The following is a 56,717-nucleotide window of genomic DNA, read 5'->3' on the forward strand; positions in this document are numbered from 1 at the left end:
TTGGGAATGGCCAGGTGCACGCGCGAATCGCGCACCGGGCGCAGGGTGTTGATGGTGCGCGACAGCTCGGTTTCCAGCGAATGCTGGTAGCGCGCATTTTCCATGAACTGGCTGACGCCGAAGCCCGGGTCGCGTTCCATCAGCTCGAAGCCGAGGCGGCCGCTGTCGGTCAGGCCGGAGCCGGCCAGTTTCAGGCGGGCGTCGTGCAGGTTCTTTTCCGGCACGGTGATGCCGCCGGTGGCCGGGTCCAGTTCGAACGGAATCTGCGCGGCGCGCAGCAGGTCGGTCGCCTCGGCGGTGGCCTTCTGGTCCAGGCCGGTGTACAGCGGCACCATCCCCGGCTTCTGCGACCAGAAGAACACGAACAGGCCTGCCGCAACGGCCACGGCGATCATCGCCATCAGGCCGAGCCGACGGGTGATCTGCAGGCTTTGCAGCCGGTCGAACCACTGGCCCGCCTTTTCGGCGTTCAGGGATTCCTTGGTGAGCGACAGGGCCATGCGTTTCTATCCTTACAGCGGCATGTTCATCACGTCCTGGTAAGCCTGGACGAGACGGTTGCGGACTTCCACGGTGGCGCGGAAGGCGATCTGGGACTGCTGCGAGGCGACCATGACCTTGGCCAGGTCGGCGCCGGGTTCACCCAGCTCGAAGGCGCGGGCGAGGGCGCCGGATTTCTGCTGGGCCTCGTTCACGCCGGCGATCGCGCCGCGCAGGGTCTCGGTGAAGCTCGGGCCCTGGACGTTCTGCGGCGACACCAGGCCCTGCAGGGCATTGGTCTGCGGCGTTTCGGCCAACGGACTGATCGGCTGCCCGACCTGGGTCTGGTAGGAGCGGATCTGGGAAAGGATCGAGGTGACGGAGTGGGACATCTGGAACGTTCCGGCGGTTGGGGGTTTCGAGTGAACACGTTGCAAGTGCCGTGCCGAAACCGCTGAGTGGTTCAGCGATGTCGTGATGGCGGGGCGCGCAGGCCCGAAGTGCAACCGGTTACAGGGCCCGGGCGACGGAATGCGGCTGCGAGGGGCGACGCAGGGCTGGCGCCGGAAGCCCGGCGTCGGGAAACCGTCGCGCAACAAAAGGGGACGGAGGAGGTTAAGCCACAGCGGAAAAAGGGGACGGAGGAGGTTAGGCCACAGCGGCTGCCGGTGGGTCGAGTGCGGGGCCGCCATACCCTTGCCTGCGAATGTCCCCCGGCGTCGGCCTTCGGCCGCCCCCTCCTCCTTTACTTCGCCACAAGGGCATGCCGGCCCCGCACTCGCCCCACCGGCGTTGGCACCGTGACATCCGCTTTTCCCTGCGCACCGCAAGCCGAGCCCCGTCGCGGCCGGTAGGTCCCTGGCAAAGTAAAGGAGGAGGCGGCGGCGAAGGCCGACGCCGGGGGACATTTGCATAGGGGCCTGCCGGCCGCGGCGGGGCCCTCAACGCTCGCGGCAGATCCGATCGAAGACCGGGCGCTAAGCTTCTACGGCCCTGGAATGAAACGCTCCCTCAGATGGGAGCGGAACCAGAAAAGGGGCAGAGGAGGCAATGCCTCCCCTGTCCCGAGTGATCTTCGCTGTCCTTGAGGGCGCCCGGGCTGGCCGGGCACCCAACGCGCCGTCGCGGGCTACCAGGTGAAGCCGGCGCCAACACCTACCGAGCTTTCACTGCCGCTGGTGGCACCGCCCACCGAAGCGGAGAAGTGCTCGCTGAACCGCCGGCGGAAGGATGCGGCAAACGCGTTCTCGCCTCCGGACCAGCCTACCCCTGCGCCGAGGTAGTTTTCACCCACCTCCGGCATGCCCGAGCTCTGCACCAGTGCCGCGGTCATGGCGCCTTGGCGGCCGATGCGGCGGTCCATCTTGCGCAGGTGCTCGTCAATCCCATCGAGGCGAGCGTCCACGCCATCGAGGCGACCCTCAACGCCGGCGAAGCGATCATTCATGTCGGTGCGCAGCTGCTCCAGGTCCGCCGATGCGACGCCGCCGCCGGCACCCAGCAGGCTGATCTGCTGGTCGGTGTAGGTGTTGGCCGCAGTCAACGTGTCGCCGGCCGCCTGGTCGGTGTACGTGTTGGCGGAGGCGAGCGTGGTTGCGGCGGTGTCATTGAGCTGGCTGACGTTGACGGCGTCGGTGTCGTTGGTGCCTGCCGCCACGTTGGTGACCTTGCGTTCCGCCCCGGCGGCACCGACCGAAACCGTGTTGTCCTCGTCGGCGACCGAACCGGCACCGAGCGCCACCGAGTTGGCGGCAGTCGCGCTGGCGGCATTGCCCAGTGCGGTGCTGTCGGCACCGGAGGCGGTGGCGCCAGTGCCCAGGGCGCTGGCATTTGCACCGCTGGCGACCGAGTTCGAGCCGAACGCCATTGCATTGGCAGCGCTGGCCGCCGCGTTGTAGCCGACGGCGGTGGATGCAGCGCCGCTGGAATTGGCGCTGCGGCCGAGGGCGGACGAGAAGTCGCCGGACGAGCGGCTTGAGGCGCCCACCGCGGTGGAGTTGCCACCCGCAGAAATGGCATCGCTGCCTAACGCGGTGGAAGTGGCGCCGCTGGCGTTGGCCGCGTCACCGCAGGCGAAGGACCCGCCGGTGCCGGTAGCCGTCGGCGGTGCGGCGGCGCCGGTGGTGTCGCAGATCGACTGCGCAAAGGCGGACGAACTGCCCAGCGCGATGGCCAGCGCAAAGGCCAGGCGGGCGAGGGAGGGAACGCGGGCGGCGACGCGGGCCGCAGAGACAGACGAATGCAGGGAACGAGCCATGATCGAGGTCCTCGACGACGGTGCGGGCTGGCGCGTTCTGCGCGCCAGGCGACCGAGAGAATCCCCCGATTCCCCGCAGGCCCGGACCTGAAGCCCCCGTACCCTGCGTGTGTGGCGAACGTAGTCGGCGCTTTGTCATGGCAAGGTGAAAATGAGAAGGCCCGGGTGAGCCCGGGCCTGGAGCGCCAGCCTGCGCTGTGGATCAACCCGCCAGTTCGGGCTGGTCGCGTTCGATGCCGTACTTGCGCAGTTTCTCCACCAGCGTGGTGCGGCGCAGACCCAGCAGCTGCGCCGCATGGGCGACCACGCCCTGGGTGCGTTCCAGCGCTTCGTTGATCAGGGTCAACTCGATGTTGGCCATGTGGTTGCGCAGGTCCAGCCCGGCGTCGGGCAGCGCCGGGGCACGATCGGCTGCACCGGCGTCGCCGTTGGGTGCCGTGGCGCCACCCGTGGAAGGGGTGTGGAACGAAAAGCTGCGCAGGTCCAGGCGCTCGTCGGCCGGCGCGGCCGGTGCGGCCACCACCACCGGCGCCGCTGCAGCGAAATCGCCGCGATAGCGTGCCGGCAGGTCCTGCACGCGCACGTTGCCGGACGGGTGCAGCACGGCCAGGCGCTCGACCAGGTTGGTCAGTTCGCGCACATTGCCGGGCCACTCGTAGCTGGCCAAGGCCTGCAGTGCTTCGGCGCTGAAACGGACTTCGCCACGGCCGGTGCGGGCCAGCTGCCCGGCGATGGTGCCGACCAGCGCGGGCAGGTCTTCGCTGCGCTCGCGCAGCGCCGGCACTTCAATGGGAAACACGTTGAGGCGGTAGAACAGATCCTCGCGGAACTTGCCGTCGGCAATGCGCGATTCCAGGTCGCGGTGGGTGGCGGCGATCACCCGCACATTGCAGCGGATGGTCTGGTTGCCGCCGACGCGTTCGAAGCTGCGCTCCTGCAGCACGCGCAGCAGCTTGACCTGCATCGGCAGGCTCATGTCGCCGATTTCATCCAGCAGCAGGGTGCCACCTTCGGCCATTTCGAAACGGCCCTTGCGAGCGCTCAATGCACCGGTGAACGCGCCCTTTTCGTGACCGAACAACTCGCTTTCGAGCAGGTCGGCCGGAATGGCGCCACAGTTGATGGCCACGAACGGCCCATCGCGGCGCGGCGAACGCTGGTGGATGGAACGCGACACCACTTCCTTGCCGGTGCCCGACTCACCCAGCACCAGCACGGTGGTATCGAAGGCAGCCACCTGTTCGATCATCAGCCGCAGCGCGGTGACGGCGGCACCTTCGCCGGTCGGTCCCTGGTCCTGCACCGCACCGGCCTGGTGCTCCGCATCCAGGCGCTTGAGGCTGGCACGGCGCAGCAGGGCTTCCATCTGCGCATGGCGCAGCGGGGCTTCCAGCGGCCACACGTTGGCTTCGTGCAGGCCATGGCGCTGGGCGAAGCTGGACGCGTCGCCGTCGATCAGCATCACCGGCGGCGGCAGGGCGCCCTGGCCGGCCCAGGCGAACAGGGCTTCGCTGCGCGCGCCCGGTTCCAGGCCACCGATGATGACGGCCATCCAGTCGGTGGCGCGGTGGCGGGTGGTATCGAAGTCGGCCGCGTCGGCGATCCAGCGCGGGTTGAAGTCCATGAACTCAAGCAGGGCGACGGTGCGCTCGGCACGCACCGCATCATTGTCCAGCACCAGGATGCGCGACTCGCTCATGGGGCCGTCTCCTTCAAGCCCTCCAGGATCGGCATGACCTCCTGGATGTAGGACAGCTTGCTGACGAAGTTGTCGGCGCCGGCACGCAACGCGTGCTCGCGGTGCTCGACGTCGTCGAAGTGGCTGGCGATGACGATGTAGGGCGCGTCGTCCTGCGACTTGATCAGACGCGTCGCCTGCAGGCCGCCCATCTCCGGCATGGCCAGGTCCATCAGCACCACCTGCGGGCGCAGCGACTCGGAGCGCTCGATGGCTTCCAGGCCATTGGCGGCGCTGCCGATCACGTCCAGCCAGTCGACCTTGCGGAAGTGGCGCATGGCGGCGTTGATGAAGCCCTCGTGGTCATCGACCAGCAGGACGGTGAGCTTGTTCATGTCTTCCACTTCCTTCAGCCGACCCGGGCAAGTTGGGCCGGGCGGGCGTTGATGCGGCGGCGCTCGCGCGCCGGGGCGATATCCAGTTGTTCCCGGTATTTTGCAACGGTACGGCGGGCAATGTTCACTCCCTGGCGTGACAGAAGTCCCGCAATGGCCTCATCAGCCAGCGGCCGGCCGGCCGGTTCGGCGTCGATCAGGCGGCGGACCATGGCCTTCACGGCCTGCCCGGAGACGCTGGCGCCTTCCAGGCGCACGGCGAAGAAGTGCTTCAGCTCGAGGGTGCCGCGCGGGGTCTGCAGGTACTTGCCGGTGGTGATGCGCGAGACCGTGGACTCGTGCATGCCGATGGCGTCGGCCACTTCCTTGAGGGTGAGGGGGGCCATGGCCTCTTCACCGCGGGTCAGGAAGCCGGCCTGGCGCTCGATGATCACCCGGGTGGTGCGCAGCAGGGTGTCGTAGCGCATCGAGAGGCCACGGGTGAGCCAGCGGGCTTCCTGCAGCATGTCGCGCAGCGGCTGGGCGCTGTCGCCGGCGTCGCTCAACGCGTGCTCATAGCTCGGGTTGATGCTGAGGCGGCGGCTGGTGGCCGGGTTCAGTGCAACGCGCCACTGGTTGTCGGCATGCCAGGCGATCACATCGGGAATGACCACGCCGGTGCTGCCCGGCAGCAGGCTTTCGCCCGGCCGCGGCTGCAGCGACAGGATCAGCCGCACCGCTTCATGGATGTCGGCTACTTCGGCGTCCAGCTGCCGGGCCAGGGCGGGGTAGTCGTGCGCGGCCAGGTGCTCCAGGCCCTGGTCCAGTACGCGCTGGGCCAGATGGCGGGCCGGCACGCGGCCATGCAGGGTGTGCAGCTGGACCGACAGGCATTCGTGCAGGTCGCGGGCGGCCAGCCCGGCCGGGTCGCCGTGCAGGATGCGCTGGCGTACGGCCTCTACGCCGGCGGCGTCGATATCGGTGTGGGCGCTGGCCAGCAGGGTCAGCTGCTCCAGCGGCGCGTCCAGGTAGCCGGCGTCGTCGCAATGCTCCAGCCAGAAAGCGGCCACGGCCAGTTCGCGGTCATCCAGCTCCAGCGACAGGCGCTGCAGGGCGCGCAGCTGGGGATCGCTGGACTCGTCGGCGGCGATGCGCTGCAGGCGGTCGTCGTCACCGTCGTGCCAGCTGGCACCGGCCACGTCCCACATCGCCGTCTCGGGCAGTTCGTCGAACGCGGCCACGTCGGTGGTGGTGGTGGCGTCGCTGGTGTCGGCGGCGGTCTGCTCGGGGGCCTCTTCCAGCTCCAGCAGCGGATTGGTCTCCAACGCACGGCGGATCTCCAGCTCCAGCTGCATGCCATCCAGCTGCAACAGGCGGATCGACTGCAGCAGCTGCGGCGTGAGGTGCAGCTGCTGACCCAGCTGGGTCGACATCATCGGCTTCATGCGTTTTTCCCCGTCGCACCGACTCCCCGGTGCGTTCTGGAACACATCTTGCTTGTGATCCGGCGGGGGGGTAATCAGGGGGTTCCTGATAGGGGTCGTCAAGCTCCCGACAGCGTGTGGGGAGATTCCCTACCGTATTCCAGTTATTTGACGCTCTGTGCCGCGGAAGCCCTGTGTTTTCGTGGGCGGGCGGCGTGCTGCGGGTTCAAATTTCCGACGGAGGCCGAGTCTGAAGGCTTCAGGTGTCGGGGATTTGTCGCTCTATTCCAATTCGTGCTGGTGGCGGGCGGCCAGCAGGAGCAGGTCGTTGGCGCGGCGGCAGCCGAGCGACTCCATCATCCGCGCGCGGTGGGTCTCCACCGTCTTGACGCTGATGCCGAGGTCGGCGGCGATTTCCTTGTTGCTTTCGCCCTTGCCGATCTGGCGCAGGATCTCGCGCTGGCGGGGCGACAGCGCGGCAATGCCCACCGGCTTTTCGCGGCCCAGCATGGGCGCCAGCATCTTGGCCGAGATCTGCGGGCTCAGGAACACCTGGCCGGCGTGCGCGGCGCGCAGGGCGAGTTCCAGTTCCTGGGGCGCGGCATCCTTGACCACGAAGCCGACCGCTCCGCGGTCCAGGGCATCGCGCACGTGCACCGCGTCATCGTGCATGGTCATCATCACCACCCGGGTACCGGGGGCGCGCAGCAGGATGTCGCTCAGTGCCTCCAGGCCGGTGCGACCCGGCAGGGACAGGTCCATCAGGATGACGTCGGGCGAATGCTGGATGGCCATCTGCAGGGCCTGCTCGGCATTGCTGGCCTCTGCGGCGACGTCCACGTCGGCAAAGCCCTGGAGCAGGCGACTGAGGCCGGCGCGGACCAGGGTGTGATCGTCGACGATGAGAACGCGCACGGGCAGGGGGCATGTGAAGACAGGAAGTTCTTCACATTAACCGAGCGCGAGGCGCTAGCCAAGCGCCGTAGTGCCGGCCGCTGGCCGGCTCCGCACGGAGCCCAGCATCGTGCGGAGCCCGTAGTGCCGGCCGCTGGCCGGCTCCCCGGAACCCAGCATCGTGCGGAGCCGGCCAGCGGCCGGCACTACGCGGTAGCCCTGCATCGTGCGGAGCCGGCCAGCGGCCGGCACTACGCGGTAGCCCTGCATCGTGCGGAGCCGGCCAGCGGCCGGCACTACGCGGTAGCCCTGCGGGCTACCGCTGCCGGCGGGCGTCGGCGATCTGGCGGCGGTGCAGGCGGAACAGGTGGCGTTCGAGGGCCATCTCCAGCGCGTCGCTCATGGGCTCGAAGCGCAGCCACAGGAAGTAGGCGCCCGAGCCGTTGGCGGCCTCGGCCAGCACGGAGACCGGCAGGTCGATATGGTCGGGCAGCCAATCGCACGGCTGCAGGCGGATCAGCCCCAGGCTGCCGGGGGCGGCGCTGGTGCGGGTGCCCAGTTCCAGGCGGATGCCGCGCCGCGACCATCTCAGCGGGCGCAGGTCCAGGTCCTGGGTGCTCTGGCGGACCAGGCGGCCCAGCAGCACCATGGTGAGGTCCAGCTTGGCCTCCAGGCGCTGCAGCTGGAGGGTGCTCTCACCACGGTCGTCATGGCCGTCGTCGCCCCGGGAGTCCTCGACCAGGGCAACACTGCGCAGCAGGGTTTCGGCACTGCCGGGGCGGATCACCGCGCTGCCGAGGCGGAACTCCGCGGGCAGGGCGACTTCGCAGCTCAGCGTTTCATCGAACAGCTCGCTTTCGGCCGGATGATGGATGTCGCTGGGGCGAAGGTCGCTCATGTCAGTGATTCTGCCCGGAGGTAGGCGAGGGAGGCGCGAACGGCGCGTCGATCGGCGGTGAGATGGGTGGCCGCCTCGTCGCGGCGGGCGGCCATGCGGATGCTCACCTGCTGCTGGCGGGCGATCAGGCCGCGCAGGGAGCCGGCGTCGATGCGTGCATCGTGTTCGTCCAGGTAGGCCCGCACCTGCTCGTCATAGGCATCCATCAGCCGCTGGGTCAGGTCGTGGTCTTCACCCTCGACGGCGCGCGACAACTCGTCCAGCGCGTCGTGCAGGGGCTGCAGTACGTCGGTGGCGAGGGCGGCGTGCATCAGGCGCCTGCCGCAGCGGGCTGGCGCTGGTCGTGGGGGATGGCGTTCCAGGCGGCGTCGATCTCGGTCAGCAGCTGCAGCGATTCCTGCAGGGCGGCGGCATCGTTGTGCAGGTTGGCGTCGGTCAGGCGCTGCATGACGTAGTCGTACAGGGCCGAGAGGTTGCCGGCAATGTCACCGCCCGCTTCGTGGTCGAGCGAGCCGTTGAGATGGCCAACGATGGCGCAGGCCTCGCCGATCGCCTTGCCCTTGCGGGCCTGGTCGTTGCGCTCCAGGCAGGCTTCGGCCAGGCGGATGCGCTCGCAGGCGCCGGCCAGCAACATGGCCACCAGCTTGTGCGGGTCGGCATCGTTGACGGCGCTGGAAACACCGACCTTGCGGTACTGTTCTGCGTACTGACGGCTGGAACCGTACATTCGAAATTTCTCCTCTGGGCCAGCCCGCGCCACAGGGTGAGGTGGTGGGTGCTGCCATGAATATCGGCGGTGCGGTGCGGAAACTTGAGCGTTGCCGCGCGAGGACTCAGCTGCTGGTCTTTTTGGCCAGGGCCTGGGTCAGGCCGTCGCTGGTGGTCTGCATCTGGCTGACCATGGTTTCCATCGCGGTGAACTGCTTGGTGTACCGGTCGGTGACCTTTTCCATGCGCGCGTCGAGCGCGTCCAGGCGGCTTTCCAGGTCCTTGATCTGCTTGTTGAGCGAGTTGGTACGCTGGGTGAGCGTGCCGGTTTCCTTGTCCAGGTTGGACTTGATCAGCGTGTCCATGGGCTTGCCGATGGCGCCATCCTTGCCGAACAGGCGGGCGACGGCATCGGGGTCCTTGGCGATGGCGGTTTCCATCTTGCCGCTGTCGAGGGTCAGGGTACCGTCGGCGGCCATGGTCACGCCCATGTCCTTGAGGCCGTTGATGTTGCTGCTGAACTGGCTGCGCAGCTGCTGCTGGAGGCCGCGCACCATGGCGTCGCCGGTCAGGGCGGCGGCGGTCTTGCTGGTGGCGTTGTAGGCGCTGGTGGACTTCAGGGCGTTGTTGATGGCGTTGTAGGCGGCGACGAACGCGGCCATGTCGGTCTTCAGCGCGGTGTTGTCGCGGGTGATCGTCAGGGTCTGGGTCTTGCCCGCCTCGGTGCCTGCCTTGGTCAGGGTCAGGTTCACGCCGGGGACGATGTCGCTGATGGTGTTGGAGCTGGACGTGCGGGTGAAGCCGTCCACGACGACCACGGCGTCCTTGGGTTCGACGGTCTGGGTCATGCCGGAGCCGGCGGTGCCGTCGTAGTTCAGGGAATCGAGGCCGCCATTGCCGCCGGAGGCGGTGATGGTGACGGCGCCGGCCAGGCCGGAGTCGATGGCGCTGAGCATGAGATGCTGGCCATCGTCGGCGGTGATGACGCTGGCGCTGACCACTTTGCCGCCGGCCGCCTTGTTGATGGCGGCGGCGATGTCGCTGAGCTTGCTGTCGGCGTTGACGGTCACTTCGAGGGTCTTGTCGCCGTAGGCGATGGTCAGTTTGCCGTCACCGACGACGGCATCCTTGGCGAACGCGCCGGAGCTGAGCTTCTGGGCCTGTGCCAGGGATTTGACTTCCACCTGGTGGGTGCCGGCGGAGGCGGAGGCGGCGCCGTCGCTGGTGTCGATGCTGGCGGTGAAGTTGGAGTCGGTGATGGTGCTGGTCTTGAACGACGGTTTGTCGGCGTTCTTGATGAGGCTGGCCAGGGTGGTCTGCAGGTTGGTCATGCCGCCGGTCAGGGTGGCGAGAGCCGACAATTTGGCGGTGGCCGCGGTTCCGGCAGCATTGATCTGGTTTGCCTGGGGCTCGCGCTCCTTGGCCACGAGCTGCGCCACGAAGGAGGGGATGTCCAGGCCGGTACCAATCGAACCAATTGCCATGTCTGCAGTCCTGTCTTTGTAAGGTGGGCACGCAACCGCCTGCGCTTCCTGCAGGTGATATCGGCCCGGAACGGGGAGGCTTGAGCCGCAGGCACCGAAAGGTGCGCGCGGCGATGCCAGAGCAGCTGCAAGAGCCGTGCCAGAGCACCGCCGGAGCAAGGCAAGAGCTTTTGTCTGCCTGTGCTGCGGGGTTGGGCCGGCGGCGGTGGGTTTGCGGGACACGCCGTGAATACGTCCATGTAGGCTCGTAGAAAACATCCATGTTTTCTACGGTCCCGCAAACCCACCGCCGCCGACCCTGTGACAGGTGGCTGGTGGCCTATGAAAAAATACAGGCAACCGGCAATGACCCGGGCCGACCGGTGTATTGCTTTGGATATCAATGGCCACGTAACAATACGGGCCATTGGACTGCTTTAAATCTCAATGGGCACGTAACGGTGACGTAGTGCCACGCCGCGCCGCTTGACCGCCGGACGCCATTTCGATGAACGCGTCGCCACGCGCCCATGGACTATCCGGACCAACGGGGCATGATTCTGTTGCGTGGCAACCGCGCGAAGCGCGGCACAACCGTCCGAAACCGATACAACACCTCTGCTCATGATTCGTCCGGCGTTTAGACCCGCCGAAGCCGCCTGTCAGGCGTTCATGACCTCCGAACGAACAACGGAATCTTCGGAAACCAACCAGATACCCTGTCGACCCTCCGTCCGGCGTTCACCCCCAAACAACCCCATCCCACACACAACAAAAAACCCCGCTTTCGCGGGGTTCTTCGTTACACAGCCATCGCAGGCATCAACCCTGCAGCAGGCTCATCACGCTCGACGGCGACTGGTTGGCCTGAGCCAGCATCGCGGTGCCGGCCTGCTGCAGAATCTGCGTGCGGGTCAGTTCGGCGGTTTCCTTGGCGTAGTCGGTGTCGCGGATACGGCTGCGCGAGGCCGACAGGTTTTCGGAGGTGGTGTTGAGGTTGGCGATGGTGGAGGTGAAGCGGTTCTGGATCGCACCCATGTCGGCACGCGAGGAGTTCACGGCGGTCAGGGCCTTGTCGACGATCGACAGGGCCTGCTGTGCACCGGCCACCGAGGAGATGTCCAGGTCGCTGGCGAACTTGCTGGCCAGTGCGGCGCCGGCGGCGGCGGTGGTGGCGGTGTAGGCGGCCGGGGCGGTGGCACCACCGGTGTAGGTGCCGGCGGTCAGGCCGATCGCGTTGAAGGTGCCGGTGGCGCTGACGCTGTTCTGCACGGAGGTCAGGTTGACCTTGCCGGCGGCGCCGTCGACCGAGGCGTACACGCCGGTCTGGTCCATCTTTTCGTTGATCGCGGCGGTCACTGCGGCGACGGTGGCCTTCTGGGTGGCGGCGGAGTCGACGCCTGCTTTCACGTTGATGTCGGAAAGGGTGTAGGACTTGCCGTCGGCGCCGGTGATGGCCATGCCGGTGATCTTGACGTCGGCGTTGGCTGCTGCGGCGACGGCACCGACGGTGAAGCTGTTGCTGTCGAACTTGGCACCGCCGAGGGCGTTGGCGCTGGCATTGACGATGCTGTTGATGCCGATGGTCTGGCCCGAGTCGGCGCCGACCTGGAACAGGGCGCCGGAGAAGGAACCGTCCAGCAGTTTGGTGCCGTTGAAGTTGGTCTGGCGGGAAACGCGGTCGATTTCGGAGGTCAGCTGCTTGACTTCGGCGTTCAGTGCGTCGCGGTCGCTGTCGGAGTTGGTGGCGTTGGCCGACTGCACCGACAGTTCACGGATACGCTGCAGGTTGTTGCCGATTTCAACCATCGCGCCTTCGGCGGTCTGGGCAAGCGAGATGCCGTCGTTGGCGTTGCGCACGGCAACGTCCAGGCCACGGATCTGGGTGCTGAAGCGTTCGGAAATCGCGAGGCCGGCGGCGTCGTCCTTGGCGCTGTTGATGCGCAGGCCGGAGGACAGACGCTGGATCGTCGTGGCCAGGCTGGAGCCGCTGGTCGACAGGTTGCGCTGGGCGTTGAGCGACATCACATTGGTGTTGATGACTTGTGCCATTTTCTTGCTCCTGGTGGCGATGATGTCGCCGGGTGGTAGAGGTGTTTCCCCCTTGCGGGAGAGCCAAGCGATGTCGATCTGCCGTGGCTGAAATCAATAACGACCAGATGTCAATAACCTTTAATCGATAGGCGCTGAAAAACGTTGTTTGGATCACGTTTTGTAAGGCCGAAGCCGAAGCCGAAGCCGAAGCCGAAGCCTTGGTTTGCTGATGACGTCGCGTAGGGCCGGCGGCGGTGGGTTTGCGGGACACGCCGTGAATACGTCCATGGGGGCTCGTAGAAAACTTGCTCGTGTACGCAATCCTGCGTACACGGCAAGGCCGGGGTTGGGCATCCTGCCCAACCCGCCCGGCGCATGCGCCGGGCCCATGTTTTCTACGGTCCCGCAACCCCACCGCCGCCGACCCTTTGACAGGTGGCTGGTGGCCTATGACAAAACACAGGCAACCGGCAATGACCCGGGCCGACGGGTGTATTGCTTTGGATCTCAATGGCCACGTAGCAATACGGGCCATTGGACTGCTTTAAATCTCAATGGGCACGTAGCGGTGACGTAGTGCCACGCCCTGCGTGGCAACCGCGCGAAGCGCGGCACAAGCATCCGAAACCGATACAACACCGCTGCTCATGATTCGTCCGGCGTTTAGACCTGCCGAAGCCGCCCGTCAGGCGTTCATGACCCCGGAACGAAGATCAACGTAACCCGTCCAAAACCTATCGAACACGATCCTGGCCATCCGTCCGGCGCTCACCCCCAAACAACCCCATCCCACACACAACAAAAAACCCCGCTTTCGCGGGGTTCTTCGTTACACAGCCATCGCAGGCATCAACCCTGCAGCAGGCTCATCACGCTCGACGGCGACTGGTTGGCCTGAGCCAGCATCGCGGTGCCGGCCTGCTGCAGAATCTGCGTGCGGGTCAGTTCGGCGGTTTCCTTGGCGTAGTCGGTGTCGCGGATGCGGCTGCGCGATGCCGACAGGTTTTCGGAGGTGGTGTTGAGGTTGGCGATGGTGGAGGTGAAGCGGTTCTGGATCGCACCCATGTCGGCACGCGAGGAGTTCACCGAGGTCAGCGCCTTGTCTACGATCGACAGCGCCTGCTGGGCACCGGCCACCGAGGAGATGTCCAGGTCGCTGGCGAACTTGGTGGCCAGGGCGGCGCCGGCGACGGCGGTCGTCGGGGTGGCGGGGGTCGGCGCGGTGATGCCGGTCCAGGTGCCCGCGGTGACGGTGATGGCGTTGAACGTGCCGGTGTCGGAGACGCTGTTCTTGACCGAGGTCAGGTCGATCTTGCCTGCGGTGGCATTGACGGTCGCGTACACGCCGGCCTGGTCCATCTTCTCGTTGATGGCGGCAGCAACGGCGGCGGTGGCGGCCTTCTGGGTGGCAGCGGCGTCGACGCCGGCCTTCACCGAGATGTCCGACAGCGTGTAGGCGGTGCCGTCGGCGCCCTTGATGGTCATGCCCTTGATGGTCACGTCGCCGTTGGTCGCCGGTGCGCCGACGTCCAGGGTGCTGGTGTCGAACTTGGCACCGCCCAGGGCGCTGGCGCTGGCGTTGACGATGCTGTTGATGCCGATGGTCTGGCCCGAGTCGGCGCCGACCTGGAACAGGGCGCCGGAGAAGGAGCCGTCCAGCAGCTTGGTGCCGTTGAAGTTGGTCTGGCGGGAGACGCGGTCGATTTCCGAGGTCAGCTGCTTGACTTCGGCGTTGAGCGCTTCGCGGTCGCTGTCGGAGTTGGTGGCGTTGGACGACTGCACCGACAGCTCGCGGATGCGCTGCAGGTTGTTGCCGATTTCAACCATCGCGCCTTCGGCGGTCTGGGCCAGCGAGATGCCGTCGTTGGCGTTGCGAACGGCAACGTCCAAGCCGCGGATCTGGGTGCTGAAGCGCTCGGAGATGGCCAGGCCGGCGGCATCGTCCTTGGCGCTGTTGATGCGCAGGCCCGAGGACAGGCGCTGGATTGTGGTAGCCAGGCTGGAACCGCTGGTCGACAGATTGCGCTGTGCGTTCAGCGACATCACATTGGTGTTGATGACTTGTGCCATTTCCGTGCTCCTGGGTGATGCGGGTTGGGTAGGCTGCCTTGGGGGGCAGTGGGCGTTGTGCCCTGGTTGAAATCATTAACGACACGCCGGCGGAAACCTTTAGCCGGTGCAACAAAAAACCCCGCCGGAGCGGGGTTTTCGTGATCCACACCAGCGGCGGGGCTTAGCCCTGCAGCAGGCTCATGACGCTCGACGGCGACTGGTTGGCCTGGGCCAGCATCGCGGTACCGGCCTGCTGCAGGATCTGCGTGCGGGTCAGTTCGGCTGTTTCCTTGGCGTAGTCGGTGTCGCGGATGCGGCTGCGCGATGCGGACAGGTTTTCCGAGGTGGTGCCGAGGTTGGCGATGGTGGAGGTGAAGCGGTTCTGGATCGCACCCATGTCGGCACGCGAGGAGTTCACGGCGGTCAGGGCTTTGTCGACGATCGACAGGGCCTGCTGGGCACCGGTGAAGGTGGAGATGTTCAGGTTGCTGGCGAACTGCGCGGTCAGGCCGGTGGCGTCGGCGGTCGGGGTCGGCGCGGTCGGTGCGGTGGCGCCGGTCCAGGTGCCCATGGTCACGGCGATGGCATTGAAGGTGCCGTCGTCGGCGACGTTGTTCTGCACCGAGGTCAGGTCCAGCTTGCCGGCGGTGGCGGCATCGGTCGAGGCGTAGACGCCGGTCTGGTCCATCTTGGCGTTGATGGCGGCGGCGATGGCGGAGGCGGTGGCCTTCTGGGTGGCGGCGGCGTCGACGCCGGCCTTCACTTCGATGTCGTCCAGCTTGTACGACTTGCCGTCAGCACCCTTGATTTCCATGCCCTTGATGGTCGCGCCGGCATTGGTGCCCGGTGCGGCGACGGTGAAGGTGTTCTTGTCGAACTTGGCGCCGCCCAGCGCGCTGGCGCTGGCGTTGACGATGCTGTTGATGCCGATGGTCTGGCCCGAGTCGGCGCCGACCTGGAACAGGGCGCCGGAGAAGGAGCCGTCCAGCAGCTTGGTGCCGTTGAAGTTGGTCTGGCGGGAAACGCGGTCGATTTCCGAGGTCAGCTGCTTCACTTCGGCGTTCAGCGCCTCGCGGTCGCTGTCGGAGTTGGTGGCGTTGGCCGACTGCACCGACAGCTCGCGGATGCGCTGCAGGTTGTTGCCGATTTCAACCATCGCGCCTTCGGCGGTCTGGGCCAGCGAAATGCCGTCGTTGGCGTTGCGAACGGCAACGTCCAGGCCGCGGATCTGGGTGCTGAAGCGCTCGGAGATGGCCAGGCCGGCGGCATCGTCCTTGGCGCTGTTGATGCGCAGGCCCGAGGACAGGCGCTGGATGGTGGTAGCCAGGCTGGAACCGCTGGTCGACAGATTGCGCTGTGCGTTCAGCGACATCACATTGGTGTTGATGACTTGTGCCATTTCCGTGCTCCTGGGTACGAAGGTGATGCGGTTTGGTTGGGGTGCCTCGGGGGAGGCAGTGGGCGATGTGCCCTGGTTGAAATCATTAACGACACCCCGGCGGGAACCTTTAGGCCCGGACGTGCGTTTTTTCGTTTGTCAACAAAAAACCCCGCTTTCGCGGGGTTCTTCGTTACACACCCACCGCAGGCATCAACCCTGCAGGAGGCTCATCACGCTCGACGGCGACTGGTTGGCCTGGGCCAGCATCGCGGTACCGGCCTGCTGCAGGATCTGCGTGCGGGTCAGTTCGGCGGTTTCCTTGGCGTAGTCGGTGTCGCGGATACGGCTGCGCGACGCGGACAGGTTTTCCGAGGTCGTGTTCAGGTTGGCGATGGTGGAGGTGAAGCGGTTCTGGATCGCACCCATGTCGGCGCGCGAGGAGTTCACCGACTTCAGGGCATCGTCAACGATCGACAGTGCCTTCTGCGCACCGGCCACCGAGGAGATGTCCACGCCGCTGACGGTGTCACGGGCGTCGGCATCAGCGTCGGCCAGGCCGGCCATGGCCATGGTCAGGCCGGCGGCGTCAGTGGTGGCGGCAGTGAACTCGAAATCCTTGCCCGACTTCAGCGAGGTCAGTTCCAGCTTGCCATCCTTGTCCAGCGAGGCATACACGCCGCTCTGGTCCATCTTGTCGTTGATCGCGTTGACCAGCTTCTTGCTGACGTCGGCGGCCTTGTCACCCACGGCGACGTCCACGGCATCAATGGCGATGCCGTTGATTTCCATGGCGCTGACGGTGCCCTTGGCGGTAGCGGTGCCGGTGATCGGCGCCGCGGTCGAGGTCTGCTTGTCGGCGTACAGGCCATTGCCCAGCTCCGAGGTGCTGGCGTTGACGATGCTGTTGATGCCGATGGTCTGGCCCGAATCGGCGCCGATCTGGAACAGGGCACCGGAGAACGAACCGTCCAGCAGCTTGGTGCCGTTGAAGTTGGTCTGGCGGGAGACGCGGTCGATTTCCGAGGTCAGCTGCTTGACTTCGGCATTCAGCGCCTCGCGGTCGCTGTCGGAGTTGGTCGCATTGGCCGACTGCACCGACAGCTCACGGATACGCTGCAGGTTGTTGCCGATTTCGACCATCGCGCCTTCGGCGGTCTGCGCCAGCGAAATGCCGTCGTTGGCATTGCGCACGGCCACGTCCAGGCCGCGGATCTGGGTGCTGAAGCGCTCGGAGATGGCCAGGCCGGCGGCGTCGTCCTTGGCGCTGTTGATGCGCAGGCCCGAGGACAGGCGCTGGATCGTGGTGGCCAGGCTGGAACCGCTGGTCGACAGATTGCGCTGAGCGTTCAGCGACATCACGTTGGTATTGATTACTTGTGCCATTTATCTCTTTCCTGTGGGCAAGTTCCGGCCACGGCGTGCACCCGGAGTTGACGCAGAGACCGCATCCGTGGCGGATGCAGCTGTTGCAGGAGAGATAACGGCGGTAATGCCGGAGGCTTGAGAAAAAAACGCGGAAAACATCACCCGGTGGGGGTGATGGTCGGGGGTTGCGCGCATCCGGAACGGCTCCGGAATGCGCGCAACAGCCTGCAATGCGGGGCGTTAGACGCCCGGCGTGCGCGCTATGTCAGCGGATGGCGTTGAACAACGACATCTGCTGCATCTGGGTGAAAATGGTCTGCGCGGCCTGCAGGGAGATCTGCTCGAGCTGGTACTGGCCGATGGCTTCGGCGTAGTCCAGGTCGCGCATCGCGGACAATGTGGTCTTCAGGGTGACGCCGTTGGCATCGCGCAGCGCGCCGGCATCGTCGATGGCCTTCAACTGGGCACCGCCGGCCGCACGCGCGTCGATGAACTTCTCCGAGGCGCGGGCGACGTCGCGGATGCCGGACTGCAGGATGTTCTGCTGGCGGGCCACGGACGTCGGGTCGTCGGCGGCGTTGTCGAGGGCGGTGATCATGCCGTCGAGCGTGGCAAAGATGTCGCGTGCGTCGGCCGTGCCGATGCCGAAGCTGTCGCCGGTCTTGGGTTCGCCCTCGATCCGCATGGAAACGCCGGCGAAGGTGATGTCATCGCCGGCCTTGAACGCACCGGTCTTGACCACCGTATTGCTGGCATCCACCACTTCGTAGGCATCCGGGCCGGTGAAGCGCAGGGTGTAGCTGGCGCCGTCCCAGTTGCCCGAGGCCGGGTCGCGGCCGAAGGTGGTGAGCACGCCGGTGCCGGTGTTGGTGGTGGCGGCGCTGCCGTCCAGGGTGCCGTCGCCGGTGCGGATGCGCAGGAAGATCTCGCTGCCGGGCAGGGCGTCCTTGACGAAGGTGTCCGGTGCCACTTCCACCTGGCGCTGGGTCTGGTCCCCGTTGTAGGTGACCACGCCATTGCTGAGCTTGAACGGCGCATCGGCGTCGTCGGTGCCGCCGAACAGGTAGCGGCCGGTGCCGTCGGTGCTGTTGGCCAGCGACAGCAGGCCGTCACGCACGCTTTTCAGCTCGGAGGCGATCGACTTGAGGTCGGCCGCGGACAGGGCCGGGTTGTTGGCCTGGATGGTCAGCTCGGTGATGTGGGCCATCATGTCGCCGGCCTGGGCCAGCGCGTTTTCCTGCAGGCCCAGACGGTTCTGCACCACGTCGCCATTGCGGGCGAAGCGGTCCAGCTCGGCCACGGCGCGGTCCAGCCCCACCGCGGTACCGGCCGCGACCGGGTCGTCCTTGGCGCTCACCAGCTTCTTGCCCGTGGCCAGCTGCTGTTCGAGGTGGTTCATCTTGCTCTGCTTGGCCATCATCATCGAGATGGACTGGTTGAACATCATCCCGGTCGAGATTCGGTTGTTCATCGCGAAACGGCTCCGAGGATGGTCTGGAACATGGTGTCGGCAGTGGAGATCAGCTGCGACGCGGCCTGGTAGGCCTGCTGCAGCTTGAGCATGTCGGCGGCTTCCTCGTCGAGGTTCACCCCGGACACCGAGTCGCGCGAGGCCTGCGCCTGGTCGGTGATGACCTGCTGGGCCTGCAGCGAGTAGTCGGCCCCACGCGCGGCCGAGCCGACCAGGGTGGTCAGGCCGCCCAGTGCGCCGTTGAGGGTGACGGTACCGGCGTTGAAGGTCTTGGCGTCCTCCACCTTCGCCAGCAGCAGGGCATTGGTGTTGTCGCTGGAGCCGGCCGGGGTGGGGCTGATGTTGAAGCTGTCGCCGAGCTTGGGCGCACCATCCAGCACGAAGCTCCAGCCGTTGGCGCTGATGGTCTGGCCGGCCGTGTAGGTGAACGGCCCGGTGCCATCGACGGTGTACTCGGTGGCGCTGGTGAACACGATCGCGGCCGGATTGCGCAGGTTCGCATTGGCGTAGTCGGTCACCGCCACGCCGCTGACCTTGCCGGTGCCGGTGTTGGTGAGACCGGCCGCGGCCTTGACGGGAGCGGCGGCGGCGATGCGCGAGGTGTCGGTGATGGCCACCGCCAGCGTGCCGGCCACGCCGGCGGTCGGCTGCAGCAGGAAGCGGTCGTTCTGCGCCGGGGCGCCGGACATCACCAGTGACACGCCGTTGAGGACCAGCGGGTCGGCCGCGGTGCCGGTGCCGGTCATCGGCACCGCAGCGCCGGTATCGGCACGGGTCGCCTGCCAGGTGCCGGCGTCGAACTTGAGCACGATGTTCTGGCCATCCAGCTTGGACAGGTCGCCGAAGCTGGCGCTGAAGCTGGCCGACCCGGTGTTGCCGGTATTGCCGGTCACGCGCGGGCTGCCGTAGCTGAAGAAGTCCGCGCCCATGTTGCCGTACAGATCAACGCCCTGGTGATGGGTCTCGTTGAAGCTGCTGGCCAGGCCCACGGCGAGCTTGCCCAGCTCGGCCTGGGTCGGGGTGAGCACGGTGGTGCGGAATTCGAGCAGGCCGCCGATCTGGCCGCCCAGGCTCTTCGGGTCCAGGGTGATCTTCTGGCCCTGGGTCTCCATCGCCAGCTGCAGCCGTTCGGGCTGGTAGGGGTCGGTGACGGTGGTGACCTTGCTGGCGGTGGTGCCCACCACCACGGCCTGGCCGCCGGCGGTATAGACGTTCATGAAGCCGCCGTCCTGGATCACCGCGGTGCCGCCGGTGTAGCCGATCAGGTTGGCCACCAGCTGGTCGCGGCGGTCAAGCAGGTCGGGCGCGGCAGTATTCGCGTTGCTGCCGATGGCGCCGTTGAGCTGGGCGATCTCGGCGGCCAGGCGGTTCACTTCCGAGGCGCCGGCGATCAGGCCGTTGTTGACCTCGCCGTTGAGCGTGTTGAGGCTTTCGTTGAGCTGCTTGAAGCGGCTGGCCAGCGTGCCGGCGTTGTCGAGCAGGTTCTGCCGGTCGGCGGTGCCCGAGGCGTTGGACGACAGGCCGCTGACCGAATCGAAGAAGTTCGACCACACGCCCGATACATTGGTGGCGGTATCGGAGAACAGCGAATCCACGCGATCGGCCAGGGTGGACAGCTGCTTCAGGCGTGCCAGTTCGCCGCTGCTGTCGAGCAGGCGCGAAATCGCCAGCTGGTCGGCCACGCGGCGCACGTCGGTGATGCGGGTGCCGTTGCCGATGTCGCCATACCCCAGGTTCTGTGGGGTGGCGGTGGCGAAGTCCACCTTCTGCCGGCTGTAGCCGGGCGTGTTGATGTTGGCGACGTTATGGCTGGTGGTCGCCAGGGCCCGCTGGAAGGCGAGCAGGGCGCTGGTGCCGGTGGAAAGTACGGACATGGGTTACCTCAACGACGGATTGCCCCCAGCCCGGCAGGGCTGGCGGTGCTGGCAAAAGTGCGTCCCAGGCGCTGGCTGGCATCGCCCACGGCGGCGATGGCGCGCTCGATGGTCGGGCCGCCGGCGATCGCGGCGATCTTGGCCGCGTAGCTGGGGTCGGTGGCGTAGCCGGCTTTCTGCAGGCCCTGCGCGAAGCCGCGGACATCGCCGCCGGCCTGCAGCGCGTTCTGATAGCGCGGGCTGTTCTTGAGCAGCTTCACATAGTCGGCAAAGCTGTCGCTGACCGAGGTGTACGCGCGGAAGCTGGCGGTTTCGTTGCGGCGCACGCCATCGACGTACTCATGGGTGCCCGTGGTGGCGCGCTCGCCGCTCCAGCCGCTGGCCTTGATCCCGAACAGGTTGTGCGAGCTGCCGCCGCCATTGCGCTGGATGAGCTTGCGGCCCCAGCCGGTTTCCAGTGCGGCCTGGGCGACCAGCGCCTTGGCGTCCACACCCAGTTCGCGTGCGGCCTGCTGGGCGTGGCCCCAGATGCTGGCCACGAACCCTTCCGGGGTGTGCGGGCCGAGCTGGGCGGCGGCGGTGCTGCCGGCCAGCGTGTCCACCGCGGTCGGTGCCGCAGCGGAGGCGGTGGCGCCCACCTCCCGCCAGCGGTCATCGGCCATGGCCCAGTTCTGGGTGGACGGATCGGCGGCGGGCAGGGCACCGTAGGGATCGCTGCGGCCGATCGCCTCGTGCATCTGGCTGCTTTCGCGGCCGGCGATCAGGTCCAGCGCGCGTTCCATCGGCTGCAGGACGGCCGCGGGTTCACCGCCGCCCAGCTGCTGCAGCAGGTTCACTTCGCTCGGCGCGGCCGCCGGTGCGCTGCCGGTGGGCAGTGCGATCGGCGCTGCGGCCGGGGCATTGAGCCGGTAGGCGCGCAGCGCGGCCGCCGGGTTGAGGCTGGTGTCGGTGGGCTTGGCGGTCTCGCCGTCGCCGCCGCCGAGCTGGCGCGAGATCATCGCCGACAGACCCAGGCCGCGGCCACGGGTCATGGCTTCAGCGATCTTCTGGTCGTACATGTCGCGGAACATCGTGTTTTCGCCAGGCATGAGCGAGTCGCCGAAGCTGGCATCACGCATGCTCTTGACCAGCATCTGCGCGAACTGGCCTTCCAGCTGGCGCGCCACCTTGTCGACCTTGGCCGGGCTGTTGGCCTGGGCAGGGTTGAGCTCCAGGGACGGTTGGATGCGCATCAGATCACCTCGAGTTCGGCACTCAGCGCGCCGGCCTGCTTGAGGGCTTCCAGGATCGCGATCAGATCGCCCGGGGCCGCGCCGACCGCGTTCACCGCATGCACGATCTCGTCCAGCGTCGTACCGCCGGTGAACTTGAACATGCGGCTGCCGTCGTTGGTGGCGGTGATGGTCGACTGCGGGCTGGCCACGGTCTGCCCACCCGCAAACGCGTTGGGCTGGCTGACATTGGTGTTCTCGTTGATGGTCACCGTCAGCGAGCCATGCGAGATGGCGGCAGCGCCCACCCGCACCTGCGAGCCGATGACCACGGTGCCGGTACGTGCATTCACGACCACCTTGGCCGGCGCGGTGCCGGGGGTGAGTTCGAGGTTTTCGATGCGGGCCAGCAGGCCGATGCGGGCGCCGGGGTCGTTGGGCGACTGCACCGCCACCGTCACGCCGTCCACGGCGCGCGCCGCGCCTTCGCCGAATGCGCTGTTCAGTGCCGTCACCATCCGCGACACCGTGGTGAAGTCGTTCTTGTGCAGGTTCAGGGTGATTTCGCCGCCGGCGCTGAACACGTCGGGCAGGGCGCGCTCGACGGTGGCGCCGCCGGGGATGCGGCCCACGCTGGGCACGTTCACCGACACGCGCGAGCCGTCCTTGCCCTGCACGCCGAAGCCGCCGACCACCAGGTTGCCCTGGGCGATGGCGTAGACCTGGCCGTCGGCACCGCGCAGGGGCGCCATCAGCAGCGAACCGCCGCGCAGCGATACCGCGTTGCCGATGGAGGAGACGGTGATGTCGATTGGCTGGCCCGGCTTGGCGAACGGCGGCAGCTCGGCATGGATCGCCACGGCGGCCACGTTCTTCAGCTGCGGGTTGACGTTGGCCGGCACGTTCACGCCCAGCTCGCCGAGCAGGTTCTTCAGGCTCTGTACGGTGAAGGGCGCCTGGCTGGTGCGGTCGCCGCTGCCATCCAGGCCCACCACCAGGCCGTAGCCGACCAGCGCGTTGCCGCGCACGCCGCCGACCTGGGCCAGGTCCTTGATGCGCTCTGCCGAAGCCGAAGACATGCAGAGCAGGGACGCAGCAATGACGTAGATCCACGCCCTGCGTGGATTCGCGGAAATCATCGAAAAAATGCTCTTCATATCAGCCTCAGAACGGCGTCAGCGCCGAGTTGAAGAAGCGGCTCAACCAGCCCATGGCATTGGACTGGGCGACGGGACCGCGGCCGCCGTAGACGATGCGTGCATCGGCCACGCGGCTGGAAGGAATGGTGTTGTCGGGGAAGATGTCCGCGGCGCGCACGATGCCCTGCACCTGCACCAGCTCATCGCCCTGGTTCAGGCGAAGGTTCTTGGCGCCCTGCACGACCAGGTTGCCGTTGGGCAGGCGCTGCATCACCGTGACGGTCACGCTGCCCTGCAGGCGGTTGCTCTGCGCGCTGGTGCCCTTGCCGGTGAAGTCGCGGGTGCCGGCGGCGCTGGCACTGAGGATGTCCTTGCCGCCCAGCGTGACCGGTGCACCGAAGATGGTCGGCGAGCCGATGCTCACTTCCGATTCCTTGTTGGTGCTGGTGTTGGCGGTGGTCTGCGCGGTGGTGGATTCGGTCAGCGTGATGGTGAGCAGGTCACCCACATCGCGTGCGCGGCGGTCCGAGTACAGCTGCAGGCCGGGGCCGGCGGCGTAGATGGCACCGGCCGTGGCTGGCGCGCTCGGCGCAACCACGGGGACGATGGGCGCCATGGCCGGGTAGGGGCGCACGTCGCCAGCAATCACGCAGCCGCCGAGCAGGGCGATCACGGCACTGGCGAGCAGCAGGCGGAGGGTAGGGCGCAGAGGCGACATGGCAGGTTCCCGGTTCGGCCGATCAGACGTTGTTGTTGAGGTAGCCGAGCATGGAGTCGGTGGTGGAGATGGCCTTGGCGTTCATTTCGTAGGCGCGCTGGGTTTCGATCATCGACACCAGCTCTTCGACCACGTTGACGTTGCTGCCTTCCAGCGCGCCCTGCACCACGCTGCCCAGGCCGTTGAGGCCGGGGTTGCCGTTCTGGGCCGGGCCCGACGCAGTGGTTTCCAGGAACAGGTTCTCGCCGCGTGCCTGCAGGCCTGCCGGATTGACGAAGTCGGTCAGGGTCAGTGCGCCGATCTCGACCGACGCGGCGTCGTCGGCCATCTTCACGCTGATGGTGCCGTCGGTGCCGATGGTGAGCGACTGCGCGCCTTCCGGAATCTGGATGCCCGGCTGTACCGGGTAGCCGCTGTTGGTAACCAGCTCGCCATCCTGGTTGCGCTGGAAGGAACCGTCGCGGGTGTAGGCCGACGAACCGTCGGGCATCTGCACTTCGAAGAAGCCGCGGCCGTTGACCATCACGTCCAGGGCGCGACCGGTCTGCTGCTGGCTGCCCTGTTCGAAATTCTTGGAGGTCGCCACCACGCGCACGCCGGTACCCAACTGCAGGCCGCTGGGCAGCTGCGTCTGCGCCGACGAGGAACCGCCGGGCTGGCGCACCTGCTGGTACAGCAGGTCTTCGAAGCTGGCACGGTCCTGCTTGAAGCCGGTGGTGTTGGTGTTGGCGAGGTTGTTGGACACCACCGACATGCGCGTCTGCTGCGCATCCAGTCCGGTCTTTGCGATCCACAATGCCTGGTTCATGGCGTTGTTCCTGTGTTGGTGCGGGTGGCCACCTGGCGGGGCCGTTGTCTTGGCTCATGCATGGCGCGTGCCAGAACCGCGCCGGAATTACGTCGCGGCCCCGGATCAGCTGCCCAGGCGCAGCAGGGAATTGGCGCTGCGGGCGTTTTCGTCGCCGTGCTTGATCACCTTCACCTGCATTTCGTACTGGCGCTGCAGCTGGATCATCTGCACCAGCGCCCCGGCGGCGTCCACGTTGCTGCCTTCCAGCTGGCCACTTTCAAGCGACTTGCCCTGGGCCTGCACGAAGGGCTGCTGCGGATCGGTGTTGCGCATCAGACCGTCCAGCCCGCGTTCCAGCCGCGCATCCTCGGCCTGCACCACGCGGATGCGACCGATCACGGCCATGGTCTGCGGACCTTCGCCCTGCGGGATGATCGAGATGGTGCCGTCATTGCCGATGTCCATGGCCTGGTGCGGCGGCACCGCGATCGGGGCGCCGTTCTCGTCCAGCACCGGATGGCCGCCGGCGGTGACCAGCTGGCCATTGGGCGTGATCGAGAGCGATGCGCCGCGGGTGTAGGCTTCACCGCCGCCGGTCGGCGCCTGCACCGCCAGCCAGTTGCCGGCCTGCAGCGACAGATCCAGCGCGTTGCCGGTGATGTGCTGCGCGCCCATGCGCCGGTTGAAGCCGGCGTCGACGTGCAGGGCATCAACGCGCGAGGCGTAGCCGGTGCCCTTGATCGGGAAGGCCTCGGTATTGGCGAGGGCTTCCTTGAATCCGGGGGTATCGGTGTTGGCCAGGTTGTGCGACAGCGTGCCCTGCGCCTGCAGGGAGGCGCGTGCACCGGTCATCGCGACGTAGAGAGCCTTGTCCATCGTTGTGTTCCCGTGCTGCGGTCAGTGGCTCATCAACGGATGTTGATGATGGTCTGCGTGATCTGGTCCATCGTGGAGACCATCTGCGAGTTGGCCTGGAAGTTGCGCTGCGCGGTGATCATGTTGACCAGCTGCTCGGTCAGGTCGACGGTGGACGCTTCCAGCGAACCGGCCTGCACCTTGCCCAGGTTGGAGCTGTCCGGCGCACCGGTACGCGGGGTGCCGGAGCTGAAGGTTTCCACCCACAGGTTGTTGCCCTTGGCTTCCAGGCCCTGGGAGTTGTTGAAGGTGGTCAGTGCGACCTGGCCCAGCGGCTTGTCGTCGCCGTTGGTGTAGCGCGCGTAGACCACGCCTTCTTCGGACACGGTGATTTCATTGAGCTTGCCGGCGGCGTAGCCGTCCTGCTGGGTGTTGCGCAGGGCGAACTTCTCGCCGTACTGGGTGGAACCCGAGACATCCAGGGTCATCGCCAGGGTGCCGGCGCCGGTGGTCGGGGTGAACGGGTCCATGACGATCTGACCGTTGGCCGGGGCGGTGAGGGCGCCGGCGTCGTTGAAGGTCAGGGTGGAGGGCGTGCCCACCGCCTGGCCGTCGACATAGTTGTGGACCTGCCACTCGTTGGCGGTGGCGGTCTTGACGAAGTACGAGGTCTGGGTGTGGCTCACGCCCAGCGAGTCATACACGGTGATGCCGCCGGTGGACTGGTTGTAGCTGTTGGAATCGGTCGGGTCGAACGTCGCCAGCGTCGGCTGCTTGGCGTTTGCCGGCAGGGTGAACGCCACGTTGACCTTGCCGGTCTGCTTGGGCGGGCTGTCGGTGGTGAGCAGCTGCAGGTCGGTGAGGCGGCCGCTGTCGAAGCTGGTGCCGTCGGCGTTCGGCGCGAACACCTGCAGGCGCGCGCCCTGCGGGTTGGTCACGTAACCGGCCTGGTCGGTCTGGAAGTTGCCGGCGCGCGAGTACACGCGGGCACCGTTCATGCTCATGGTGAAGAAGCCCTCACCGGAGATGGCCATGTCCAGGCTGCGCCCGGTCTGCTCGTTGTTGCCCTGCGAGAACTGCTGGGCGACGTTGCTCAGGCGCACGCCCGAGCCGATGGCGTTCTTGGACAGGCCGTAGCTGGTGGCCGAGAACAGGTCGGCGAACTCGGCGCGCGATTCCTTGAAGCCGGTGGTGTTGACGTTGGCGATGTTGTTCGCGGTGACGTTCAGGTCGGCATTGGCGGCATTGATGCCGGACAGCGAGATGTTGAAGCCCATGGGGTTCTCCTTGGATGCGTGACGAAGTGACTCAGCTGACGCGCAGCACGTAGTCGATCGGGGCCGTGCCCAGGCCCTTGAGGTTGAGGTACAGGCCATCGGAACCGACGGTGACGCTTTCCACCGGGGCTTCGACGTAGGTGTTGATCTTGGTCTGGGCACCGGCGCTGTCGGTGTGGGTGGCGGCGATGGTGTAGCTGCCGGCGGCCATGCGGTTGCCGCTGGCATCCTTGCCGTCCCAGTTGAAGGTGACTTCGCCGGCTTCCTTGGCCTCGACGTTGAGCTGGGTGACCTTGACCCCGTTGGCATCGGTGATGTCGACGGTGACGTAGCCGGCGCCGGGCGCGGCGACCATGCCGGTGGTATCGCCCTCGGCCTCCAGCTGCCACTTGGTCGAGGGCACCAGCACGTCGTGACCGACCAGCGCGGCACCGCGCAGGACCTGGTCGCTGGACATGGATTCCTGGAAGCCCTTGACCGTGGTGTTGAGGTCGTTGATGCCCTGCACCTGGGACAGCTGCGCCATCTGCGCGACCATCTGGGTGTTGTCCATCGGCTTGAGCGGATCCTGGTGCTGCAGCTGCTCGGTCATCAGGCGCAGGAAATCGGCCTGGTCCAGGGTGTCCTTCTTCTTGGTGGTATCGCTGTTGGGCGCGTTCAGGCCCAAGGCGCTGTAGATGTCGGTGCTGCCGACGCCGCTGGTGGTGCTCATGACGGTATGTCCTGGGGAATGAGGGGTCAGCGACCCATGGTCAGGGTGGCCAGCGCCAGTTCCTTGGCGGTGGTGAGCATCTCCACGCCGGCCTGGTAATTGCGCGAGGTCGAAATGAGGTTGACCATCTGCGCGACCGGGTCCACGTCGGGCTGGTAGATGTAGCCGTCGCCGTCGGCCAGCGGATGGCCGGGCTCGTAGCGTTTGATCGGCGCGGCGTTGCTCTGGCTGATTTCCTTGACCTGGACGGTGGTGATGTTCGGGTCGGTGCGGCTGGTGACCGACTGGAAAATGGGCTCCAGCGGCTTGTACACGGCGTCGGCGGAGCCGGCGATGGTGTCGGCGTTGGACAGGTTGGAGGCCAGGGTGCTCATGCGCACGGACTGGGCCTGCAGCGCGGAGCCGGCAATATCGAAAATGGGCAGGTTGCTCATGGCTTATTGCCCCGTGATCGCGGTGAGCATGGAGCGCACCTTGGATTCGACGAAGCTCAGCGAGGCGCGGTATTCCAGCGCGGCGCGGCCATAGGCGGCACGCTCGGCATCGGGATCGACGGTATTGCCGTCGATGCTCGGCTGCACGCCTTCCTTGGTGATCTGGAACGGGTTGAGCCCGCCGCCAATGGCGTAGTGCTGCTCACTGGTGGTCTTCATCAGGCCATTGCTGTCGGCCCCCTGGGCATTGCGCAGGGCGGCATCGAAGTCCAGGTCCTGGGCCTTGTACCCGGGGGTGTCGGCATTGCTCAGGTTGCTGGCAATCAGCTTCATCCGCTGCTCGCGCAACGGCATGGCCTGGGCATGGACACCCAGATAGTCGGAAATCAGGTTGGGCATGGCGCACTCCCACGGGACGATGTGGGGAGTGGTGCAAGGGCTGTGCCAGAAGCGAGCGCGTGCGCCCTGAGGGCGTAGATCCACGCCCTGCGTGGATGCTCTTCGTTCCGGGGTCATGAACGCCTGATGGGCGAGTTCGGCCGTCTCTAAACGCCGGACCGACGGCGGGCAGCCGTTGCCGCGTCGGCTTCGGACGCGTGTGCCGCGCTTCGCGCGGTGTCCACGCAACAGAATCATGCCCCGCAGACGCGATTTGTCCCGGGCGCGTGGCGACGCGCTCATGGAACTGGCGCCCGCCGGTCATGCGGCGCGGCGTGGACCTACGAATTGTTACGTGCGCAGGACGATCACGTAATCAAAAGCGGCCCCCAGCCCGGTGGGCATGGGGCGTGGGGCGTTGGGGCGTAGAGCCACGCCCTGCGTGGCTGCTCTCGGCGCAGGTCCATCACGCCCCAAGGCCCTCACGCCGCCTGCGCGACCTTCCGCAGCCGCTCCAGCACGAAATCGGCCAGTTCGTGGGGCGAATACTTGGCCACGAAGGCATTCGCACCCACCCGCTCGACCATGGCGTTGTTGAAGACGCCCGAGAGGGAGGTGTGCAGCAGCACGTACAGGCCGGCCAGGCCCGGGTGGCGGCGGATTTCCGTCGTCAGGGTGTAGCCGTCCATGGCCGGCATCTCGATGTCCGAGATGACCATGGCGTAACGCTCGGCCGGGTTTTCGCCGGCGGCGTGGATCTGCAGCAGGTGGTCCAGCGCCTGCTTGCCGTCCGAGAGCAGGGTCGCGCCCACCCCCAGCTGGTCCAGCACGCTGCGGATCTGCTGGCGGGCGACCCGCGAGTCGTCCACCACCAGCACCTGCAGCTGCGGGGCATCGCTGACCAGCGACAGCGCCATCGACGGGTCCAGCACCGCTTCGCCACGGACCTGGGCGATGTCGGCCAGCACGCTTTCCACGTCGATCACCTGGATCAGCTCGCCCTGGAAGCGGGTCACCGCGGTCAGGTAGCTCGACTCGGCACCCAGTTCCGGCGGCGGGTGGATGTCTTCCACCGCGATGTTGACGATGCGTTCGACACCGCTCACCAGGAAGCCCTGGATCGACCGGTTGAACTCGGTCACCACCAGATAGCCCGGGGCCTTGTCGGCGTCGGGCTCACGTTCGGGGTGTCCAATGGCCAGGCCCAGGTCCAGTACCGGGACCGAGCGGCCCCGTACGTCGGCCACGCCGGCGAACTGGCTGGGCAGGCCCGGCACCTGGAACAGGTCTGGTCGGCGCAGGACTTCCTGCACCTTGAACACATTGACGCCAAAAAGCTGACGTCCGCCGAGGCGGAACAACAGCAGGGCGAGGCGGTTGTGGCCAGCCAGGCGCGTGCGCTGGTCGATGCGGTTTAGCAGGTCATGTGACATGGGGGTGGTATCGGCGCCGTCGGCGATCACTTGAGGGCCGCGCTGCCCGCCGGCTTCGGCACACCGCTTGCATGACGCTGCGCATGTGCCATGCCCCCGGAGCCGCCATGCGTATCCTGTTTATTGCCACCGCCCTCATCGCCGCGGTCGCGCTTGCGTCGGCGCCTGCCCAGGCGGCCGGCAGCTGGCAGCCCGTGGACAGCATCCGCGCGGCGGCGCTGTCGACCCTGCCGGCTGGCAGCGAAGGCGACACCACCCTGGATTCGGCCCTGCGCCTGCCTGCGTGTGGCCAGGCGCTGCGCGCGCAGCCCACCGGTACCAGCACCGTCGAGGTGAGCTGCCCCGATGCCGGCGGCTGGCGCCTGTTCGTGCCGGTCAAGGTGCGCCGCAACCAGACCGTGCTCATCCTCAACCGCGGCGTTGCCGCTGGAGAAACGCTGGGGGTGGCCGATATCACCACCGCACAGCGCGACGTGGCCCGGATCGCCGGTGCCGCCCTGGCCGATCCGGCGGCGGCGGTCGGCCGGGTCGCCCGCCGTACCCTGAGCGCCGGCAGCCTGCTGTCGGCCAACGACCTGGTCGCCCAGCGGCTGGTCCGGCGGGGCGACAGTGTGGCGCTGGTCTCCCGTTTCGGCGGGGTGGAGGTCCGGGTGGCGGGCAAGGCCCTGGCTGACGCCGGTGAAAATGAACGCGTTTCGGTAGAGAATCTGTCGTCACGCAAGATAGTGCAGGGTACGGTGGCGGCCAGTGGCGACGTTTTTGTGACGCGCTGACCAAAATCACCCAAACCGCCCAAAAGACCCTAAAGATGGCGGTCCCCGTGCCGTTATCCCTTGTGAACCGCAACTCCAGGACAGACCCATGAGCCAGAAAATCGACGGCAACCTGCAGGCTACCGCCCATCTGCGCAGCATTGCGCCGGGGACCAAGCCCAGCGTCGGCACCGATGCCCCGGCGCGCCCCGTGGAAGCTGCCGACAGCCTCCGGCTGACCGGCGAAGCCACCAGCCTGCAGGCCCTGCAGCGCGAACTGAGCACGGCCCCGGCGATCGACGCCGGCCGCGTGCAGGCCGTGCGCGAGTCGTTGCAGAACGGCACCTACAAGATCAACCCGGACGCGATCGCCTCGCGCATGCTTGAGCTGGACCAGCAGCTGCAGGGATGAAACTGGCGATGAGCGAGCCATTGCAGCGCCTCAGCGAGGCCTTGGACGTGGAACGGCAGGCCTTGGTCGAGCACGACGTGCAGGCCCTGATCCGCGCCACCGGTGCCAAGCTCGACGCGCTGCGTGCGCTGGAAGCCACGCTGCCGGTGGGGCAGAACGAGCGCCTGCAGGAGCTGGCCGAGCGCAACCGCGCCAACGGCGTGCTGCTGGCGCGCCGCCGCCGCGAGGTCAACTGGGCATTGCGCCAGCTGGGTCGCAGCGAAGAGGCCTCGGCGTACGACGCCAAGGGCCAGTCCAACACCCTGCACACGCGGCGTCCGCTGGCCGTTGCCTGAGCCGGGCAGGGCGCCTGCGGCGCCCGTCTCTTTCCAACACGGATATAGTGGGCGTCCTGTTTGACTGCCCGATGTGACCGTGACCGTGTCCACCACCCTTGTCACCGCACCGCTGCCGCCGCAGCCCGTCCTGCTCGCCCTGTTCGAGCGGATCAACGAAGGCGTGCTCCTGTTCCGCGAAGACGGCAGCGTGGCCGTGGCCAATGCCGCCGTGCGCGAGATGCTCGGCCAGGCCGAGCGCGATGCCCAGGTGGATGCGGCGCAATGGCTGCGCCAGATGCTGCCGCCCGACGCGCTTGAACACGCGCGCCAGCACGGCCACTGGAACGGCAGCCTGCCGGTCGGCGAGCGCATGGTCATCGCCCATATCTATCAGCACGACGATGCCGGCCAGCGCCATTACCTGGCCCTGTTCCGCCGCATCGAAGGCCAGGAAGACTATGAGCGTGAGCTGCAGCAGCGCCATGCCGAGCTGCGCCAGGCCTACCTGCGCCTCAACGGCACGCAGGAAAAGCTGCTGCAGTCGGAGAAGATGGCCTCCATCGGCCAGCTGGCCGCCGGCGTGGCGCACGAGATCAACAACCCGATCGGCTACGTGCACTCCAACCTGGGCAGCCTGCAGGAGTACCTGCGCAGCCTGTTCACCGTGATCGAGGCCTACGAGCGGGCGCTGCGCGCACCGGATCCGAAGGCGCTGATCCCCGAGATCGACGACATCCGCAACCGTTTCGACATCGACTTCATCAGCCGCGACCTGCCGCAGCTGATGGCGGAGTCGCGCGAGGGCATCGAGCGGGTGACCCGCATCGTGCGGGACCTGAAGGACTTCTCGTACTCCGGTCGCGACGAATCGTGGAAGCTGGTGGACCTGCATTCGGGCCTGGAATCCACGATCAACATCATCTGGAACGAGCTCAAGTACAAGGTGACCCTGCACCGCGAGTTCGGCCAGCTGCCGCTGGTGGAGTGCCTGCCGTCCGAGCTCAACCAGGTCTACATGAACCTGCTGCTCAACGCGGGGCACGCCATTGCCGAACGCGGCACCATCACGGTGAGCACCGGCGTGGATGGCGACTACGTCTGGGTGGAATTCGAAGACACCGGCGGCGGCATTTCGCCGGAGCTGCGCCAGCGCATCTTCGATCCGTTCTTCACCACCAAGCCGGTCGGCAGCGGCACCGGCCTGGGCCTGTCGATCTCCTACAGCATCATCAACAAGCACCACGGCCGCATCGACCTGGACAGCACGCCGGGCGTAGGCTCGAAATTCCGCCTGGTGCTGCCGATCAAGCAGCCGCGGTAATGGGTTCGCCAGGGGGAGGCGTAATGAAACGAACCTCGGTCCCAATGGGGCCGAAATGAAACGAACCTCGGTCCCATTCGGCACGTAACAATTCGTAGCGACACGCCATGCGTGTCCACCGCGCGCAGCGCGGCACAACCGTCCGGAGCTCGTTACCTGCGGTTCGCGGCCATCTATCCGGGTGTAAACCCAACCGAAGCCGCCCGTCACGCGCCGTGATCGCTGAACGGGGAGCCGCCGGGCAGGGCCCGGCGCTACGGCGGCTCCGGTGGGTGTAAACGTCGGAAGGTTGATCGTACGCGATGACCGACCGTCTCCGGATCCTTGTGCCGCGCTGCGCGCGGTGGACACGCGCGGCGTGTCGCTACGAATTGTTACGTGCGCAATGGGTTTGAGGTTCGTTTCATTACGATCCCATTGAGATCGGGATCGATCAACCCGGTCTCATTCGCTCTCAGGCGCCGGGACCGTCACCGGCTGCGCGGTATTGGCCCTGCGCTGCTCTTCGTGCGTGCGGAAAGCCTGGTGGATGTGCTTGCGCAGCTCGTCGTCGTTCCACGGCTTGGTCAGGAAGCGGTAGATCGCACCGCGGTTGATGGCGTCGGTGACCGTGTTGAGGTCGGTGTAGCCCGACAGCACCAGGCGGATCGTGTCCGGGTAGAGCATCTTCACCCGGCCCAGGAATTCCGTGCCGCTCATGTCGCTCATGCGCTGGTCGGACAGGATCACCTGCACATCGTTGATCGCCAGCAGGTCGAAGGCATCGCGCACGTTGCCTGCCGCCAGGATACGGTAGCCGTCGCGACGGAACAGGCGGACCAGCGAGCGCAGCACGTTCTCCTCATCGTCCAGCAGCAGCAGCGTGCGGTCCGGGCGTGTCTCCGCGAACGCCTCCGGGCGCAGGTAGCGCCGACGCAGCGTCATCCCCGCCGCATCGGCCGACATCGGCTCGCCGAACAGGTAGCCCTGGAACACATCGCAGTCGTTGCGGCGCAGGAAGCCCAGCTGCGCCTGCGACTCCACCCCGTTGGCGATCACCGTCATGCCCAGCTGGTGGCCCATCGCGATGATCGCGCGCGCGATCGCGGCCTCGCGGTTGCCCGCCGGGGCGCTCTTGATGAAACTGCGGTCGATCTTCAGCTTGTCCACCGGGTAGCGGACCAGCGCGCTCAGACTGGAATCGCCCGTGCCGAAGTTGTCCAGGCTCAGGCTGATGCCTTCGTTGCGCAGGTTCACCAGCGTTTCATGGACGAAGTTGACGTTGTTGGTCAGCGCGCTCTCGTTGATTTCCAGCGTCAGCATCTGCGCCGGCACGCCCGCCGTCTGCATCAACGCCATCACCTCGGCGAAGAAATTCGGGCGCAGCAACTGCAGGGTGGAGACGTTCACCGCGATCGTGAAGTCGTCGAAACCCTGGTCGCGCCACAGCCGTGCCTGCTTCAGCGCACCCTCCAGCACCCACGTGCCGATCTGCACGATGATGCCCAGCCGCTCGGCCGTGCGCATGAAGCGCTCCGGCACCAGCATGCCCAGCGTGGGCGACTGCCAGCGCAGCAGCGCCTCCATGCCCACCACGTGGCCATCGCGGGCGCTCACCAGCGGCTGGTAGCGCAGCTTCAGTTCGCCATTGGGAATGGCGTCGACGATCTGCCGCGCGATGATGCTCTCGCTGTGCGCGCTCGACGGGGTGTTCACCGCGTGGATGCGCACCGCATTGCCGCCTTCGCGCGCCGCCTGGTACAGCGCGTCCTCCGCGTGGTCGAGCAGCCGCGAGGTCTCCGTGGCGTGTTCCGGGCACAGGCTCACGCCCAGCTTGCCGGTCATGAACAAGGTGTACGGCAGCACCGACAGCGGCAGCTCCAGCTGCTGGCGGATCTCTTCGGCCAGGTCATCGGGCAGCGGCAGGTCCGGCGTGCGCGGCACCGCCAGCAGGAATTCGTCGCTGCCATGCCGCCACAGCTTGCCGCGCCCGCGCAGGTGGTGCTGCAGGCGCTGGGCCACCAGCACCAGCGCCTGGTCGCCGACTTCGGCGCTCATGTTTTCGTTCACCGACGCGAAGTGGTCGATGTCCACGTGCATCAGCATCAGCGGGGTGCCGCCCGAGGCGGCCTCGTTGACCATGGCCTGCAGTTCCGGATTGCCCGCGCCCAGGCGGGGCGGTGCGTCCTCGATGCTGACCAGGGGCAGGGAAGGGTTCCACATGACTCAATGTTCCAGGGTGTCGGAGGTGGCCGTACCGTCGATGCGGTACGGCAGGTACAGATCGACCAGGGTGCCTGCACCATGCGCCGATTCAATCTTGAGGGTGCCGCCCACGCTCTGCGCGCGCTCGCGCATCACGATCAGGCCCAGCCCGCGCGGGCCGTCCGGGTCGAACCCTTCGCCGTCATCGCGCACCTGCAGGTGCAGGCCGTGGTCGTCCACGTCGTGCAGCTTCAGGCTGACCTGGCTGGAGCGCGCGTGGCGCAGCACATTGGTCAGGCTTTCCTGCGCGATGCGGAAACAGGCCTGCTCGATGTCGCCCTGCGGGCGCCGCGGCAGCGGCTGGATGTCGGCCAGCAGCTCGATCGACGCCGAACGGAACAGCATGCCGGCCTGCCAGCGCAGCGCGGCTTCCAGTCCCAGCGCGTCCAGCTGCGGCGGGCGCAGCAGGGTGGAGATGTCGCGCAGCTTGCCGACGGTGGCGTCAGCGAGCTGGATGATCTGCTCCAGGTCCTCGCCACGCCGACGCTCGTCGGCTTCGTCCTGGGCGGCGTAGGCGGACAGCTTCATGGCGGTGATGGCCTGCCCGATGTCGTCGTGCAGGTCGCGCGAGATGGCGCGGCGCTCGTCCTCCTGCAGCGAGAACAGCCGCCCGGCCATGGCCTGCAGCTCGCGGTTGCTGGTTTCCAGCGCTTCGCGGATGCGTTCGGGCTCGCTCAGGTCACGCACGATCAGCAGCTTGCAGTTGCGCCCGCCGTAGCGCACGTCGCCCACCGCCAGGCCGGCCTGGAAGCACTGGCCGTCGAGCCGGCGCATGCCGATCACCTCGCTGCCGCCGGTGGTGGGCAGCGGAATGGGCGCGAACAGCTGCGCGCGTACCCGCGCCAGGTCCTGCGCCACCACCAGCGCGGCCAGCGGCTCGCCCAGCAGGGTGTGCTGGCCGTAGCCGAACTGCGCGGCCGCGCAGGCGTTGGCGTACAGCACGTGTTCGTCCGACAGGATCACCACGCCGTCGGGCAGTACCCGCACCAGTTCGCGGAACTGTTCCTCGCGTTCGCGCAGCAGGCGCCGCGACTGCTCGCGTTCGGTCACGTCCTGCAGCGTGCCCAGTACCCGCGGGCGGCCGGCGTCGTCGGTGCCGCTCTCCGCGCGCAGGTGCACCATCAGGGCGCGCCCGTCCATCGCCAGCAGTGGCAGCAGCACATCGATCTGCACCTGCTCGCCGCCCATGTCCTGCAACAGCTGCTCGCTCAGTGCGGCCGTGGCGGGGTCGGCAGGTACCAGCAGCTCTTCGAAGCGATGCCAGCGTCGCGCCTCCGGCGGGCGTCGGCCCAGCAGGTGGTAGACCTGGTTGGAATAGCGTCCCAGGCCGGTGGCCGGGTCCACTTCCCAGGCGCCGATGCGGGCCATCTCGTGGGCTTCCTCCACCCGGGTCAGGGCCTGGTCGCGGCGGCGCAGGGCCTGGTCCTCACGGGTGCGGTCGATGGCGATCAACAGCCGTGCCGGGCGGCCGTCGTAGTCGAGGTAGTTGCTGCGCATTTCGATGCGGCGCGGGCTGCCGTCCTTGAGCAGCAGGTCGGCGGTGATCACGCACAGCTGATCGGGCTGGGCACGGATCTGTTCCAGCTTGGCGGCCAGCGCCGCCTCGTCGCCGGGCGGCCACAGCGCGGTCATCTGCATCGCCGTGAACGCCTCGCGGGTCCAGCCGAACAGGCTGCAGGCGGCCGGGTTCACATCCAGGATCTCCAGGCTGTCCAGGTCGTAGACCAGGATCGGGCCGGGATTGCCTTCGAACAATTGCCGGAGGCGCTGCTCGGACTGCTCCAGCTGCGCATGGGTGTGCAGGACGTGATGGGCCAGCGGGCGCAGCAGCAGGTAGATCAGCGCGCCGCTGGTGATGACGAAGAACGCCCCCTTGGCGGTCTGCCAGCGTGCCGCCGTGGACAGGTCCGTGGCCATGATCTGCACCGCCGCGTCGCTGCACAGGATCCACACCAGGGCCAGCAGCAGGTAGCCGACCACCACGCGCCAGCGGTCGCGGCGCAGGGCCTTGGCGAGCGGGCGTTCGTCGGTGGGCGGGCCAGGCGGGGCGACAGGCATGGGGCGACGGAATCCGGGTCGGCTGGGCGGTCCATAGTAGTGGCTGTGCGCCCCCCTGGCGCACGCGGGACTCAACTATCGCTCGCCGCCGCCGCTAACGATTGCGTTCCCGGGCGTCGGGTGCGTTATCGGAGTCTTACCGCGTGGACCAAGGGATTATCGCGAGTCTGCTGCAGCACCCCCTGGCGTCGGCCCTGGTGATCCTGGACCGAAACGGACGCCCGCTGGCCGCCAATCCCGCCGCGCGCGAGCATGGCCTGCCCGCCACCGTGGCCGCCTACGGTGAAGTGCTGGAAGACCTGCGCCTGCTGGCCGCCGACGGTGGGCTGGTCCCCTGCCAGCTGCCGGGCGGCCCGCGCGGCCGTTTCGACGGCTGGATGCGCGCGGTGCATGACCCCGATGGCCACCTGCTGGGCTTCACCCTGAGCATTCCCGAACCGGTGGCCGCCTACGCGGGCAGTCGCTGGGAGCTGGCGCTGGACCACGCCGGGCACGGTCTGTGGGACTGGGACCTGCCCAGCGACGCGGTGACCCGCTCGCGGCGCTGGGATGACGCGCCGGCGGCGCATGACGAATACGCCGCCGCCGATGCGGGTGGGGCGCTGCTGGCCCCGGTGCATCCGGATGACCAGCCTGCCGTGCGTGCCGCGCTTGACGCGCACCTGCGCGGCGAAGGCGAGGTCTACACGGCGCAGTACCGCCTCCGCCACCCCGACGGCGACTGGCGCTGGGTGCTGGACCGCGGCCGGGTGGTGGCGCGGACGGTGGATGGCCAGCCGCTGCGCATGGTCGGGACGCATACCGACATCCAGGCACAGAAACAGATGGAAGCCCTGCTGCTGGAGCAGCAGGTGCACCTGCGTGAAGCGCAGCGCATCGCCAGCATGGGCAGCTGGTCATGGGACCCGCACAACCGCCAGTTCTGGTGGTCGCCGGAGTTCCGCAGCCTGCTGGAGGTCGGTGACGACCCGCTGACCGGGCGGCGGCGCTGGTTGCGCCGGCTCGAGCCGCGCTCGCGCAGCCTGCTTCGGCACGCCTGGCGGCGCATGCTGCGCGACGGCACCCCCGCCACGCTGGAGCTGGAGCTGCCGCGGGACGGCGAGGGCTCCCTGCACATGCGCCTGTGGATGCAGCCGCTGCTGGGCCCCGACGGGCGCATCCAGCGCCTGCTTGGCCAGGTGCAGAACATCACCGAACAACACCAGACCGATGCGCTGATCCGCTGGCGCACCGAACTGCTCAACCGGGTCTCCGCGCTGGGCCGCATCGGCGGCTGCGAGATCGAGGTGGCCACCCGCAACATGCAGTGGACCGAGGAGTGCTACCGCATCCATGGGCTGCGCAAGGAGCCCATCAGCCTGGATCAGGCGCTGGCCCTGTACACCCAGGACTCGCGCAACGCGTTCGAAGCGGCGCTGGCACGGATCGCCAATGGCGGCCTGCCCGAGCAGCTGGACCTGTGTTTCTATCGCCAGTCCGGGCTGCGCATCTGGGTGCAGGTGCTGATCGAGCTGGACCACCGCGATGGCCTGCCCACGCGCTTCGTGGTGCTGTTCCGTGACATCACCCGCGAACGCGAGGCCAACGAGCGCATCGAGCTGCTGGCTCACTACGACCTGCTAACCGGGCTGCCCAACCGCATGCTGCTGCGCGAGCAGACCGCCGATGCCATCGAAGTGGCGCGGGACCGCGGCGCCCCGCTGGCGATGCTGTTCATCGACCTGGACGGCTTCAAGACCATCAACGACACCTTCGGCCACGCCACCGGCGATGCGCTGTTGAAGGCCGCGGCCTCGCGCCTCCACCAGAACCTGCGCAACGCCGATCTGTTCGGGCGCTTCAGTGGCGACGAGTTCATCGTGGTGCTGCGCGACCTGGCCGATCCGGAAGATGCGGGCCATGTGGCGCGCAAGCTGATCGCGTCGCTGGCCGAGCCGCTGCAGCGTGGCGACACCACGCTCAAGGTGGGCGCCAGTGTCGGTATCGCGATGCTGGATGAAGGCCGGAACGATTTCGATTCCCTGTTGCGCGCCGCCGATGCGGCGATGTACGCGGCCAAGGAAGCAGGGCGCAACACCTACCAGTACTACAGCCAGGACGCCTTGCTGCGCATCCAGCGCAAGCTGGAAATCGAGCACGCCCTGCTGGGCGCGATCGAGCGCGAGGAGTTCACCCTGGCCTACCAGCCGCTGCTGCACGCCACCCACGACCAGCCACCGGCCATCGAGGCCCTGCTGCGCTGGCATCGGCCCGGCATCGGCTACTGCAGCCCGGCCGAGTTCATCCCCATTGCCGAGAAATGCGGCGAAATCGTCCGTATTGGCGATTGGGTGCTCAATGAGGCGTGCCGCCAGGCGGCGGCGTGGGACAAGGCCGGGCTGCAGTTCGACCGCGTGGCGGTGAATGTCTCGGCCGTGCAGCTGCGCGACCGCGGCTTCGCCGAACGCGTGATCGACACCTGCCATGTCCATGGCTGGTCACCGCAGCGGCTGGAACTGGAACTCACCGAGTCGGCGTTGATCCGTGACACCGACGTGCTCCGGCATTGCTTCGACGTGCTGGAACGGCACGGGGTGCCGCTGGCGGTGGATGACTTCGGCACCGGCTTCTCCAACCTGCATTACCTCAACCGCTTCCCGGTAGGCCGCCTGAAGATCGACCGCAGCTTCGTGCAGGGCATGCTCCACGACGCCGGCACCGCCGAGGTCACCCAGGCGATCGTCCACCTGGGCCACGCGCTGGGCATGAAGGTCGTGGCCGAGGGCGTGGAGACCGAGCAGGAAGAAGCGATGCTTCGCCGGCAGGGCTGCGACGAGATCCAGGGCTACCTGTATTCCAGGCCGCTGACGCCGCGCGATCTGGCGCAATGGTTGAAGAGCGGGGTGCAGGGGCAACAGCAGTTGCTGGCGGGGACGCTGGATGCTGCGCGGATTCTGGCGGCTCCGTAACCCAACCGCGCGCGGTCATCTGCTCTAGATTTCAATGGGCACGTAACAACTCGTAGAGACACGCCATGCGTGTCCGCCGCGCGAAGCGCGGCACAAGCATCCGAAGCCCGTCAAACCCGGCTCGCGATCATGCATCCGGGTGTAAACCCAACCGAAGACGCGCGTCAGGTGTTCATGACGCCGGAACGAAGAGCCGCCGGGCAGCGCCCGGCGCTACCGTTGGCTTCGGCGCGTCTAAACCTCGGCAGGTGGGTCGCGAGCCGTCATCGAGCGGCTTCGGACGCTTGTTCCGCGCTGCGCGCGGCGGACACGCGCGGCGTGTCTCTACGAACCGTTACGTGCCCAACAGGATTGAGGTTCGTTTCATTTCGTGCCCAGCGGCGGTGGCGTTGATTCGACCTCGTCTCCGCTCAATCCCAGGTCCCATGCCAATGCCGCGAACGCGGGGTCTGGACATGGGTCGGCCGCGGCTGTTGTCGCCGCCATTTCGGCCAGCTCCCGTTGCGCCTGATGCTCCAGCGCCGCCAGCAACGCACGCCCGGTGGGCGGGGCGACGGTGGGGGCGGCGGCGCGGGCGACCTCGGCGGCGCCGTCGGTCGCGGGCCCGGCGCCGGCATGCGTGGAGGGGGTGGGGGCAACATTCAGCAGCATGGGGCGGTCATCTGCAGCGGGGGCGGGGGTGAACGCACAACGGCCCCGGGATCAGCGGGGCCGTGTGGGGTGCCGTTGCCGGCACACAACACCATCGATCAGAACAGCTCGACCGCGCCAGCGGCCATGCTCTGCTGGCTCACCGGCTTGTGCGGCGGGCGTTCCCATTCGCTGCGCATTTCACGCAGGCGGCTGCCGGTACGCTGCAGGGCGGTTGCGACCTCGGCGTCGAACACGCCGCCATTGCGGTGCAGCAGTTCCTGCAGGGCCACGGCCTCGCGGTTGATCGAGGTCAGGCGGTCCAGGTGGGTATGCACGCCGCCCAGCGCCTGGGTGGCGATGTCTTCGAACTGCAGGGCGCGGACGGCCTCGGCAACGCTGCTGTCGATCGCACGGCCGCACTCGGAAATCTCGCGCATGCCATCGCCCAGCGATGCATTGATCTGGGCCACGTTGTCCAGCATCTGCGCCGCTTCGTGGCGCGCTTCGCGGGAGCGGTCCATGTCACGCGAGGCCATGTTGGACACGGTCTCGCGGACCTTGGCAATGGCATCCTTGGAGCTGTGCGCCAGCTTGCGGATCTGCTCGTTGAAGGTGGTCGAACGCTCGGAGAGGTTGCGGACCTCGTCGGCGACCACCGCAAAGCCCCGGCCTGCCTCGCCGGCGCGGGCCGCTTCGATGGCGGCGTTCAGGGCCAGCAGGTTGGTCTGGTCGGCGATCGACTTGACGTCTTCCAGCAGGGCGAAGATGCCATCCAGGTGCTGCGCCATCTGGTCGATGTGCTGCACGGTGGTGCTGCTCTGGCCGCTGACCTGTTCCAGCGCTTCCACCAACTGTTCCATGCGGTGGCTGGCGTGCTGGGCGAAGCGGGCCACGTCGACGCCGGCGCCGCCGTCTTCACCGGCGCGGTCGACGATGCGGGCCAGTGCCTGGCTCTGCTGGCGTGACTTGCGGTTCATGGCGTCGAAGCTGCCACCCAGGCCGGCCACGGCCTGGCGGATCAGGTCGCGGGCACGTTCGATCTCGCCGCGCGAACCGTCGATTTCGTTGCCGACAAACGAGCGCAGGTCGGTCAGCAGCTGGTCCTGTTCCCGCATCATGCGGGCATGCTCAGGCGAGCGCTGGCTCTGGGCGCGGGCAGTCCACCAGGCAAAGCCCAGCCAGCTGAGCGTCATCGTGGTCAGGATCGCCCAGCGCAGGGCGACAGGCCATTCGAAGCCGATGGCGAAGGGAAGCAGCAGGGTCAGGACCAGGGGGGCGGCCAGACGAATGAAAATGCGTGAGTACATGGACGTTCTCGGGGAGGTGCACGGAAGATGTATCGGCCGTACCCCCGTTTGCTTTAGGCACGGCGCACATTTTTTCGTGCGCGCGCCGTGCGCAGCCACGCAGGGCGTGGCTCTACGTCCTCGTAGCGCCACGCCCTGCGTGGCAGACCGGCACCGTCCTAGTAGTGCCACGCCCTGCGTGGCAAACCGGCACCGTCCTAGTAGTGCCACGCCCTGCGTGGCAGACCGGCACCGTCAGCGCAGCTGACGGTCCACAGCCTCGATCATCGCCTTGCGCGAGATCAGGAAGTCCCAGTACTGCCCGCCGGTCTGGCGCCACAGCACCGCCGAGCGGACGGCCGCCAGCAGCAGGGCGCGGATCTCGGCCACCACCCCGGCCTGGCCCAGGTAGTGCGGGTTGCCCTGGACCATCACGCGCGGCTTGAGGTGGCTGATGGTGTCGGCGTACAGGCCGCCGAGCGTGGCCAGCACGTCCGGGTGGGCGCTGTCGCCCAGTTCGACCGACTGGCGCTGGGCGCGGCCGATGCCCTGGCTGACCTGCGCGACCACCGCATGCTCGCGCACGAAGCGGCGCTCCAGCTGCAGCACCGCCAGCGCCAGGCGCGGCAGCATCTCGTCCTGGCCCTGGTTGCGGAAGTAGTTGTGCAGCAGGCGCAGGCCCGGTGCGACGTTGGAAACACTGCCGAACACCGCCTGGGGGCTGTCGGCATCGATCTTGAACACGCTGTCGACCGCGGTCCGGACCACGCTGGCCTCGGAGTGGCCGGTTTCGGCGATGCGGCGCACCTGCTGCAGCGCCTGGGCGATGCCGGCCAGGGCAAGAACGCGGTCGTCGACGGAAAAACTCATGCAGCAGATACCTCAAAGGGGGAAGGGGTGGTGCGCAGGCGCTGCTCCAGCGGCGCGTCGGTGGCGGCGATCACGGCGCCACCCAGGCAGACCTCGTCGTCATACAGCACCAGGGATTGCCCCGGGGTGACGGCACGCTGCGGGCGCGCGAAGCGCACCTCGAGGGTGCCGTCGTCGCGCACGAGCACCGTGCAGGGTTCGTCGGGCTGGCGGTAGCGGGTCTGTGCGGTGCACTCGAACCGGCGCGCGGGCGGGGCGCCGGCAATCCAGTGTGCGACCTCCGAATGCAGGCGGGTGGACTGCAGCCACGGACTCTCGCGGTCCTGGTCCACGTACAGCACGTTGCTGGCCACATCCTTGCCGACCACGTACCACGGCGCCGCAGGACGGCCGCGCACGCCGCCGATGTTCAGGCCCTCGCGCTGGCCCAGGGTGAAATAGAACACGCCCGGATGCTCGGCGATCCGGTTGCCGTCCGGGTCCTGGATCTCGCCGGCCCGGGCGGGCAGGTAGCGGCCCAGGAATTCGCGGAAATCACGCTCGCCGATGAAGCAGATGCCGGTGGAATCCTTCTTGGCATGGGTGGGCAGGCGGGCGTCGCGGGCGATCCGGCGCAGGTCGTTCTTCTGCAGGTCGCCGATCGGGAACAGAGTGGCGGCCAGCTGGGCCTGGCCCAGCTGATGCAGGAAGTAGCTCTGGTCCTTGCTGCGGTCGGCACCGCGCAGCAGCGCCCAGCGGCCACCCACCTGCGCCACGCGCGCGTAATGCCCGGTGGCGATGCGCTCGGCGCCCAGCTCGCGGGCCGCGTCCAGGAAGTGCTTGAACTTCACTTCGCGGTTGCACAGCACATCCGGGTTGGGCGTGCGGCCGGCGGCGTATTCGGCCAGGAAGTGCTCGAACACGCCCTTCCAGTATTCGCCGGAGAAATCGCGGAAATGGAACGGGATGCCGAGCAGGCCACAGACGGCCACCGCGTCGCGGCGGTCGTCCTCGGCGCGGCAGTCGCCGCTGCCGTCATCGGCCCAGTTCTGCATGAAGAGCCCGGCCACCGGCTCGCCCTGCTGCACCAGCCGCCACGCCGCCACCGACGAATCCACGCCGCCGGACACGCCGACCATGATCCGGGGCGTGCTCATGCGGTGTCCTTCACGAGTGACAGCGGGTAGCGCTGGCCGGCCAGGTAGTCGGCCACCACCGCCCACACCAACGGGCTGCGCAGGCGCGCCGCCTCGGCCTGCAGCGCTGCCGGGGCCAGCCACAGTGCGCGCAGGATCCCGGCGTCCAGCGGGCGCGCGGGGTCGTGCGAGAGCGGTTCGGCCGCGTAGGCGAAGCGCAGGAACGGCGTGCCGTCCGGGGCGGTCCACTGGTAGGTGCCGATGAAGGCCGTCAGTGCGACGGTCCAGCCGGTCTCTTCCAGGGTCTCACGCATCGCCGCGGCGGCCAGGCTCTCGCCCGGTTCGAGGTGGCCGGCCGGCTGGTTGAGCACGGCGTGGCCATCGATGGACTCCTCCACCAGCAGCAGTTCGCCGTCCCGCACCACGACGGTGGCCACGGTCACGTGCGGTGCCCAGCGCTGGTCCTGCACGGCATTCACCTCAGTATTCGTCCGTCTCGGTCAGCTCGGCTTCCATCGCGTCGGCGGTGCGCATGGCCGCGTCGATCGCGTCGCTGAGCGCATCGGCGCCCGCAGTGGCGTCGACCTTGACCACGAACATCGCCAGCTGGTCCTGCTTGACCCACGCGCCAAGCTTGGCGTCCTGGGAGTCTTCCAGCAGGCGGTTGGCCACGGCGGCGGGGAACTGCTTGCCCGGGGCGTTGTAGCCCGGCGACCAGATCTCGCGGATCTTGTGCTTGCCGTACTCTTCCACCGTGGACCGCACGAAGACCAGCTGGGTGCGGCCGTCATCGAGGTCGAAGACCATCTTGTAGTCGCCGTCCTCGTCGACCTCATAGGGGTACTTCAGCGTGTCCAGCACGCGGCCGACGGCCTTGTCGGGCGTTGCGGCGTGGGCCCCGAAGACGGTGGCGGTCAGCAGCAGCGCGGTGGCGATCCTTTTCATGAAGTCCCTGTGAAAGTGTGTTCGGATGAGTGGATTGTGACGGGGGCAGGGGGGCAACGTCCAATCTGGTGGATCCGGCGTTTATAATGTCTGGATGCCCCGCGAGCCCTCCCAAGAACCCCATCACGACCACGGCGTAGCGCTGGAACCAGCCCGCCCGGAGGTCGCCCCGCCGCCGTTCTACCAGGTGATGCTGTTGAACGACGACTACACCCCGATGGATTTCGTGGTGACCGTGCTGCAGAGCTTCTTCGCCATGGACCTGGACAAGGCCACCCAGGTGATGCTCCACGTCCATACCCGCGGGCGCGGGGTCTGCGGGGTGTTCACCCGCGAAGTGGCCGAATCCAAGGTCGCCCAGGTCAACGAATTCTCGCGCATGAACCAGCATCCGCTGTTGTGCACGATGGAGAAGACGGGGTAGTCCCGGTTCGAGGCGGCGTCGGTGGGTTCAAACGTCGGATGGAGTGTTCCATCCGAGGTGCACTGTGGTTGAGTGCTTGAGCCGCGCTGCGCGCGGTGTCCGGCCAGCGGCCGGACCGACGGAGTTTTACGGGCCCATGGGGATCTGGATCAATCAACGGATGGCGCCGGACGCACCCCGGTAGCGCCGGCCGTTGGCCGGCCCGCGTGTTGGCGCCGGGTGGCCGTCCCCGGCCGTTGGATCCGGCCATAACGCCATATGAACGCACCGATCCGCTAGGGTGATGGAAATTGCGCAGCTAGGCCGCATATTGTTCTCAACTGCCGCCGGAGTAGAACATGTTCAGTAAAGACCTCGAACACACCATCGGTCAGTGCTACAAGCGCGCCCGTGAGGCCCGGCATGAGTTCATGACGGTGGAACACCTGCTGCTGGCACTGCTCGACAACCCGTCCGCCCAGGCCGTGCTCAAGGCCTGTGGGGCGGACGCCGAACGCCTGCGCCAGGAACTGGAGCAGGCCATCGAGGCCTCGGTGTCCCGCCTGGCCGAAGATGACGGCCGCGACACCCAGCCCACCCTGGGCTTCCAGCGCGTGCTGCAGCGGGCTGTCTACCACGTCCAGTCCTCGGGCAAGAAGGAGGTCACCGGCGCCAATGTGCTGGTGGCGATCTTCGGCGAGAAGGACTCGCATGCGGTCTACTACCTCAACCAGCAGGATGTGACCCGGCTGGATATCGTCAACTACCTCTCCCATGGCATTGCCAAGCTGGGCGAGGACGGCGAGGTGCCACCGTCGGCCGATGCCGAGGGGCGTGCCGAAGGGGGCGAAGGTGAGGGCAAGGGCGATGCCCTGGCCGAATTCGCCAGCAACCTCAACGACGCCGCCCGCAACGGCCGGATCGATCCGCTGGTCGGTCGCCGCGATGAAATCGAGCGCACCATCCAGGTGCTGTGCCGCCGCCGCAAGAACAACCCGCTCTACGTGGGCGAGGCTGGCGTAGGCAAAACCGCCATCGCCGAAGGGCTGGCCAAGCGCATCGTGGAAGGCTCGGTGCCGGACGTGCTGGCCGACGCGGTCATCTACTCGCTCGACCTGGGCGCGCTGGTGGCGGGCACCAAGTACCGCGGCGACTTCGAAAAGCGGCTCAAAGGCGTGCTCAGCGCGCTGAAGAAGATGCCCAATGCGGTGCTGTTCATCGACGAGATCCACACCATCATCGGCGCCGGTTCGGCATCGGGTGGCACCATGGACGCGTCCAACCTGATCAAGCCGGCCCTGGCATCGGGCGAGCTGCGCTGCATCGGCTCGACCACGTTCCAGGAATACCGCGGCATCTTCGAGAAGGATCGTGCCCTGGCGCGTCGCTTCCAGAAGATCGACATCGTCGAGCCCACCGTGGGCGAAACCTACGAGATCCTGCAGGGCCTCAAGCCGAAGTACGAAGAGCACCACGGCGTGACCTATGCCGATGACGCGCTGCAGGCCGCGGTGGATCTGTCGGTCAAGCACATCGGCGACCGCCTGCTGCCCGACAAGGCCATTGACGTGATCGACGAGGCCGGCGCACGCCAGCGGCTGCTGCCGGAAGGCGAGCGCAAGGAACTCATCGACATCGAAGAGATCGAGACCATCGTGGCCAAGATGGCGCGTATCCCCGCCAAGCAGGTCAGCGCCACCGACAAGGACGTGCTCAAGCACCTCGAGCGCAACCTGAAGATGGTGATCTTCGGCCAGGATCCGGCCATCGAGACGCTGTCGTCGGCGATCAAGCTGGCCCGTTCCGGCCTGGCCAATCCGGAGAAGCCGATCGGTAACTTCCTGTTCGCCGGCCCCACCGGCGTGGGCAAGACCGAGGTGACCAAGCAGCTGGCGCTGCAGCTGGGCATCGAGCTGGTCCGCTTCGACATGAGCGAGTACATGGAGCCGCATTCGATCAGTCGCCTGATCGGTGCGCCCCCGGGCTATGTCGGCTTCGACCAGGGCGGCCTGCTCACCGAGAAGATCGTCAAGACTCCGCACTGCGTGCTGCTGCTGGACGAGGTGGAAAAGGCCCACCCGGACATCTTCAACATCCTGCTGCAGGTCATGGACCGTGGCGTGCTCACCGACACCAACGGGCGCGAAGCCAACTTCAAGAACGTGGTACTGGTGATGACTACCAATGCGGGTGCCGCACAGGCGTCGCGGCGTTCGATCGGCTTCACCCGCCAGGACCACGCCACCGACGCGATGGAGATCATCCGCAAGAGCTTCACGCCGGAATTCCGCAACCGCCTCGATGCGGTGGTGCAGTTCCAGCCGCTCGGCTTCGAGCACATCCTGCGCGTGGTGGACAAGTTCCTGATCGAGCTGGAGATGCTGCTGCAGGAAAAGCACGTCAGCCTGTCGGCCACTCCGACAGCGCGCGACTGGCTGGCCCGCCACGGCTTCGACCCGCTGATGGGTGCTCGTCCGATGGCGCGCGTGATCCAGGACAAGGTCAAGCGCCCGCTGGCCGACGAGCTGCTGTTCGGCAAGCTGGTCGACGGTGGCCGTGTGAGCATCGATGTGCGCGACGACGAGCTGTTCGTCGAGGCGCAGGCCGAGCCGGAGCGCCGCCTGCCGGCGACTGTCGAGTAACCGCGGGTTGATGTGAACGAAAAACGCCCCCGATGGGGCGTTTTTTGTTGGCCAGCCCTTATCGGCGGGCGCGGCTCGCGAATGCCTCGGCGGTGATCGGCTCCAGGGTGGTCACGTCACAGCTCTGCGTATCGGTGCGCAGCTTGCTGGCCCGTGCGCCACACAGCTGGCCTTCCTGGCCGGGGGTGACGAAGGTCAGCTTGCGCGAGAAGCTCGCGCTGCTGCACGAGCCTGCGAAATGGACGATGTAATGGTCGGTGCCGTTGCGGAGCAGCATGCTGCGGTCCGCGCCCTTGCGCACCAGGTGCTGGTCGCTGGAAAGGGCAACGCACTCGCTGCCGGGCTGCGCGGCAGCGGGTGCCGTCTGGGCGGATGCGGCGCCGGCAAGACTGCAGGCGGCGAGCAGGCACAGGGGGAGCAGGGTTTTCATGTCGGGGGCCAGGCGATGACGATCCGGAGTGGACCGGGCATCACAATGCGCCTGCGCCGCCAAGGGCGAATCTGCATCAAGGCAGGCTGACCGTCGGCAGGGTGTGGAGGGTCAGGGTGCCGCTTGGCACGGACATGCCTGAATGGCGCCCACGCAAAAAGGCCAGCGCGTGGCCGGCCTTCTGGCGGGAAACCCGTACCGCTTACTTCATGCGGTAGGTGATGCGACCCTTGGTCAGGTCGTAGGGCGTCATTTCGACCTTTACGCGGTCGCCCGTCAGGATGCGGATGTAGTTCTTGCGCATGCGGCCGGAGATGTGGGCGATGATTTCATGCCCATTTTCCAGTCGAACGCGGAAAGTGGTGTTCGGCAGCGTCTCGCTGACGGTGCCTTCGAACTCGATGGAGTCGTCTTTCGACATGTAGTCCTGTGCAGTTCTGTAAACGGCCGAGCTGGCCTTAAGAGCGGGCATTTTACGCGCACTTCCCCGTGGATGCAAAGTTTGTGTTAACCCCGGCCGCTACCCCGCTACCCCGCTACCCCGCTACCCCGCTACCACGTGGGCCGGCACTGCCCCGAATGCCGCTTCCCAGCTTCCTGCCAGCCCCGGCTCCTGCACCTGCCTCCGCACCACCTCCAAAAACCGCTCCCGCGGCCAATGCTCGGCGCCCATGCGCAGCAGGTGATCGTTCTCGACCTGGGCATCGATCAACGGCCAGCCCCAGCCCCGCAGCCGGTACGCCAGGCCCGCCAGCGCCACCTTCGAGCCGCCGCTGACCGCGCTGAACATGCTTTCGCCGAAGAACATCCGGCCGATGGCCACGCCGTAGATGCCGCCCACCAGCGTGTCGCCGTCGTACACCTCCACCGAATGCGCATGTCCCATGGCATGCAGCGCCACGTACGCCTCGACCATGTCGCGGGTGATCCACGTGCCGTCCTGCCCGGGGCGGGGGCTGGCGGCGCAGGCGTCCATCACCTCGCGGAACCGGGTGTCGGCACGCAGGGTCCAGTGGCTGTTCCGCAGGGTGCGGCGGAAGCGCGACGACAGGCGCACGCCCTCCGTGCGGAACACCATGCGCGGGTCCGGCGACCACCACAGCAGCGGCTGGCCCTCGGAGAACCACGGAAACACGCCGCCCGCATACGCGTTGAGCAGCCGCACCGGCGACAGATCGCCGCCCAGGGCGAGCAGTCCGTCCGGGTCGCGCAGGGCGGTTTCCGCCGGTGGAAATGCCGCATCGGGGCGTTCGTCCAGCAGCCATGGCAGGTGCCGGCTCATGCGGCGTCCGGCGCCTTGAACGGGCTGTGCCCGGCCAATACCTGCGCATAGCGTGCCACTTCCTCGCGTTCCTGTTCGCACCAACCGGCCAGCGCACCGGCGAAGTCCGGCTCGGCGATCCAGTGCCGGCTGCGCACCGTGTGCGGCAGGAACCCGCGCGCCAGCTTGTGCTCGCCCTGCGCGCCAGGTTCGAACCGGGCCAGGCCTTCGCGCAGGCAGTAGTCGATGCCCTGGTAATAGCAGGTCTCGAAGTGCAGGCCGGGCAGGGTGGCGCCGCCCCAGTAACGGCCATACAGCGTGTCGCCGCCCCGCAGGCACAGCGCGCCGGCCACCGGCTGGTCGTCCAGTATCGCCAGGAAGATCACCAGCTGGCGGGGCATCGTGGCGGCCAGGTGGCGCAGGAAGGGCAGGGTCAGCGCCGGGGAATTGCCGTATTCGCTGAAGGTCTGCAGGTAGAAACCATGCATGGCCTGCAGGTCGGCCTCGCTGGCCTCGTCGCCGTGCACGATCCGGTAGGTCACGCCGGTGCGCGCCAGCTTCGCGCGTTCCTGGCGGATGTTCTTGCGGCGCTTGTGGTCCATCGCGGCCAGGAAGCCCTCGAAATCCTGCCAGTGGCCGGGGTTGTGCCACTGGAACTGGATGTCCTCGCGCAGCAGCCAGTCGTTGCCGAACGCCGTGTCGTCAGCCGCCACATGGAAGTTGACGTGCGCCGACGACCAGCCCATCCGCGCGACCTCGCTGCGCAGCGCCTGCACCAGCTGCGCGCGGGTGGCGTCGTCGGCGGCCAGCAGGCGCGGCCCGGTCACCGGCGAATACGGCACCGCCCCCAGCCATTTCGGGAAGTACTCCAGCCCGTGGCGGGCATAGGCATGGGCCCAGGCATGGTCGAACACGAACTCGCCGTGCGAGTTGTCCTTGAGGTAGCCGGGCACGGCCGCCACCAGCCTGCTGCCCTCCCACAGCGTGAAGTGGCGTGGCCGCCACCCCCATTCCGCGCGCAGGCAGCCGTGCTCCTCGAGCCCGGCAAGAAAGGCATGGCTGACGAACGGATTGCGGCCGTCGTGCAGGGCGTCCCAGTCGGCGGCGGGGAGGTCGGAAAGGCGATGGAGAAAGCGTGGATCGGGCATGGCTAGAGGATAGGGCAGGCCGATGCCGAAGGGGAGATTTCAGGCGGGGTAGATGGTGTTCGGGAAAGCGATCGGAAGGTCGTTCTGTGACGCCCAGGAAGCGTGCGTTGGCGCGCGCAAGCCGACGCGCGAAGCGCGCAGATTGCGTGAACGCATCCGGGGATGCGCCAACCCCTTCAAGGAGAAGAACGATGGTAAGAAACACCCTACAGATGATCGCGGCAGGTTGCGGAGTGCTGTGTGTGGCTGGTGGTGCATTAGCGTCGCCGGCGGAAGTGACGGTCGCCAATGCAGAGCGGCGGCTTGAGGCAGGGGCTGACATTTCGATGACGAGGTGGCATGTCGATGCCGAGCTGATTCTTGTGCTGGAGAAAGAGGCGTCCAGAAAGGTGACTGCCTATCTCCAGAGCCGAGGCAGGCTTCGCGTGGTTGATGTCAGTGTTTCCATCAACATGGACGACAGGATGATCCTCGCTGATTTCGGGCCGGGATTCCTGCCAGGTCCTGACGAGGCGGAAGTGTTCCTCCATGAGCTTGCGGTGACGCTTCGGCACTATGCGGAGCAGGCAGGGCTGCCCATCGTCGGTGTGGATTTCCGCTATCAGGGAAAGCCACTCAAGTCTTACTACCCTGCGGAACTTGCCGTGCTGCCCCGTGCGCGAATCGACGCGCGGAATCAGACTGCGCTTGTGTCCGCCAGTCATGGCTTGGTACGAGTGCATCCTGCTTTGAACTGGGATTACCAGCGGCCGGACGCGTTTGGCTTTCGCGAGGATATGATTACGCCACCATATGGTGATGCGCTGCAACGCCTGCTTGAGGAGCGTAGCGGTTCGGGCGTCAATCGAGCAAGAAATCGTTCGCAGGATCCCCACCCTGAGTCGAATCGGCCGTGGGACTACATGTCGTCTCGATATCACTTGAAGACATTGCTGCCTGATCGCACCGATATCTGGAACTCGCTCCCAAACGACACTGATGCCGATCGTGAGGTGAAGGAGGATATCCGTGCCAGGCCGTTGTATGCCAATCATCTCGGTGTTGGCACCATGATAAGTCTGCATACCAACGGTCACGAGCTTGGTGCGATTCGTGGTGTCGAGGTTTACTACCACGGAGACAAACCTGACGACCGTCCTCTGGCAGAGAGTGTCCTTTGCGGAATGCGTGAGTTGATTCGTGCGCAACCTGGCTACGAGAATTTCCCTGCGAGACAGGAGGCCAGCCCGGGTCGCCACGGTGAGAACCGCATCGGAACCATGCCGTCCGTCCTGGTGGAAATTGCCTACCACTCCAATGCAGAGGACTCGGTTGCCTTGCAGGATCCGGTATTCCGGGAGGCATCCATGAAGGGGGTGGAGAAGGGCGTCCGCCTGTTCCGCGAAGGAAAGACCTGCGAACCGTTCGTGCTGCAGCAGATTCCGGACATCGCGCTGGCCGCGGGCACCTCGCAGGAAATCACGCTGCCGTTTGCCGGCCATCCGCAGTTTCCAATCACCATGGAATTCACGACCGCCAACTGCAGCTCGCCGGGTGCATGCAGGCCAAGCAGGACGACCTTCGACGATCCGAACACGCCGATCACCGTCTTGATGCGTTGCCGGGGCTCGCTCACCGGCGATGCCAGGTGGAGCGTGGTGTTGCGTGATGTGGATGGGGTCGCCACCGCGCCGGTCGAGTTTCAGCACACCTGTTCCAAGCCGGGCGGGTCGCCTACGGCTTAACCCGTGCAAGGGGGGAAAGAAAAAGGCCGACGCTGCTGCGTCGGCCATCATCCGTGTCCGGGTGCGGCACTCAGGCCGCGCTGGCGTGTAGTTGCACGCCAAGGGCCCGGGTTACCTTGAGGATCGTCGCGAAGTCTGGACTCCGCTCGCCGGAAAGGGCGCGGTAGAGGCTCTCGCGCGACACGCCTGCGTCGCGGGCGACCTTGCTCATGCCTTGCGCGCGGGCAATGTCACCCAGCGCCTTGGCGATGAATGCCGAGTCACCATCACTTTCCATGATGCAGGCGTCCAGGTACGCAGCCATTTCTTCCGGGGTGCGCAGATGCTCCGCGACGTCGAATGCCTCCAGCGGAGTCTTCTTCTTGGTGGTCATGATGGTGTGCTCCGGTTGCATTGTTGCGTGTCGGCTGGATTCTTCTTCATGACATCAGAGATTGCGGGCCAATTCCTTCGCGCTCTCAATGTCGCGTTGCTGTGAGCTCTTGTCGCCCCCGACCAGCAGGATGATGAGCTGATTGCCTCGTTGGGTGTAATACACCCGATAACCGGGCCCTGCATCGATGCGAAGTTCGGATATTCCACCGGTCAGATTTCGATGGTCACCGGGATTGCCATCCGCCAGCCGCCGAATACGGGCAAGAATTCTCGCGCGCCCTGCAACATCTTTGAGGGCGTCGATCCACGCGATGAACTCGTGGGTGCGCTTCATCTCCATGGTCAGGACTGTAGCCTTTGGGCTACAGTTGGTCAAGTGGGCGTCCTGTTCCCGGAAAGGCGGGTCGCCCGAGATTTAACCCTGCGGGGGGCAAGAAAAAGGCCGACGCTGCTGCGTCGGCCTTCGGTTCACGTTGCGGGGCGACGGGGTCGCTCAGCCCAGCTCGCCCTTCGCATCCAGGTAGCGCTCGGCGTCCAGCGCGGCCATGCAGCCGAAGCCGGCCGAGGTGATCGCCTGGCGGTAGTGCTGGTCGGCCACGTCGCCGGCGGCGAACACGCCTTCCACCGAGGTCTGGGTGGCGTTGCCGCCCAGGCCGGAGCGGATGTCCAGGTAGCCGTTGTTCATGGTCAGCTGACCCTCGAACAGGCTGGTGTTGGGGTGGTGGCCGATGGCCACGAAGAACCCGTGGGCGTCGATGTCGCGGGTGCTGCCGTCCAGGGTGGACTTCACGCGCACGCCGGTCACGCCGGCGTCGTTGCCCAGCACTTCCTCCACCTGGTGGTGCCACACGGTCTCGATCTTGCCCGAGGCGACCTTGGCGAACAGCTTGTCCTGCATGATCTTTTCCGCCTTCAGGGTGTCGCGGCGGTGGACCAGGTAGACCTTGCGAGCGATGTTGGACAGGTACAGCGCCTCTTCCACGGCGGTGTTGCCGCCGCCGACCACGACCACGTCCTGATCGCGGTAGAAGAAACCGTCGCAGGTCGCGCAGGCCGACACGCCGCGGCCCTTGAAGGCCTCTTCGGTGGGAATGCCCAGGTACTTGGCGGTGGCGCCGGTGGCGATGATCAGCGCGTCACAGGTGTATTCGGCGCTGTCGCCGATCAGCCTGAACGGGCGCTGGGACACGTCGGCAGTGTGGATGTGATCGAAGATCACCTCGGTCTCGAAGCGCTCTGCATGGGCCTGCATGCGCGCCATCAGGTCCGGGCCCATCAGGCCGTGGGCGTCGCCCGGCCAGTTGTCGACCTCGGTGGTGGTCATCAGCTGGCCGCCCTGCTGCAGGCCGGTGATCACTACTGGGTTCAGGTTGGCGCGCGCGGCGTAGACCGCGGCCGTCCAGCCGGCCGGGCCGGAACCGAGGATGACGAGCTTCTGGTGGCGGGAAGGCTTGGAATTGCTCATGTAGACTCGCAAAGAGATGATGGGGCGGGGCGCTGGCGGAGGATTGCCGTGCGTCCAAGACAGGTCATAGAGTGGCGGCAGGGGCGGGCTGATTCAAGGCGAGCGATGGAACGACGCAGCCCGGCAGGGAGGTCGATCAACAGCGCGCCGGGGATTTGACGGTCGCCGGCGCCTCCAAGTGTGCCGACCAGCGGTTGGCACCTACCTTGGGGGACGTCAGTCGTTTATTATCAAGCACTAACAGTGCATTCCCAAGGTCTGGTCTAAGGTGGCGAAGCAGGTCCCGGAACGAACCAAGTCTCCCGACAGCAAGGCGTCGTCGCGCCGTGCGGCGGCTGCGCCGGCGCCGGTCGACAACCCGCGCAAGCAGCGCCTGTGGCGCGATCTTGGCCTGATCGCCATCGCGCCGGCGCTGCTGTATCTGGTGGCCAGTCTGTTCACCTATTCGGCAGCCGATCCCGGCTGGTCGCATACCGGCAGCGTGGTGGCGCCCATCCACAACATGGGCGGCCGGGTTGGCGCGTGGATCGCCGACGTGCTGCTGCAGCTGTTTGGCTACATCGCCTTCGTGCTGCCCATCGTGCTCGGCGCGCTGGCCTGGTTTGCCATGTTCGGGCTCAAGCGCGAGAGCAAGGGCGAGCACGACCTGGATCCGGCGCTGCGCCTGGTCGGGCTGGTAGGCTTCCTGATCGCCGGTACCGGCTTCCTGCATCTGCGCCTGTTCAGTGGCGATGTCGCGCATGCGGGCGGCATCCTGGGTCGGCTGGTCGGCAACTCGCTCAGCGCCGGCTTTGGTGCGCTGGGGGCCAACATGTTCGTGCTGGTGCTGCTGCTGGCGTCGATCACCCTGGCCACCGGCATTTCGTGGTTCGTGGTGATGGAGAAGATCGGCCGGGCGGTGCTGGCGTTGCCGCCGCTGCTCAGCAAGAAGAAGGAACAGGCCAGCGAATGGCAGCAGACCCGCGCCCTGCGCGAAGAACGCCAGGAAGTGCGCAAGGTCGACGCCGAGGTCCGCGCCAAGCGTGAGCCGGTCAAGATCGAGCCGCGCCCCGAGCCGGTGCTGGAGAAGAGCGACCGCGCCAAGCGCGAAACCCAGATTCCCATGTTCCGCGGGGTCAACGGCGATGGCTCGGACCTGCCCCCGTTGGCACTGCTGGACGACCCCAAGCCGCAGCCGAAGGGCTACGACGAAGAGACGCTGGAAACGCTGTCGCGCCAGATCGAGTTCAAGCTCAAGGACTTCCGTATCGAAGCCCAGGTGGTCGGCGCCTATCCGGGCCCGGTGATCACCCGGTTCGAGATCGAACCGGCCCCGGGCATCAAGGTCAGCCAGATCAGTTCGCTGGACAAGGACATTGCGCGCGGCCTGTCGGTCAAGTCGGTGCGCGTGGTGGATGTGATTCCGGGCAAATCGGTGGTGGGCCTGGAAATCCCCAACGTCACCCGCGAGATGATCTACCTCTCCGAGCTGCTGCGCTCGAAGGAATACGACAAATCGACCAGCCCGCTGACCCTGGCGCTGGGCAAGGACATCGCCGGCCGGCCGACCGTGGCCGACCTGGCGCGCATGCCGCACCTGCTGGTGGCCGGTACCACCGGCTCGGGCAAGTCCGTGGCGGTCAATGCCATGGTGCTGAGCCTGCTGTACAAGGCCTCGCCGAAAGACCTGCGAATGCTGATGATCGACCCGAAGATGCTCGAACTGAGCGTCTACCAGGGCATTCCGCACCTGTTGGCGCCGGTGGTCACCGACATGAAGGAGGCCGCCAACGGCCTGCGCTGGTGCGTGGCCGAAATGGAGCGGCGCTACAAGCTGATGAGCGCGGTGGGCGTGCGCAACCTGGCCGGCTTCAACAAGAAGGTCAAGGACGCCGAGGACGCCGGCCAGCCGATGATGGACCCGCTGTTCAAGCCGAATCCCGAATTGGGCGAGGCGCCGCGGCCGCTGGAGACGCTGCCGTTCATCGTCATCTTCATCGACGAATTCGCCGACATGATGATGATCGTCGGCAAGAAGGTGGAAGAGCTGATCGCACGCCTGGCGCAGAAGGCGCGTGCGGCCGGCATCCATCTGATCCTGGCGACCCAGCGCCCGTCGGTGGACGTCATCACCGGCCTGATCAAGGCCAACATTCCGACCCGCATCGGCTTCCAGGTCAGCTCCAAGATCGACTCCCGCACCATCCTCGACCAGTCCGGCGCCGAGACGCTGCTCGGTCACGGCGACATGCTGTACCTGCCGCCGGGCACCGCGCTGCCGGACCGTGTCCACGGTGCCTTCGTGTCGGATGAGGAAGTGCATCGCGTGGTCGAGCATCTCAAGGCCAGCGGCCCGGCCGATTACATCAGTGGCGTGCTGGACGAAGTGCAGATGATGGGCGATGGCGTCGTGGTCGGCGCGGGCGGCCTGCCGGAAGCCAGTGGCGGGGCAGGGGACGAGTCCGATCCGCTGTACGACGAGGCCCTGCGCATCGTCACCGAGACCCGCCGCGCCTCGATCTCCGGCGTGCAGCGCCGCCTCAAGATCGGCTACAACCGCGCCGCCCGCCTGATCGAAGCCATGGAAGCCGCCGGTGTCGTGAGCCCGCCCGAACACAATGGCGACCGCAGCGTCCTCGCCCCGCCCCCGCCAAAATAAACGCGCCCCGTAGAGCCACGCCCTGCGTGGCTGCAAAATCCGTAGAGCCACGCCCTGCGTGGCTGCAAGATCCGTTGAGCCACGCCCTGCGTGGCTGCAAGATCCGTTGAGCCACGCCCTGCGTGGCTGCGCACCGCAAGGAACCGCAGATGAACCGCATGACATGGCTGGCGGTGTGCGCCGTGGCGCTGGTGCACGCGCAGGCTTGCGCCCAGTCCACCACGCCGGCACCGGCCCGGATTCCCGTGCCCGCCATGGCCCCGCCACCGGCGCAGGCCACCCCGGCCAGCGAAACCCAGGCCAGCAACAACTACAGTTTCGTGCGCTATCGGGCCGACTACGTGGTGCGGCCCGACGCCGGCAACGTGCAGACCGAAGAATACGAGATCCTGCTCAAGACCAAGTCCGCGGTCGAGCAGTTCAGCCAGGT

The 56,717-nt window shown here is 67.0% G+C and carries 52 protein-coding genes (2 of these 52 cut by a window edge); 10 read left to right on the top strand and 42 right to left on the bottom strand.

Translation table 11 applies throughout. The annotated features are described in order from the left end of the window. The 27 genes from fliF to AC3ITN_RS09480 all read right to left on the bottom strand — a co-directional run. Positions 1-500, bottom strand: the 5' end (the start) of a protein-coding gene (fliF, locus tag AC3ITN_RS09350) for a flagellar basal-body MS-ring/collar protein FliF (protein WP_313348449.1). The gene continues 1,147 nt to the left of window position 1, outside the view; the window shows 500 of its 1,647 coding nt (coding positions 1-500); it begins with the start codon at positions 498-500; the stop codon falls past the left edge of the window. Between the two features lie 12 nt (positions 501-512). Further along, positions 513-872, bottom strand: coding sequence for a flagellar hook-basal body complex protein FliE (gene fliE, locus AC3ITN_RS09355; protein WP_489392754.1), 360 nt, complete (start codon positions 870-872; stop codon positions 513-515). Positions 873-1,609: 737 nt separating this feature from the next. Next, the gene (locus AC3ITN_RS09360) at positions 1,610-2,737 is read right to left on the bottom strand and encodes a YadA family autotransporter adhesin (RefSeq protein WP_489392755.1); all 1,128 of its coding nucleotides are present in this window, start codon (positions 2,735-2,737) and stop codon (positions 1,610-1,612) included. Positions 2,738-2,939: 202 nt separating this feature from the next. Beyond that, on the bottom strand, positions 2,940-4,436 hold the full coding sequence (locus AC3ITN_RS09365) for a sigma-54 dependent transcriptional regulator (RefSeq protein WP_313349016.1): 1,497 nt from the start codon (positions 4,434-4,436) through the stop codon (positions 2,940-2,942). Continuing rightward, complete coding sequence (locus tag AC3ITN_RS09370) at positions 4,433-4,810, bottom strand: response regulator (RefSeq protein ID WP_313349018.1); 378 nt, start codon at positions 4,808-4,810, stop codon at positions 4,433-4,435. The genes AC3ITN_RS09365 and AC3ITN_RS09370 overlap by 4 nt, the downstream gene beginning before the upstream one ends. Before the next feature lie 14 nt (positions 4,811-4,824). Continuing rightward, positions 4,825-6,234, bottom strand: coding sequence for an RNA polymerase factor sigma-54 (gene rpoN / locus AC3ITN_RS09375; RefSeq protein ID WP_489392756.1), 1,410 nt, complete (start codon positions 6,232-6,234; stop codon positions 4,825-4,827). A gap of 261 nt (positions 6,235-6,495) precedes the next feature. Beyond that, positions 6,496-7,128: a response regulator gene (locus AC3ITN_RS09380; protein ID WP_313349024.1), complete on the bottom strand. Its 633-nt coding sequence runs from the start codon at positions 7,126-7,128 to the stop codon at positions 6,496-6,498. A 295-nt stretch (positions 7,129-7,423) separates the two neighbouring features. Further along, positions 7,424-8,005, bottom strand: coding sequence for a PilZ domain-containing protein (locus tag AC3ITN_RS09385; RefSeq protein ID WP_313349025.1), 582 nt, complete (start codon positions 8,003-8,005; stop codon positions 7,424-7,426). Continuing rightward, the gene (locus AC3ITN_RS09390) at positions 8,002-8,316 is read right to left on the bottom strand and encodes a hypothetical protein (RefSeq protein WP_313349026.1); all 315 of its coding nucleotides are present in this window, start codon (positions 8,314-8,316) and stop codon (positions 8,002-8,004) included. Before AC3ITN_RS09390 ends, AC3ITN_RS09385 begins: the two co-directional genes overlap by 4 nt. Further along, positions 8,316-8,732 carry a flagellar export chaperone FliS gene (fliS, locus tag AC3ITN_RS09395; RefSeq protein ID WP_313349028.1) on the bottom strand — a complete coding sequence of 139 codons (417 nt, stop codon included), beginning with the start codon at positions 8,730-8,732 and terminating at the stop codon, positions 8,316-8,318. Before fliS ends, AC3ITN_RS09390 begins: the two co-directional genes overlap by 1 nt. A 106-nt stretch (positions 8,733-8,838) precedes the next feature. After that, a complete protein-coding gene (gene fliD / locus AC3ITN_RS09400) occupies positions 8,839-10,197 on the bottom strand; it encodes a flagellar filament capping protein FliD (protein WP_313349030.1) in 1,359 nt (452 codons plus the stop codon). Positions 10,198-10,998: 801 nt separating this feature from the next. After that, entirely contained in the window at positions 10,999-12,228 is a 1,230-nt protein-coding gene (locus AC3ITN_RS09405; protein WP_489392757.1) for a flagellin, read from the bottom strand. Positions 12,229-13,059: 831 nt separating this feature from the next. Then, positions 13,060-14,280 carry a flagellin gene (locus AC3ITN_RS09410; RefSeq protein ID WP_489392758.1) on the bottom strand — a complete coding sequence of 407 codons (1,221 nt, stop codon included), beginning with the start codon at positions 14,278-14,280 and terminating at the stop codon, positions 13,060-13,062. A gap of 163 nt (positions 14,281-14,443) precedes the next feature. Beyond that, the gene (locus tag AC3ITN_RS09415; protein ID WP_489392759.1) at positions 14,444-15,661 is read right to left on the bottom strand and encodes a flagellin; all 1,218 of its coding nucleotides are present in this window, start codon (positions 15,659-15,661) and stop codon (positions 14,444-14,446) included. Between the two features lie 192 nt (positions 15,662-15,853). Beyond that, positions 15,854-17,026, bottom strand: a complete 1,173-nt coding sequence (locus AC3ITN_RS09420) for a flagellin (protein WP_489392760.1) — start codon at positions 17,024-17,026, stop codon at positions 15,854-15,856. 247 nt (positions 17,027-17,273) lie between these two features. Further along, positions 17,274-18,479 carry a flagellar hook-associated protein FlgL gene (gene flgL, locus AC3ITN_RS09425; RefSeq protein WP_489392761.1) on the bottom strand — a complete coding sequence of 402 codons (1,206 nt, stop codon included), beginning with the start codon at positions 18,477-18,479 and terminating at the stop codon, positions 17,274-17,276. Further along, on the bottom strand, positions 18,476-20,353 hold the full coding sequence (gene flgK / locus AC3ITN_RS09430; RefSeq protein ID WP_313341871.1) for a flagellar hook-associated protein FlgK: 1,878 nt from the start codon (positions 20,351-20,353) through the stop codon (positions 18,476-18,478). Before flgK ends, flgL begins: the two co-directional genes overlap by 4 nt. An 8-nt stretch (positions 20,354-20,361) precedes the next feature. Next, positions 20,362-21,585, bottom strand: a complete 1,224-nt coding sequence (flgJ, locus tag AC3ITN_RS09435) for a flagellar assembly peptidoglycan hydrolase FlgJ (protein ID WP_489392762.1) — start codon at positions 21,583-21,585, stop codon at positions 20,362-20,364. Beyond that, positions 21,585-22,643, bottom strand: coding sequence for a flagellar basal body P-ring protein FlgI (locus AC3ITN_RS09440; protein ID WP_313341866.1), 1,059 nt, complete (start codon positions 22,641-22,643; stop codon positions 21,585-21,587). The genes flgJ and AC3ITN_RS09440 overlap by 1 nt, the downstream gene beginning before the upstream one ends. A gap of 85 nt (positions 22,644-22,728) precedes the next feature. Then, complete coding sequence (gene flgH, locus AC3ITN_RS09445) at positions 22,729-23,421, bottom strand: flagellar basal body L-ring protein FlgH (protein ID WP_313341863.1); 693 nt, start codon at positions 23,419-23,421, stop codon at positions 22,729-22,731. Between the two features lie 22 nt (positions 23,422-23,443). Then, positions 23,444-24,229: a flagellar basal-body rod protein FlgG gene (flgG, locus tag AC3ITN_RS09450; protein ID WP_313341861.1), complete on the bottom strand. Its 786-nt coding sequence runs from the start codon at positions 24,227-24,229 to the stop codon at positions 23,444-23,446. A gap of 105 nt (positions 24,230-24,334) precedes the next feature. Continuing rightward, positions 24,335-25,087: a flagellar basal body rod protein FlgF gene (locus AC3ITN_RS09455; RefSeq protein WP_313341859.1), complete on the bottom strand. Its 753-nt coding sequence runs from the start codon at positions 25,085-25,087 to the stop codon at positions 24,335-24,337. Positions 25,088-25,119: 32 nt separating this feature from the next. Continuing rightward, a complete protein-coding gene (gene flgE / locus AC3ITN_RS09460; RefSeq protein WP_489392763.1) occupies positions 25,120-26,343 on the bottom strand; it encodes a flagellar hook protein FlgE in 1,224 nt (407 codons plus the stop codon). Between the two features lie 31 nt (positions 26,344-26,374). Next, entirely contained in the window at positions 26,375-27,055 is a 681-nt protein-coding gene (locus AC3ITN_RS09465; protein ID WP_313341854.1) for a flagellar hook assembly protein FlgD, read from the bottom strand. A gap of 26 nt (positions 27,056-27,081) precedes the next feature. Continuing rightward, a complete protein-coding gene (flgC, locus tag AC3ITN_RS09470; protein WP_214903342.1) occupies positions 27,082-27,489 on the bottom strand; it encodes a flagellar basal body rod protein FlgC in 408 nt (135 codons plus the stop codon). A gap of 3 nt (positions 27,490-27,492) precedes the next feature. After that, complete coding sequence (gene flgB / locus AC3ITN_RS09475) at positions 27,493-27,888, bottom strand: flagellar basal body rod protein FlgB (RefSeq protein ID WP_313341848.1); 396 nt, start codon at positions 27,886-27,888, stop codon at positions 27,493-27,495. A gap of 461 nt (positions 27,889-28,349) precedes the next feature. Further along, the gene (locus AC3ITN_RS09480) at positions 28,350-29,300 is read right to left on the bottom strand and encodes a chemotaxis protein (protein WP_313341845.1); all 951 of its coding nucleotides are present in this window, start codon (positions 29,298-29,300) and stop codon (positions 28,350-28,352) included. Positions 29,301-29,407: 107 nt separating this feature from the next. Here AC3ITN_RS09480 and flgA point away from each other — a divergent pair, with 107 nt between their 5' ends. The 4 genes from flgA to AC3ITN_RS09500 all read left to right on the top strand — a co-directional run bounded on the left by flgA (position 29,408) and on the right by AC3ITN_RS09500 (position 32,102). Continuing rightward, the gene (flgA, locus tag AC3ITN_RS09485; RefSeq protein ID WP_489392764.1) at positions 29,408-30,073 is read left to right on the top strand and encodes a flagellar basal body P-ring formation chaperone FlgA; all 666 of its coding nucleotides are present in this window, start codon (positions 29,408-29,410) and stop codon (positions 30,071-30,073) included. An 88-nt stretch (positions 30,074-30,161) separates the two neighbouring features. After that, on the top strand, positions 30,162-30,464 hold the full coding sequence (gene flgM, locus AC3ITN_RS09490) for a flagellar biosynthesis anti-sigma factor FlgM (RefSeq protein ID WP_313341842.1): 303 nt from the start codon (positions 30,162-30,164) through the stop codon (positions 30,462-30,464). A 2-nt stretch (positions 30,465-30,466) separates the two neighbouring features. Continuing rightward, positions 30,467-30,799: a flagellar protein FlgN gene (locus AC3ITN_RS09495; protein ID WP_489392899.1), complete on the top strand. Its 333-nt coding sequence runs from the start codon at positions 30,467-30,469 to the stop codon at positions 30,797-30,799. A 73-nt stretch (positions 30,800-30,872) separates the two neighbouring features. Beyond that, complete coding sequence (locus AC3ITN_RS09500) at positions 30,873-32,102, top strand: ATP-binding protein (RefSeq protein WP_489392765.1); 1,230 nt, start codon at positions 30,873-30,875, stop codon at positions 32,100-32,102. Positions 32,103-32,546: 444 nt separating this feature from the next. Here AC3ITN_RS09500 and AC3ITN_RS09505 read toward each other — a convergent pair whose 3' ends face one another. Both AC3ITN_RS09505 and AC3ITN_RS09510 read right to left on the bottom strand, forming a co-directional pair. Next, positions 32,547-34,304, bottom strand: a complete 1,758-nt coding sequence (locus AC3ITN_RS09505; protein WP_489392766.1) for an EAL domain-containing protein — start codon at positions 34,302-34,304, stop codon at positions 32,547-32,549. A 3-nt stretch (positions 34,305-34,307) separates the two neighbouring features. Next, positions 34,308-36,404, bottom strand: a complete 2,097-nt coding sequence (locus AC3ITN_RS09510) for a sensor histidine kinase (RefSeq protein WP_313341831.1) — start codon at positions 36,402-36,404, stop codon at positions 34,308-34,310. Positions 36,405-36,547: 143 nt separating this feature from the next. On the opposite strand from AC3ITN_RS09510, the gene AC3ITN_RS09515 reads away from it, so the two are divergent. Continuing rightward, positions 36,548-39,352: a bifunctional diguanylate cyclase/phosphodiesterase gene (locus tag AC3ITN_RS09515; protein WP_489392767.1), complete on the top strand. Its 2,805-nt coding sequence runs from the start codon at positions 36,548-36,550 to the stop codon at positions 39,350-39,352. A 363-nt stretch (positions 39,353-39,715) separates the two neighbouring features. Here the strand turns inward: AC3ITN_RS09515 and AC3ITN_RS09520 are convergent, their stop codons facing one another. The 6 genes from AC3ITN_RS09520 to AC3ITN_RS09545 form a co-directional block, all read right to left on the bottom strand. Next, positions 39,716-40,003, bottom strand: coding sequence for a hypothetical protein (locus tag AC3ITN_RS09520; RefSeq protein WP_489392768.1), 288 nt, complete (start codon positions 40,001-40,003; stop codon positions 39,716-39,718). Positions 40,004-40,101: 98 nt separating this feature from the next. Beyond that, positions 40,102-41,292 (bottom strand): methyl-accepting chemotaxis protein, encoded by a 1,191-nt coding sequence (locus AC3ITN_RS09525; protein WP_313341822.1) that lies wholly within the window; start codon positions 41,290-41,292, stop codon positions 40,102-40,104. A 234-nt stretch (positions 41,293-41,526) separates the two neighbouring features. Beyond that, positions 41,527-42,141: a high frequency lysogenization protein HflD gene (gene hflD / locus AC3ITN_RS09530; RefSeq protein WP_489392769.1), complete on the bottom strand. Its 615-nt coding sequence runs from the start codon at positions 42,139-42,141 to the stop codon at positions 41,527-41,529. Continuing rightward, positions 42,138-43,277, bottom strand: coding sequence for a tRNA 2-thiouridine(34) synthase MnmA (mnmA, locus tag AC3ITN_RS09535; RefSeq protein WP_489392770.1), 1,140 nt, complete (start codon positions 43,275-43,277; stop codon positions 42,138-42,140). The genes hflD and mnmA overlap by 4 nt, the downstream gene beginning before the upstream one ends. Next, entirely contained in the window at positions 43,274-43,735 is a 462-nt protein-coding gene (locus AC3ITN_RS09540) for an NUDIX hydrolase (protein ID WP_489392771.1), read from the bottom strand. Before AC3ITN_RS09540 ends, mnmA begins: the two co-directional genes overlap by 4 nt. Before the next feature lies 1 nt (position 43,736). Next, positions 43,737-44,201 (bottom strand): hypothetical protein, encoded by a 465-nt coding sequence (locus AC3ITN_RS09545; protein WP_489392772.1) that lies wholly within the window; start codon positions 44,199-44,201, stop codon positions 43,737-43,739. 94 nt (positions 44,202-44,295) lie between these two features. On the opposite strand from AC3ITN_RS09545, the gene clpS reads away from it, so the two are divergent. Next, positions 44,296-44,625 carry an ATP-dependent Clp protease adapter ClpS gene (gene clpS, locus AC3ITN_RS09550; protein WP_313341811.1) on the top strand — a complete coding sequence of 110 codons (330 nt, stop codon included), beginning with the start codon at positions 44,296-44,298 and terminating at the stop codon, positions 44,623-44,625. Between the two features lie 338 nt (positions 44,626-44,963). Further along, on the top strand, positions 44,964-47,246 hold the full coding sequence (gene clpA, locus AC3ITN_RS09555; RefSeq protein WP_313341808.1) for an ATP-dependent Clp protease ATP-binding subunit ClpA: 2,283 nt from the start codon (positions 44,964-44,966) through the stop codon (positions 47,244-47,246). Positions 47,247-47,304: 58 nt separating this feature from the next. Here the strand turns inward: clpA and AC3ITN_RS09560 are convergent, their stop codons facing one another. The 4 genes from AC3ITN_RS09560 to AC3ITN_RS09575 all read right to left on the bottom strand — a co-directional run bounded on the left by AC3ITN_RS09560 (position 47,305) and on the right by AC3ITN_RS09575 (position 50,085). Further along, on the bottom strand, positions 47,305-47,676 hold the full coding sequence (locus AC3ITN_RS09560) for a hypothetical protein (RefSeq protein WP_489392773.1): 372 nt from the start codon (positions 47,674-47,676) through the stop codon (positions 47,305-47,307). A 202-nt stretch (positions 47,677-47,878) separates the two neighbouring features. After that, complete coding sequence (gene infA, locus AC3ITN_RS09565; RefSeq protein ID WP_005409596.1) at positions 47,879-48,097, bottom strand: translation initiation factor IF-1; 219 nt, start codon at positions 48,095-48,097, stop codon at positions 47,879-47,881. A 123-nt stretch (positions 48,098-48,220) separates the two neighbouring features. Then, positions 48,221-48,958 carry a leucyl/phenylalanyl-tRNA--protein transferase gene (gene aat / locus AC3ITN_RS09570; protein ID WP_489392774.1) on the bottom strand — a complete coding sequence of 246 codons (738 nt, stop codon included), beginning with the start codon at positions 48,956-48,958 and terminating at the stop codon, positions 48,221-48,223. After that, entirely contained in the window at positions 48,955-50,085 is a 1,131-nt protein-coding gene (locus AC3ITN_RS09575) for a GNAT family N-acetyltransferase (RefSeq protein ID WP_489392775.1), read from the bottom strand. The genes aat and AC3ITN_RS09575 overlap by 4 nt, the downstream gene beginning before the upstream one ends. A gap of 191 nt (positions 50,086-50,276) precedes the next feature. Between AC3ITN_RS09575 and AC3ITN_RS09580 the strand changes: the two genes are divergently transcribed. Continuing rightward, on the top strand, positions 50,277-51,809 hold the full coding sequence (locus AC3ITN_RS09580) for an N-acetylmuramoyl-L-alanine amidase (protein ID WP_489392776.1): 1,533 nt from the start codon (positions 50,277-50,279) through the stop codon (positions 51,807-51,809). Between the two features lie 70 nt (positions 51,810-51,879). Here AC3ITN_RS09580 and AC3ITN_RS09585 read toward each other — a convergent pair whose 3' ends face one another. The 3 genes from AC3ITN_RS09585 to trxB form a co-directional block, all read right to left on the bottom strand. Then, the gene (locus tag AC3ITN_RS09585; protein ID WP_313341794.1) at positions 51,880-52,182 is read right to left on the bottom strand and encodes an addiction module antidote protein; all 303 of its coding nucleotides are present in this window, start codon (positions 52,180-52,182) and stop codon (positions 51,880-51,882) included. 54 nt (positions 52,183-52,236) lie between these two features. Further along, positions 52,237-52,524 carry a type II toxin-antitoxin system RelE/ParE family toxin gene (locus AC3ITN_RS09590; protein WP_313341792.1) on the bottom strand — a complete coding sequence of 96 codons (288 nt, stop codon included), beginning with the start codon at positions 52,522-52,524 and terminating at the stop codon, positions 52,237-52,239. A gap of 153 nt (positions 52,525-52,677) precedes the next feature. Then, complete coding sequence (trxB, locus tag AC3ITN_RS09595; RefSeq protein WP_489392777.1) at positions 52,678-53,649, bottom strand: thioredoxin-disulfide reductase; 972 nt, start codon at positions 53,647-53,649, stop codon at positions 52,678-52,680. A 268-nt stretch (positions 53,650-53,917) separates the two neighbouring features. Here trxB and AC3ITN_RS09600 point away from each other — a divergent pair, with 268 nt between their 5' ends. Together AC3ITN_RS09600 and AC3ITN_RS09605 are read left to right on the top strand one after the other, a co-directional pair. Further along, a complete protein-coding gene (locus AC3ITN_RS09600) occupies positions 53,918-56,287 on the top strand; it encodes a DNA translocase FtsK (RefSeq protein WP_489392778.1) in 2,370 nt (789 codons plus the stop codon). Positions 56,288-56,541: 254 nt separating this feature from the next. Further along, positions 56,542-56,717, top strand: the 5' portion of a protein-coding gene (locus AC3ITN_RS09605) for a DUF3857 domain-containing protein (RefSeq protein ID WP_489392900.1). It continues 1,690 nt past the right edge of the window; the window shows 176 of its 1,866 coding nt (coding positions 1-176); the start codon lies at positions 56,542-56,544; its stop codon lies beyond the right edge, outside the window.

This window comes from Stenotrophomonas sp. KH_036_B, from assembly GCF_057839485.1.

Bases quoted from the DNA above. Each gene is read 5' to 3' on its own strand.
- fliE (WP_489392754.1), bottom strand. From the start codon at position 872: ATGTCCCACTCCGTCACCTCGATCCTTTCCCAGATCCGCTCCTACCAG.
- AC3ITN_RS09360 (WP_489392755.1), bottom strand. From the start codon at position 2,737: ATGGCTCGTTCCCTGCATTCGTCTGTCTCTGCGGCCCGCGTCGCCGCC.
- AC3ITN_RS09365 (WP_313349016.1), bottom strand. From the start codon at position 4,436: ATGAGCGAGTCGCGCATCCTGGTGCTGGACAATGATGCGGTGCGTGCC.
- AC3ITN_RS09370 (WP_313349018.1), bottom strand. From the start codon at position 4,810: ATGAACAAGCTCACCGTCCTGCTGGTCGATGACCACGAGGGCTTCATC.
- rpoN (WP_489392756.1), bottom strand. From the start codon at position 6,234: ATGAAGCCGATGATGTCGACCCAGCTGGGTCAGCAGCTGCACCTCACG.
- AC3ITN_RS09385 (WP_313349025.1), bottom strand. From the start codon at position 8,005: ATGAGCGACCTTCGCCCCAGCGACATCCATCATCCGGCCGAAAGCGAG.
- AC3ITN_RS09390 (WP_313349026.1), bottom strand. From the start codon at position 8,316: ATGCACGCCGCCCTCGCCACCGACGTACTGCAGCCCCTGCACGACGCG.
- fliS (WP_313349028.1), bottom strand. From the start codon at position 8,732: ATGTACGGTTCCAGCCGTCAGTACGCAGAACAGTACCGCAAGGTCGGT.
- fliD (WP_313349030.1), bottom strand. From the start codon at position 10,197: ATGGCAATTGGTTCGATTGGTACCGGCCTGGACATCCCCTCCTTCGTG.
- AC3ITN_RS09405 (WP_489392757.1), bottom strand. From the start codon at position 12,228: ATGGCACAAGTCATCAACACCAATGTGATGTCGCTCAACGCCCAGCGC.
- AC3ITN_RS09410 (WP_489392758.1), bottom strand. From the start codon at position 14,280: ATGGCACAAGTCATCAACACCAATGTGATGTCGCTGAACGCACAGCGC.
- AC3ITN_RS09415 (WP_489392759.1), bottom strand. From the start codon at position 15,661: ATGGCACAAGTCATCAACACCAATGTGATGTCGCTGAACGCACAGCGC.
- AC3ITN_RS09420 (WP_489392760.1), bottom strand. From the start codon at position 17,026: ATGGCACAAGTAATCAATACCAACGTGATGTCGCTGAACGCTCAGCGC.
- flgL (WP_489392761.1), bottom strand. From the start codon at position 18,479: ATGAACAACCGAATCTCGACCGGGATGATGTTCAACCAGTCCATCTCG.
- flgK (WP_313341871.1), bottom strand. From the start codon at position 20,353: ATGTCCGTACTTTCCACCGGCACCAGCGCCCTGCTCGCCTTCCAGCGG.
- flgJ (WP_489392762.1), bottom strand. From the start codon at position 21,585: ATGCGCATCCAACCGTCCCTGGAGCTCAACCCTGCCCAGGCCAACAGC.
- AC3ITN_RS09440 (WP_313341866.1), bottom strand. From the start codon at position 22,643: ATGTCTTCGGCTTCGGCAGAGCGCATCAAGGACCTGGCCCAGGTCGGC.
- flgH (WP_313341863.1), bottom strand. From the start codon at position 23,421: ATGTCGCCTCTGCGCCCTACCCTCCGCCTGCTGCTCGCCAGTGCCGTG.
- flgG (WP_313341861.1), bottom strand. From the start codon at position 24,229: ATGAACCAGGCATTGTGGATCGCAAAGACCGGACTGGATGCGCAGCAG.
- AC3ITN_RS09455 (WP_313341859.1), bottom strand. From the start codon at position 25,087: ATGGACAAGGCTCTCTACGTCGCGATGACCGGTGCACGCGCCTCCCTG.
- flgE (WP_489392763.1), bottom strand. From the start codon at position 26,343: ATGGGCTTCAACATCTCGCTGTCCGGCATCAATGCCGCCAATGCCGAC.
- AC3ITN_RS09465 (WP_313341854.1), bottom strand. From the start codon at position 27,055: ATGAGCACCACCAGCGGCGTCGGCAGCACCGACATCTACAGCGCCTTG.
- flgC (WP_214903342.1), bottom strand. From the start codon at position 27,489: ATGAGCAACCTGCCCATTTTCGATATTGCCGGCTCCGCGCTGCAGGCC.
- flgB (WP_313341848.1), bottom strand. From the start codon at position 27,888: ATGCCCAACCTGATTTCCGACTATCTGGGTGTCCATGCCCAGGCCATG.
- AC3ITN_RS09480 (WP_313341845.1), bottom strand. From the start codon at position 29,300: ATGTCACATGACCTGCTAAACCGCATCGACCAGCGCACGCGCCTGGCT.
- flgA (WP_489392764.1), top strand. From the start codon at position 29,408: ATGCGTATCCTGTTTATTGCCACCGCCCTCATCGCCGCGGTCGCGCTT.
- flgM (WP_313341842.1), top strand. From the start codon at position 30,162: ATGAGCCAGAAAATCGACGGCAACCTGCAGGCTACCGCCCATCTGCGC.
- AC3ITN_RS09505 (WP_489392766.1), bottom strand. From the start codon at position 34,304: ATGTGGAACCCTTCCCTGCCCCTGGTCAGCATCGAGGACGCACCGCCC.
- AC3ITN_RS09510 (WP_313341831.1), bottom strand. From the start codon at position 36,404: ATGCCTGTCGCCCCGCCTGGCCCGCCCACCGACGAACGCCCGCTCGCC.
- AC3ITN_RS09520 (WP_489392768.1), bottom strand. From the start codon at position 40,003: ATGCTGCTGAATGTTGCCCCCACCCCCTCCACGCATGCCGGCGCCGGG.
- AC3ITN_RS09525 (WP_313341822.1), bottom strand. From the start codon at position 41,292: ATGTACTCACGCATTTTCATTCGTCTGGCCGCCCCCCTGGTCCTGACC.
- hflD (WP_489392769.1), bottom strand. From the start codon at position 42,141: ATGAGTTTTTCCGTCGACGACCGCGTTCTTGCCCTGGCCGGCATCGCC.
- mnmA (WP_489392770.1), bottom strand. From the start codon at position 43,277: ATGAGCACGCCCCGGATCATGGTCGGCGTGTCCGGCGGCGTGGATTCG.
- AC3ITN_RS09545 (WP_489392772.1), bottom strand. From the start codon at position 44,201: ATGAAAAGGATCGCCACCGCGCTGCTGCTGACCGCCACCGTCTTCGGG.
- clpS (WP_313341811.1), top strand. From the start codon at position 44,296: ATGCCCCGCGAGCCCTCCCAAGAACCCCATCACGACCACGGCGTAGCG.
- clpA (WP_313341808.1), top strand. From the start codon at position 44,964: ATGTTCAGTAAAGACCTCGAACACACCATCGGTCAGTGCTACAAGCGC.
- AC3ITN_RS09560 (WP_489392773.1), bottom strand. From the start codon at position 47,676: ATGAAAACCCTGCTCCCCCTGTGCCTGCTCGCCGCCTGCAGTCTTGCC.
- infA (WP_005409596.1), bottom strand. From the start codon at position 48,097: ATGTCGAAAGACGACTCCATCGAGTTCGAAGGCACCGTCAGCGAGACG.
- aat (WP_489392774.1), bottom strand. From the start codon at position 48,958: ATGAGCCGGCACCTGCCATGGCTGCTGGACGAACGCCCCGATGCGGCA.
- AC3ITN_RS09575 (WP_489392775.1), bottom strand. From the start codon at position 50,085: ATGCCCGATCCACGCTTTCTCCATCGCCTTTCCGACCTCCCCGCCGCC.
- AC3ITN_RS09580 (WP_489392776.1), top strand. From the start codon at position 50,277: ATGGTAAGAAACACCCTACAGATGATCGCGGCAGGTTGCGGAGTGCTG.
- AC3ITN_RS09585 (WP_313341794.1), bottom strand. From the start codon at position 52,182: ATGACCACCAAGAAGAAGACTCCGCTGGAGGCATTCGACGTCGCGGAG.
- AC3ITN_RS09590 (WP_313341792.1), bottom strand. From the start codon at position 52,524: ATGGAGATGAAGCGCACCCACGAGTTCATCGCGTGGATCGACGCCCTC.
- trxB (WP_489392777.1), bottom strand. From the start codon at position 53,649: ATGAGCAATTCCAAGCCTTCCCGCCACCAGAAGCTCGTCATCCTCGGT.